48 protein-coding genes and 1 pseudogene (1 of these 49 running past the window's edge) are annotated in these 56,893 nt (G+C 70.5%); 26 read left to right on the top strand and 23 right to left on the bottom strand.

Annotated elements, in window-relative coordinates; genetic code table 11:
- Window positions 1–162, bottom strand: partial view of a 1,2-phenylacetyl-CoA epoxidase subunit PaaB gene (paaB, locus tag M2157_RS23790; protein WP_280863653.1) — the 5' portion only. Its footprint begins 126 nt before the window's first position; 162 of the gene's 288 nt are visible here — the first part of the coding sequence; its start codon is at window positions 160–162; its stop codon lies beyond the left edge, outside the window.
- A complete protein-coding gene (paaA, locus tag M2157_RS23785; protein ID WP_280866165.1) occupies window positions 159–1,169 on the bottom strand; it encodes a 1,2-phenylacetyl-CoA epoxidase subunit PaaA in 1,011 nt (336 codons plus the stop codon). The genes paaB and paaA overlap by 4 nt, the downstream gene beginning before the upstream one ends.
- A 312-nt stretch (window positions 1,170–1,481) precedes the next feature.
- Here paaA and M2157_RS23780 point away from each other — a divergent pair, with 312 nt between their 5' ends.
- Genes M2157_RS23780 through M2157_RS23770 form a run of 3 tightly spaced genes read left to right on the top strand, consistent with a single transcriptional unit; the run spans window position 1,482 to window position 4,539 of the window.
- Window positions 1,482–2,453 (top strand): DUF5819 family protein, encoded by a 972-nt coding sequence (locus M2157_RS23780; RefSeq protein ID WP_280866164.1) that lies wholly within the window; start codon window positions 1,482–1,484, stop codon window positions 2,451–2,453.
- On the top strand, window positions 2,450–3,796 hold the full coding sequence (locus tag M2157_RS23775) for an HTTM domain-containing protein (RefSeq protein ID WP_280866163.1): 1,347 nt from the start codon (window positions 2,450–2,452) through the stop codon (window positions 3,794–3,796). The genes M2157_RS23780 and M2157_RS23775 overlap by 4 nt, the downstream gene beginning before the upstream one ends.
- The gene (locus tag M2157_RS23770) at window positions 3,793–4,539 is read left to right on the top strand and encodes a TrmH family RNA methyltransferase (RefSeq protein ID WP_280866162.1); all 747 of its coding nucleotides are present in this window, start codon (window positions 3,793–3,795) and stop codon (window positions 4,537–4,539) included. The genes M2157_RS23775 and M2157_RS23770 overlap by 4 nt, the downstream gene beginning before the upstream one ends.
- A gap of 190 nt (window positions 4,540–4,729) precedes the next feature.
- Here the strand turns inward: M2157_RS23770 and paaN are convergent, their stop codons facing one another.
- Window positions 4,730–6,421, bottom strand: coding sequence for a phenylacetic acid degradation protein PaaN (gene paaN / locus M2157_RS23765; protein ID WP_280866161.1), 1,692 nt, complete (start codon window positions 6,419–6,421; stop codon window positions 4,730–4,732).
- 160 nt (window positions 6,422–6,581) lie between these two features.
- Between paaN and M2157_RS23760 the strand changes: the two genes are divergently transcribed.
- Together M2157_RS23760 and M2157_RS23755 are read left to right on the top strand one after the other, a co-directional pair.
- Window positions 6,582–8,099, top strand: coding sequence for a 3-hydroxyacyl-CoA dehydrogenase (locus M2157_RS23760; RefSeq protein ID WP_280866160.1), 1,518 nt, complete (start codon window positions 6,582–6,584; stop codon window positions 8,097–8,099).
- On the top strand, window positions 8,096–8,686 hold the full coding sequence (locus tag M2157_RS23755; protein ID WP_280863647.1) for a TetR/AcrR family transcriptional regulator: 591 nt from the start codon (window positions 8,096–8,098) through the stop codon (window positions 8,684–8,686). Before M2157_RS23760 ends, M2157_RS23755 begins: the two co-directional genes overlap by 4 nt.
- Before the next feature lie 2 nt (window positions 8,687–8,688).
- Here M2157_RS23755 and M2157_RS23750 read toward each other — a convergent pair whose 3' ends face one another.
- Window positions 8,689–9,174: an Lrp/AsnC family transcriptional regulator gene (locus M2157_RS23750; protein ID WP_057609016.1), complete on the bottom strand. Its 486-nt coding sequence runs from the start codon at window positions 9,172–9,174 to the stop codon at window positions 8,689–8,691.
- A gap of 191 nt (window positions 9,175–9,365) precedes the next feature.
- Here M2157_RS23750 and pdhA (M2157_RS23745) point away from each other — a divergent pair, with 191 nt between their 5' ends.
- The 6 genes from pdhA (M2157_RS23745) to M2157_RS23720 all read left to right on the top strand — a co-directional run bounded on the left by pdhA (M2157_RS23745) (window position 9,366) and on the right by M2157_RS23720 (window position 16,423).
- Complete coding sequence (pdhA, locus tag M2157_RS23745) at window positions 9,366–10,511, top strand: pyruvate dehydrogenase (acetyl-transferring) E1 component subunit alpha (RefSeq protein ID WP_280863646.1); 1,146 nt, start codon at window positions 9,366–9,368, stop codon at window positions 10,509–10,511.
- Complete coding sequence (locus tag M2157_RS23740) at window positions 10,508–11,512, top strand: alpha-ketoacid dehydrogenase subunit beta (protein ID WP_280863645.1); 1,005 nt, start codon at window positions 10,508–10,510, stop codon at window positions 11,510–11,512. The genes pdhA (M2157_RS23745) and M2157_RS23740 overlap by 4 nt, the downstream gene beginning before the upstream one ends.
- Window positions 11,512–12,939, top strand: a complete 1,428-nt coding sequence (locus M2157_RS23735) for a dihydrolipoamide acetyltransferase family protein (protein ID WP_280863644.1) — start codon at window positions 11,512–11,514, stop codon at window positions 12,937–12,939. Before M2157_RS23740 ends, M2157_RS23735 begins: the two co-directional genes overlap by 1 nt.
- A 102-nt stretch (window positions 12,940–13,041) precedes the next feature.
- Window positions 13,042–13,962, top strand: coding sequence for an NTP transferase domain-containing protein (locus M2157_RS23730; protein ID WP_280863643.1), 921 nt, complete (start codon window positions 13,042–13,044; stop codon window positions 13,960–13,962).
- On the top strand, window positions 13,959–15,320 hold the full coding sequence (locus M2157_RS23725; RefSeq protein WP_280863642.1) for a molybdopterin molybdotransferase MoeA: 1,362 nt from the start codon (window positions 13,959–13,961) through the stop codon (window positions 15,318–15,320). Before M2157_RS23730 ends, M2157_RS23725 begins: the two co-directional genes overlap by 4 nt.
- A complete protein-coding gene (locus tag M2157_RS23720; protein WP_280866159.1) occupies window positions 15,308–16,423 on the top strand; it encodes a potassium channel family protein in 1,116 nt (371 codons plus the stop codon). Before M2157_RS23725 ends, M2157_RS23720 begins: the two co-directional genes overlap by 13 nt.
- Here M2157_RS23720 and M2157_RS23715 read toward each other — a convergent pair whose 3' ends face one another.
- Window positions 16,424–17,272 carry an ABC transporter permease gene (locus M2157_RS23715; RefSeq protein ID WP_266562330.1) on the bottom strand — a complete coding sequence of 283 codons (849 nt, stop codon included), beginning with the start codon at window positions 17,270–17,272 and terminating at the stop codon, window positions 16,424–16,426.
- Window positions 17,269–18,291, bottom strand: a complete 1,023-nt coding sequence (locus tag M2157_RS23710; protein ID WP_280866158.1) for an ATP-binding cassette domain-containing protein — start codon at window positions 18,289–18,291, stop codon at window positions 17,269–17,271. Before M2157_RS23710 ends, M2157_RS23715 begins: the two co-directional genes overlap by 4 nt.
- Window positions 18,292–18,473: 182 nt before the next feature.
- On the opposite strand from M2157_RS23710, the gene M2157_RS23705 reads away from it, so the two are divergent.
- Entirely contained in the window at window positions 18,474–19,454 is a 981-nt protein-coding gene (locus tag M2157_RS23705; protein WP_280863639.1) for an NAD(P)H-quinone oxidoreductase, read from the top strand.
- 32 nt (window positions 19,455–19,486) lie between these two features.
- Here the strand turns inward: M2157_RS23705 and M2157_RS23700 are convergent, their stop codons facing one another.
- Entirely contained in the window at window positions 19,487–20,263 is a 777-nt protein-coding gene (locus M2157_RS23700) for a hypothetical protein (RefSeq protein WP_280866157.1), read from the bottom strand.
- Between the two features lie 136 nt (window positions 20,264–20,399).
- On the opposite strand from M2157_RS23700, the gene M2157_RS23695 reads away from it, so the two are divergent.
- Window positions 20,400–20,942 carry a bacterial proteasome activator family protein gene (locus M2157_RS23695; protein ID WP_280863637.1) on the top strand — a complete coding sequence of 181 codons (543 nt, stop codon included), beginning with the start codon at window positions 20,400–20,402 and terminating at the stop codon, window positions 20,940–20,942.
- Between the two features lie 415 nt (window positions 20,943–21,357).
- Complete coding sequence (locus M2157_RS23690) at window positions 21,358–22,923, top strand: protein kinase (protein WP_280863636.1); 1,566 nt, start codon at window positions 21,358–21,360, stop codon at window positions 22,921–22,923.
- Window positions 22,924–22,999: 76 nt separating this feature from the next.
- Here the strand turns inward: M2157_RS23690 and M2157_RS23685 are convergent, their stop codons facing one another.
- Entirely contained in the window at window positions 23,000–24,310 is a 1,311-nt protein-coding gene (locus tag M2157_RS23685) for a phosphotransferase (RefSeq protein WP_280866156.1), read from the bottom strand.
- 533 nt (window positions 24,311–24,843) lie between these two features.
- Between M2157_RS23685 and pdhA (M2157_RS23680) the strand changes: the two genes are divergently transcribed.
- Genes pdhA (M2157_RS23680) through M2157_RS23670 form a run of 3 tightly spaced genes read left to right on the top strand, consistent with a single transcriptional unit; the run spans window position 24,844 to window position 28,434 of the window.
- Window positions 24,844–25,992, top strand: a complete 1,149-nt coding sequence (gene pdhA, locus M2157_RS23680) for a pyruvate dehydrogenase (acetyl-transferring) E1 component subunit alpha (protein WP_280863634.1) — start codon at window positions 24,844–24,846, stop codon at window positions 25,990–25,992.
- 2 nt (window positions 25,993–25,994) lie between these two features.
- Entirely contained in the window at window positions 25,995–26,990 is a 996-nt protein-coding gene (locus M2157_RS23675) for an alpha-ketoacid dehydrogenase subunit beta (RefSeq protein WP_280863633.1), read from the top strand.
- Window positions 26,991–27,000: 10 nt separating this feature from the next.
- The gene (locus M2157_RS23670) at window positions 27,001–28,434 is read left to right on the top strand and encodes a dihydrolipoamide acetyltransferase family protein (RefSeq protein WP_280866155.1); all 1,434 of its coding nucleotides are present in this window, start codon (window positions 27,001–27,003) and stop codon (window positions 28,432–28,434) included.
- A 76-nt stretch (window positions 28,435–28,510) separates the two neighbouring features.
- Here M2157_RS23670 and M2157_RS23665 read toward each other — a convergent pair whose 3' ends face one another.
- Entirely contained in the window at window positions 28,511–29,410 is a 900-nt protein-coding gene (locus M2157_RS23665) for a serine hydrolase (protein WP_280863631.1), read from the bottom strand.
- A 209-nt stretch (window positions 29,411–29,619) separates the two neighbouring features.
- Between M2157_RS23665 and M2157_RS23660 the strand changes: the two genes are divergently transcribed.
- Together M2157_RS23660 and M2157_RS23655 are read left to right on the top strand one after the other, a co-directional pair.
- Window positions 29,620–30,270 carry a GntR family transcriptional regulator gene (locus M2157_RS23660; RefSeq protein ID WP_266562310.1) on the top strand — a complete coding sequence of 217 codons (651 nt, stop codon included), beginning with the start codon at window positions 29,620–29,622 and terminating at the stop codon, window positions 30,268–30,270.
- Window positions 30,267–31,580, top strand: coding sequence for an MFS transporter (locus M2157_RS23655; protein WP_280866154.1), 1,314 nt, complete (start codon window positions 30,267–30,269; stop codon window positions 31,578–31,580). Before M2157_RS23660 ends, M2157_RS23655 begins: the two co-directional genes overlap by 4 nt.
- A gap of 68 nt (window positions 31,581–31,648) precedes the next feature.
- Here the strand turns inward: M2157_RS23655 and M2157_RS23650 are convergent, their stop codons facing one another.
- Window positions 31,649–32,473, bottom strand: a complete 825-nt coding sequence (locus tag M2157_RS23650; RefSeq protein ID WP_280863629.1) for a maleylpyruvate isomerase family mycothiol-dependent enzyme — start codon at window positions 32,471–32,473, stop codon at window positions 31,649–31,651.
- A gap of 182 nt (window positions 32,474–32,655) precedes the next feature.
- On the opposite strand from M2157_RS23650, the gene M2157_RS23645 reads away from it, so the two are divergent.
- Entirely contained in the window at window positions 32,656–33,429 is a 774-nt protein-coding gene (locus tag M2157_RS23645; protein ID WP_280863628.1) for a carbon-nitrogen family hydrolase, read from the top strand.
- 28 nt (window positions 33,430–33,457) lie between these two features.
- Here M2157_RS23645 and M2157_RS23640 read toward each other — a convergent pair whose 3' ends face one another.
- Both M2157_RS23640 and M2157_RS23635 read right to left on the bottom strand, forming a co-directional pair.
- On the bottom strand, window positions 33,458–33,955 hold the full coding sequence (locus M2157_RS23640; RefSeq protein ID WP_280863627.1) for an LURP-one-related family protein: 498 nt from the start codon (window positions 33,953–33,955) through the stop codon (window positions 33,458–33,460).
- Window positions 33,952–34,102: pseudogene (locus tag M2157_RS23635) on the bottom strand (AraC family transcriptional regulator); the annotation flags it as partial. The pseudogene M2157_RS23635 and the gene M2157_RS23640, both read right to left, overlap by 4 nt.
- Window positions 34,103–34,718: 616 nt before the next feature.
- On the opposite strand from M2157_RS23635, the gene M2157_RS23630 reads away from it, so the two are divergent.
- Window positions 34,719–35,552, top strand: a complete 834-nt coding sequence (locus M2157_RS23630; RefSeq protein WP_280863626.1) for a PIG-L family deacetylase — start codon at window positions 34,719–34,721, stop codon at window positions 35,550–35,552.
- A 56-nt stretch (window positions 35,553–35,608) separates the two neighbouring features.
- On the opposite strand, the gene M2157_RS23625 is transcribed toward M2157_RS23630, so the two are convergent.
- From M2157_RS23625 to M2157_RS23595, 7 genes are all read right to left on the bottom strand, one after another.
- Window positions 35,609–37,108 (bottom strand): FG-GAP and VCBS repeat-containing protein, encoded by a 1,500-nt coding sequence (locus M2157_RS23625; RefSeq protein ID WP_280866153.1) that lies wholly within the window; start codon window positions 37,106–37,108, stop codon window positions 35,609–35,611.
- A 205-nt stretch (window positions 37,109–37,313) separates the two neighbouring features.
- Window positions 37,314–37,487 (bottom strand): hypothetical protein, encoded by a 174-nt coding sequence (locus M2157_RS23620; protein WP_280863624.1) that lies wholly within the window; start codon window positions 37,485–37,487, stop codon window positions 37,314–37,316.
- A 28-nt stretch (window positions 37,488–37,515) separates the two neighbouring features.
- Entirely contained in the window at window positions 37,516–38,556 is a 1,041-nt protein-coding gene (locus M2157_RS23615; protein WP_280866152.1) for a glycosyltransferase family 2 protein, read from the bottom strand.
- 264 nt (window positions 38,557–38,820) lie between these two features.
- A complete protein-coding gene (locus M2157_RS23610; protein WP_266516562.1) occupies window positions 38,821–39,072 on the bottom strand; it encodes a DUF6458 family protein in 252 nt (83 codons plus the stop codon).
- Between the two features lie 67 nt (window positions 39,073–39,139).
- Complete coding sequence (locus M2157_RS23605) at window positions 39,140–40,459, bottom strand: M18 family aminopeptidase (RefSeq protein WP_280863622.1); 1,320 nt, start codon at window positions 40,457–40,459, stop codon at window positions 39,140–39,142.
- Window positions 40,460–40,546: 87 nt separating this feature from the next.
- Window positions 40,547–42,388 (bottom strand): acyl-CoA dehydrogenase, encoded by a 1,842-nt coding sequence (locus tag M2157_RS23600; RefSeq protein WP_280863621.1) that lies wholly within the window; start codon window positions 42,386–42,388, stop codon window positions 40,547–40,549.
- Between the two features lie 129 nt (window positions 42,389–42,517).
- The gene (locus M2157_RS23595; protein ID WP_280863620.1) at window positions 42,518–43,357 is read right to left on the bottom strand and encodes an intradiol ring-cleavage dioxygenase; all 840 of its coding nucleotides are present in this window, start codon (window positions 43,355–43,357) and stop codon (window positions 42,518–42,520) included.
- A 120-nt stretch (window positions 43,358–43,477) separates the two neighbouring features.
- On the opposite strand from M2157_RS23595, the gene M2157_RS23590 reads away from it, so the two are divergent.
- Window positions 43,478–43,954, top strand: a complete 477-nt coding sequence (locus M2157_RS23590; RefSeq protein WP_057608985.1) for an SseB family protein — start codon at window positions 43,478–43,480, stop codon at window positions 43,952–43,954.
- 37 nt (window positions 43,955–43,991) lie between these two features.
- On the opposite strand, the gene M2157_RS23585 is transcribed toward M2157_RS23590, so the two are convergent.
- Window positions 43,992–44,729 carry a TetR/AcrR family transcriptional regulator C-terminal domain-containing protein gene (locus M2157_RS23585; RefSeq protein ID WP_280866151.1) on the bottom strand — a complete coding sequence of 246 codons (738 nt, stop codon included), beginning with the start codon at window positions 44,727–44,729 and terminating at the stop codon, window positions 43,992–43,994.
- Window positions 44,730–44,874: 145 nt separating this feature from the next.
- Between M2157_RS23585 and M2157_RS23580 the strand changes: the two genes are divergently transcribed.
- Window positions 44,875–46,368 carry an MFS transporter gene (locus tag M2157_RS23580; protein WP_280866150.1) on the top strand — a complete coding sequence of 498 codons (1,494 nt, stop codon included), beginning with the start codon at window positions 44,875–44,877 and terminating at the stop codon, window positions 46,366–46,368.
- 120 nt (window positions 46,369–46,488) lie between these two features.
- Window positions 46,489–47,460: a pirin family protein gene (locus tag M2157_RS23575; protein WP_280863618.1), complete on the top strand. Its 972-nt coding sequence runs from the start codon at window positions 46,489–46,491 to the stop codon at window positions 47,458–47,460.
- Window positions 47,461–47,653: 193 nt separating this feature from the next.
- Here M2157_RS23575 and M2157_RS23570 read toward each other — a convergent pair whose 3' ends face one another.
- Window positions 47,654–48,328 carry a Bro-N domain-containing protein gene (locus M2157_RS23570; RefSeq protein ID WP_280866149.1) on the bottom strand — a complete coding sequence of 225 codons (675 nt, stop codon included), beginning with the start codon at window positions 48,326–48,328 and terminating at the stop codon, window positions 47,654–47,656.
- Between the two features lie 65 nt (window positions 48,329–48,393).
- Entirely contained in the window at window positions 48,394–50,520 is a 2,127-nt protein-coding gene (locus tag M2157_RS23565; protein ID WP_280866148.1) for a SpoIIE family protein phosphatase, read from the bottom strand.
- 142 nt (window positions 50,521–50,662) lie between these two features.
- Here M2157_RS23565 and aspS point away from each other — a divergent pair, with 142 nt between their 5' ends.
- Both aspS and M2157_RS23555 read left to right on the top strand, forming a co-directional pair.
- The gene (aspS, locus tag M2157_RS23560) at window positions 50,663–52,426 is read left to right on the top strand and encodes an aspartate--tRNA ligase (protein ID WP_280863615.1); all 1,764 of its coding nucleotides are present in this window, start codon (window positions 50,663–50,665) and stop codon (window positions 52,424–52,426) included.
- A gap of 128 nt (window positions 52,427–52,554) precedes the next feature.
- Window positions 52,555–53,469 (top strand): intradiol ring-cleavage dioxygenase, encoded by a 915-nt coding sequence (locus M2157_RS23555; protein WP_280866147.1) that lies wholly within the window; start codon window positions 52,555–52,557, stop codon window positions 53,467–53,469.
- An 84-nt stretch (window positions 53,470–53,553) separates the two neighbouring features.
- On the opposite strand, the gene M2157_RS23550 is transcribed toward M2157_RS23555, so the two are convergent.
- Window positions 53,554–56,763, bottom strand: coding sequence for an FG-GAP-like repeat-containing protein (locus tag M2157_RS23550; protein ID WP_280866146.1), 3,210 nt, complete (start codon window positions 56,761–56,763; stop codon window positions 53,554–53,556).
- Window positions 56,764–56,893: the final 130 nt, after the last annotated feature.

The raw sequence follows: 56,893 nt of genomic DNA, 5'->3' as shown, positions 1-56,893 counted from the left end.
CACCCAGATCGAGACGCCCTCGCCGCGCCGGGTGTACAGATCGCGTGCGTTGCGCAGGGCGAGCTCCGCGTCCGGGGCGTGCAGGCTGCCGGCGTGGGTGTGGGAGAGACCGCGGCGTGAGCGCACGAAAACCTCCCACAGGGGCCAGTCGGTGTTCGTCATGCGCGCGTCGCTCCTGTCTCGCCGGTGTGCTTCGCCGCGTAGGCCGCGGCCGCCTCCCGCACCCAGGCGCCCTCTTCGTGCGCCCGCCGGCGCTGGGTGATCCGCTGTTCGTTGCACGGTCCGTTGCCCTTGAGGACCTCCCGGAACTCCGTCCAGTCGATCGGGCCGAAGTCGTGGTGCCCGCGCTCCTCGTTCCACCGCAGGTCCGGGTCGGGGAGCGTGAGGCCCAAGGACTCGGCCTGGGGAACGCAGATGTCGACGAAGCGCTGGCGCAGATCGTCGTTGGAATGACGCTTGATCTTCCAGGCCATCGACTGCGCGGAGTGCGCGGACTCGTCGTCGGGCGGGCCGAACATCATCAGGGACGGCCACCACCAGCGGTCCACCGCGTCCTGGGCCATCGCGTGCTGCTCGGGCGTGCCGTTGCTCAGGGCCAGCAGCAGCTCGTACCCCTGGCGCTGGTGGAAGGACTCCTCCTTGCAGATGCGGACCATCGCTCGCGCGTACGGGCCGTAGGAGCAGCGGCACAGGGGGACCTGGTTGGTGATCGCGGCGCCGTCCACCAGCCAACCGATCGCGCCGACGTCCGCCCAGGTCAGGGTCGGGTAGTTGAAGATCGAGGAGTACTTCTGGCGACCGGAGTGGAGTTTGTCGAGGAGCTCGTCGCGGCCGGTGCCGAGGGTTTCCGCCGCGCTGTAGAGGTAGAGGCCGTGCCCCGCCTCGTCCTGGACCTTGGCCATCAGGATGGCCTTGCGGCGCAGGGAGGGCGCGCGGGTGATCCAGTTCGCCTCCGGCTGCATGCCGATGATCTCGGAGTGGGCGTGCTGCGCGATCTGGCGGACGAGGGTCGCGCGGTAGGCGTCGGGCATCCAGTCGCGCGGCTCGATGCGCTCGTCGGCGGCCACGGCTGCGTCGAAGGCGCTCTCGTACGCGGCTGTGTCGCCGACGGCGCCCTGAGCGCCGTACGTCTGTGTGCTCACCGTCTGGTGCGCGGCTGCTGTCGCCATGAGGCCCCCTCGACCTGGGCTCCGCCGGAACCTGCTCCCGACCGATCGTTCGGTTCATGCGATTCCATGGTGTGCCGGGCGCCGTAAGGTGTCAACCGCTGTGGAAAACCCACCGGGCTCCCTGTGGAAAACCTGGTCGGGAGTGAGAACGGCCACCGCGGGGCCGGTCGGAAGGGGCTGTGCGGGGCGGTCGGGCCTGAGTACCGTGCCGGTGCGACCCGCGGCGAGGTGGGTGCGGGCGCCGGCCACCGGCCGCTGCGGCCCCCTGCGGGCGGGCGGCGGTGGATGGACCGGAATCGGGAACGGGGCGGAATGGACGCGTACGACGGAGGCTCGAACGCCCGGCGACAACCGGGCGCCCCGAGCGAGCCGGGCGATGCCCCTCAGCCGGAGGGGCCGGAGGGGCCCGAGGGGGCGCTGACGCCAGGTGAGCCGGCCGCGCCGTCCCAGCCGCGGGAGGAGACCCCCGCACCGGATCGCGAGCCCGATGACGTGCCGTCGGCCGCGCCGGATCCGTACGCCGAGCCCACGGACACCCGGCCTTCCGACCCCGCTGCGATACGCCGGGCCGCAGCCCCGGCACCAGCCGAAACCGCAGCGGCCCCCGCCCCCCACCCTCACGGCGACCCCCACCGCCCTACCGGCGTCGCCGCTCTCTCCCTCCGCTATCAGATCGGTGTCGCCCTGGCGCTCGCCGTCGTGGCCGTCGCCGTCTGTGTGCACATCGGGATGGTGTTCTTGCACGTCGCGCCACAGAACACGGTGACCAAGCAGCACGGCAGGGCGGTCGACGACTGGGTCTACCCGGAGTTCGAGCAGAACTGGAAGCTCTTCGCGCCGAACCCGCTCCAGCAGGACATCGCGGTGCAGGTCCGGGCCCGGATACGCAGCGCTGACGGCGGCAGCCGTACGACCGGGTGGTACGACCTGTCCGCCGAGGACGGCCGGGCCGTGGACGGCAATCTGCTGCCCAGCCACACCCAGCAGAACGAGTTGCGGCGCTCCTGGGACCTCTTCGTCGCCACGCACGACGCCGACAACCGCCCGGTCGGCCTGCGCGGCACCCTGTCCGAGACCTATCTGCGCCGCATCGTGGCGCTGCGCCTGGAGCGCGACGACGCGACCGCGCGCGGGGACGTTCTCGTGAGCGTCCAGGTCCGTTCCAGGACCACCAACGTGCCCCCGCCGAAGTGGAGCGAGGAGAAGGTCTCGGTGCAGCCGGTCTACCGCGAGCTGCCCTGGTGGGCCGTGACGGCGGGCGACACCGAGGGGAGTGCCCGGTGAACAGAACCGCTCTGGCGGTGTCGACCGGCATCGCGCGCGTCACCGGAGCCGCCCTCGGCCCCTACCAGACCGCCATGATCCGCATCGGCTTCAGTGCGACCTGGCTGCTGTTCCTGCTGCGCGAGTTCCCGCACCGTCAGGAGCTGTACGGCCCGGACGGTCCGTGGAACTGGAACCTCGCCGAGCAGCTGATCTCGATCAACGGCGCGTTCACGGCCCTGACGTGGTCGGACGGCCAGTTCTGGTTCGAGACCGTCTATGTACTGGCCGTCCTGTCGAGCCTTCTGCTGCTGCTCGGCTGGCGCACCCGCGCGATGTCCGTGGTCTTCATGGTGGGCGTGCTCTCGCTGCAGAACCGCAGCATCTTCATGGGCGACGGCGGCGACAACGTCCTGCATCTGATGTGCATCTATCTCGTCTTCACGCGCTGCGGCCAGGTCTGGTCGCTGGACGAGCGGCGGGCCCGGCGCACGCGGGAGGCACGCGCGCGTGGGGAGCATGTCGTGGACCGGGCCGGACCGGCCCTGTGGGGCGTCCTCGGGCTCGTCCTTGCGTCGGCGGCCTTCCTGGACAAGCTGAACGGCGACTGGTTCGTCCCGGCGCTTCTGTGGGTCCTGTGGTCGGCGCAGGCCCTGTGGTGGGCGGTGGGACGGTTCGCCCGGTCCGGCCAGTCGCGGATCATGCTCGACGTCGTCTCCAACATCGTCCACAACGGTGCCCTGCTCGTGATCATGGCCGAGGCCTGTCTGATCTACGCGACGGCGGGCTGGTACAAGATCCAGGGCTCCCGTTGGCAGGACGGCACCGCCGTCTACTATCCCCTCCACCTGGAGTCCTTCTCGCCGTGGCCCGCCCTCGCCGACCTGCTGTCGGCGAACGGCGTCATGGTGATGCTGGTGACCTACGGCACGGTCGCCGTGCAGGTCGCGTTCCCGTTCACGCTGTTCAACCGGCGGGTGAAGAACATCCTGCTGGCCGCGATGATCACCGAGCACGCCGTGATCGCGGTCGTCCTCGGCCTGCCGTTCTTCTCGCTGGCGATGATCGCCGCCGACTCGGTCTTCCTGCCGACGTCCTTCCTTCGCCGACTCGGCGGCGGGGCCGCACGCGCGCGTGGCCGTCTGTGGGCGCGTTTCGCGGGCGGGGGCGGCGCGGGCGCGGGGCTGCCCGGACAGCGCGGCCCGAAGGGGCAACGGGATTCCCAGGGGCAACCGGGGCCCCAGCGGCCGGGTGCACCGAATGAGCCGGGGTCCGCGCAGGTCCCGGGGCCCGCCGGCGGCCCTGGCGACCACCCGGGTGACCCGGATAACCCCGATCACACGCACGTAGGCTTCCCCGCATGACCGGTCCCGATCCCGTGAGCCTGTGGCACCGGCTCGCCGACACCTCCGTGCTGCTCGACGGCTTCCACGCCCTCAAGCACGCCGTGCGCTTCGGGGCCGACGTCCCGGTGGCGGTCGCCGTCGACCGGGGTGCCGCGCTCGCCCTGGCCGAGGAGCTGGCGCCTGACGTACGGGACACCCTGGACGCGCTGCTGACCCAGGTCCCCGAGTCGGCGTACGCGTCGCTCGTGCCGCGTCCGCACCCGACGGCGGTGGCGGCCCTGGCCGTACGACCGTCCCGGGCCGCCCACCTCGAGAAGCTGGCGCGCACGCCGCGTACCGCCCCCGTCGTGGTCCTCGACAATCCACGCAACCTCGGCAACGCCGGGGCCGTGATCCGGCTGGCCGCGGGCTTCGGGGCGACCGGCGTGGTCACCACGGGCACGCTCGACCCCTGGCACCCGACGGTGGTTCGTGGAGGCGCGGGCCTGCACTTCGCGACCGTGGTGGAGCGCCTGACCGTCGCCGAGCTGCCGCCCGGCCCGGTGTTCGCCCTGGACCCGGAGGGCGACGACATCCGGGGCGTGAAGCTCCCGGACGACGCCGTCCTCGCCTTCGGTTCCGAGCGCAGTGGACTGTCGCCCGAACTACGCGCGCGTGCTGGTCATCTGGTGGCGCTGCCCATGCGCCCCCAGGTCTCCAGCTACAACCTGGCGACGAGTGTGGCGATGACGCTCTACCACTGGAGCCTCGGCGGGGCTTAGGCCTGTCCGGCAGATCATGCCGACGTCGCGGGGTCTGGCACGCACTCCCCCAGAGGGGGTGCCCCCAGCCACGTTGTCGTCACTCTCCCCCGCTCTCGGCTTCGCTCGAGCGGGGGGACCCTCATGACCCCGCTCACCTGCACTGATCGGGCACCGTTGCTCGAAGTCGGCCTGATCCGCCGGACAGACCCTAGGCCTCCCGGCGCACCTCGACCACCCGGAACCGGTTCGCGACGAACGCCCCGTCGCACAGCGCGGCGTTCGCCGCGGGGTTGCCGCCCGATCCGTGGAAGTCGGAGAACGCGGCCGTCTGGTTGACGTAGACCCCGCCCACGAGGTTCAGCGACAGCTGGGCCGCCTCCTCCAGGCAGACCTCCTGGACGGCCTGCTCGACCTCCTCGTCGGTGGTGTACGCACCGACCGTCATGGCGCCCTTCTCGCGAATCGTCCGGCGCAGCAACGCGACCGCGTCGGAAGCCGAGTCCACCGCCACGGCGAAGGACACCGGCCCGAAGCACTCGCTCATGTAGGCGGCCTCGTCGTCCGGCTTGGCCCCGTCCAGCTTGACGACGACGGGGGTGCGCACGACCGCGCCCGGGAACTCCGGGTTGGCGATCTCCCGCGACGCCAGGGCGACTTCTCCCAGCCCCGCCGCGGCCTCCAGGCGCGCCTTCACGTCCGGGTTGACGATCGCGCCCAGCAGGGCGTTCGCGCGCGCGTCGTCGCCGAGGAGGCCTTCGACGGAGCGGGCGAGGTCGGCGACCACCTCGTCGAAGGTCTTGGGGCCCTCGTCGGTGCGGATGCCGTCCCGGGGGATCAGCAGGTTCTGCGGGGTCGTGCACATCTGGCCGCTGTACAGCGACAAGGAGAAGGCCAGGTTGGCGAGCATCCCCTTGTAGTCGCCGGCCGACTCCACGAGCACGGAGTTGACGCCGGCCTTCTCCGTGTAGACCTGCGCCTGACGGGCGTTGGCCTCCAGCCAGTCACCGAACGCCGTGGAGCCGGTGTAGTCGATGATCCGGATCTCGGGGCGCGTGGCCAGGGTCTTGGCGATGCCCTCGCCGGGGCGCTCGGCGGTGAGCGCCACCAGGTTCGGGTCGAAGCCGGCCTCGCTCAGGACGTCCCGGGCGACCTGGACCGTGAGCGCGAGCGGCAGCACCGCGCGCGGGTGGGGCTTCACCAGGACCGCGTTGCCGGTGGCCAGGGAGGCGAACAGGCCCGGATAGCCGTTCCACGTCGGGAAGGTGTTGCAGCCGATGACCAGGCCGATCCCGCGCGGGACCGGCGTGAACTGCTTGGTGAGCGCGAGCGGGTCGCGCTTGCCCTGCGGCTTGGTCCACTCCGCGGTGTCGGGTGTGCGGACCTGCTCCACGTACGCGTACGCCACCGCCTCCAGGCCGCGGTCCTGCGCGTGCGGGCCGCCGGCCTGGAACGCCATCATGAACGCCTGGCCGCTGGTGTGCATGACCGCGTGCGCGAACTCGTGCGTCCGGTCGCTGATGCGCTTGAGGATCTCCAGGCACACCACCGCGCGGATCTCCGCGCCCGCGTCCCGCCACGCCTTCTGGCCCGCCTTCATCGCGGGCAGCAGCACGTCCACGTCCGCGTGCGGGTACTCGACGCCCAGCTCGATGCCGTACGGCGAGACCTCGCCGCCCACGAAGTCGTCCGTGCCGGGCTGGCCGAGGTCGAGGCGGGTGCCCAGGAGGGCGTCGAAGGCGGCCTTGCCCGCCGCCATGTCCAGGCTGCCGTGCTCGCCGTAGGCCTTGGGGTGCTCCGGGTGCGGGGACCAGTACGCGCGGGTCCGGATCGCTTCGAGCGCCTGGTCGAGGGTGGGCCGGTGCTCGGCGATCAGCTGGTGGACGGTCAGTTCGGCGGCCATGCGGGACCAACTCCTCGTCTTTCGAACTCTTCGTCGAGCTCATGACCTGGGCAGAAACATGGGCAGGAACAGCCAGACAGAGTTAGAGTAACCGAACGATCGGTCGGGACAAGGGGGTCCGCCGCATCTGTGGAAAACCCCGTGCGGGAGGATCGCGCACATGACAGGACTCGACCTCAGCAGCCCCGTGGCAGTTGTCGGCACCGGCACCATGGGCCAGGGCATCGCCCAGGTCGCGCTGGTCGCCGGGCATCGCGTGCGGTTGTACGACGCCGCCCCCGGCCGTGCCCGGGAGGCGGCCGACGCGATCGGTGCCCGGCTGGACCGGCTCGTCGAGAAGGACCGGCTCACCGCCGCCGACCGGGACGCGGCGTGCGCCCGTCTCGCGCCCGCGGAGCACCTCACCGACCTCGCGGACTGCACCCTGGTCATCGAGGCCGTCCTGGAGCGACTGGACGTCAAGCAGCAGCTCTTCCGGGAGCTGGAGGACATCGTCGTCGAGGACTGTCTGCTCGCCACCAACACCTCCTCCCTGTCGGTGACGGCCATCGCCGGCGCCCTGCGCCACCCGGGCCGCTTCGTGGGCCTGCACTTCTTCAACCCCGCGCCGCTGCTGCCGCTGGTCGAGGTCGTCTCCGGGTTCGCCACCGACGTCTCCTCGGCCACACGCGCGTACGAGACGGCACGCGCGTGGGGCAAGACGCCGGTCGCCTGCGCCGACACCCCGGGCTTCATCGTCAACCGCATCGCGCGGCCCTTCTACGCCGAGGCGTTCGCGGTCTACGAGGCCCAGGGCGCCGAGCCCGCCACCATCGACGCGGTCCTGCGTGAGTGCGGAGGGTTCAAGATGGGCCCGTTCGAACTGACCGACCTGATCGGGCAGGACGTCAACGAGTCCGTGACGCACTCCGTGTGGCGGGCCTTCTTCCAGGACGTGCGCTTCACGCCCTCGCTGGCCCAGCAGCGTCTGGTCGAGTCGGGCCGGCTCGGCCGCAAGAGCGGACAGGGCTGGTACGACTACACGGACGGCGCCGAGCGCGACGAGCCGCACACCGCGGAGCGGGCCCAGGCGCCCGCGTACGTCGTCGCCGAGGGCGACCTGGGGCCCGCGTCCGAACTGCTCGCCCTGATCCGTGAGGCGGGCATTCCGGTCCGCGAGGACGAGGAGGACCACGGCACCCGGCTGGTCATGCCGAGCGGCGGACAGCTCGCCCTCGCCGACGGGCAGACCTCGGTGGAGTTCCGGGACGTCGTCTACTTCGACCTGGCCCTCGACTACCGCAGGGCCACGCGCATCGCGCTGTCCGCCTCCCAGGACACCTCGCAGCAGACCCTCACCGAGGCCGTCGGGCTCTTCCAGGCGCTCGGCAAGGACGTCAGCGTCATCGGTGACGTGCCCGGCATGATCGTCGCGCGCACGGTCGCCCGCATCGTCGACCTCGCGCACGACGCCGTCGCCAAGGGCGTGGCCACCCAGGAGGACATCGACACCGCTATGCGGCTCGGGGTGAACTATCCCCTCGGCCCGTTCGAGTGGAGCCGCAGGCTCGGCCGCAACTGGGCGTACGCCCTCCTCGACGACCTGCACATGCGTGACCCCTCCGGGCGGTACGCGCCCTCGCTCGCGCTGTACCGCCACGCTTACGCCTCCGACAAGCGGGAGGGCAGCACCTCATGACGACCGCCAAGCGGGACACGTACACCCCGGAGACGCTGCTGTCCGTCGCCGTGCAGATCTTCAACGAGCGCGGCTACGACGGAACCTCCATGGAGCACCTCTCCAAGGCGGCCGGTATCTCCAAGTCGTCGATCTACCACCATGTGTCCGGCAAGGAGGAGCTCCTGCGCCGGGCCGTCAGCCGGGCCCTGGACGGCCTCTTCGAGATCCTCGACGAGGAGCACGCGCGCGTGGGCCGTGCCTCCGCCCGCCTGGAGTACGTCGTGCGGCGCATGGTCGAGGTGCTGATCGCCGAACTGCCGTACGTCACCCTGCTGCTGCGCGTGCGCGGCAACACCGGCACCGAGCGCTGGGCCCTGGAGCGCCGCCGTGACTTCGACCACCGGGTCGCCGAGCTGCTGAAGGCGGCGGCCGCGGACGGCGACGTACGCGGCGACGTGGAGGTACGCCTCGCGACCCGCCTGGTCTTCGGCATGATCAACTCCATCGTGGAGTGGTACCGCCCGGACGGGCGAGGGATGAACGAGCGCGAAGTCGCCGACGCAGTGGTGCAGTTGGTGTTCTCCGGGCTGCGCGAACAGCCCTGAGGTCAGCCCTGCGGTTCCAGGTCCTCCTCCTCGAAGACCAGGAGGGTGCGGGTGCTGAGGACCTCCGGGATCGCCTGGAGGCGGGTCAGGACCAGCTCGCGCAGGGATCTGTTGTCGGGTGTGTGGACGAGGAGCAGCACGTCGAAGTCCCCGCCGACCAGAGCGATGTGGGAGGCCCCGGGCAGCTGTCTGAGCTGTTCGCGCACCGTTCGCCAGGAGTTCTGGACGATCTTCAGAGTGATGTACGCCGAGGTGCCCTGGCCGGCGCGCTCGTGGTTGACGCGGGCCCCGAAGCCGCGGATGACGCCGTCCTCGACGAGCCGGTTGATCCGCGCATAGGCGTTGGCGCGCGAGACATGGACCCGTTCGGCGACCGATCTTATCGACGCGCGGCCGTCCGCCTGGAGCATCTGGAGGATGTCCTGATCGATGGCGTCGAGCGGACGCGGGGGCGGGAGGGGGACGCCGCTCTCCGGGCCTTCGGCCATTTGTTCAGATGCCATGTCCCCCCGCCTCCCTGTCATGGACGTACTGCGTTCATTGGAGGCTGTGGAGAACCGTTTGTCCACAGCCTGAGGGGGCCGGTAGCCAAAATGTGCCGACGACCGAACAATCGGTAGGTGAGGCGCCTCACACACCCGTGGTGCGCCACCAGCCGCTCCCACGAGGAGGTGCCGTCATGACGGTCATGGAGCAGCGGGGCGCTTACCGGCCATCGCCGCCGCCCGCATGGCAGCCCCGCACGGATCCCGCGCCCCTGCTGCCCGACGCGGAGCCACGACGCGTCCTCGGCACCGACGCGGCCGCGAAGGCCGACCCGGCCCTGCTGCGCCGCCTGTACGCCGAGCTGGTGCGCGGTCGCCGCTACAACACGCAGGCCACCGCACTCACCAAACAGGGCCGCCTCGCCGTCTACCCGTCCAGCACCGGACAGGAGGCCTGCGAGATCGCCGCCGCGCTGGCCCTGCAGGACCGCGACTGGCTCTTCCCCAGCTACCGCGACACCCTCGCCGCCGTCGCCCGCGGCCTGGACCCCGTCCAGGCGCTGACCCTCCTGCGCGGCGACTGGCACACCGGCTACGACCCGCGTGAACACCGCGTGGCCCCCCTGTGCACCCCGCTCGCCACCCAGCTCCCGCACGCCGTCGGACTCGCGCACGCCGCCCGCCTCAAGGGCGACGACGTGGTCGCGCTCGCCATGGTCGGCGACGGCGGCACCAGCGAGGGCGACTTCCACGAGGCGCTGAACTTCGCCGCCGTCTGGCAGGCCCCGGTGGTCTTCCTGGTCCAGAACAACGGTTTCGCGATCTCCGTCCCGCTCGCCAAGCAGACCGCGGCCCCGTCGCTGGCCCACAAGGCCGTCGGCTACGGCATGCCGGGGCGACTGGTCGACGGCAACGACGCGGCCGCCGTGCACGAGGTCCTCACCGCCGCCGTACACCACGCGCGCGCGGGCGGCGGACCCACCCTGGTGGAGGCGATCACCTACCGCGTGGACGCCCACACCAACGCCGACGACGCGACCCGCTACCGCGGCGACGCCGAGGTCGAGACCTGGCGCGGGCACGACCCGATCGCCCTCCTGGAGCACGAACTGACCGAGCGCGGCCTGATCGACGAGGCCGGCATCGAGGCCGTGCGCCAGGACGCCGAGGAGTTCGCCGCCGGGCTGCGCGAGCGCATGAACCAGGACCCGGTCCTCGACCCCATGGACCTGTTCGCCCACGTCTATGCCGAGCCCACCCCGCAACTGCGCGAGCAGCAGGCCCAGCTGCGCGCCGAGCTCGAAGCCGAGCACGACTCTCACGGGGGTACGCGCCGATGACCACCGTCGCCCTCAAGCCGGCCACCATGGCGCAGGCCCTCACGCGCGCGCTGCGCGACGCGATGGCGGCCGACCCCACCGTGCACGTCATGGGCGAGGACGTCGGCACCCTCGGCGGTGTCTTCCGGGTCACCGACGGGCTCGCCAAGGAGTTCGGCGAGGACCGCTGCACGGACACCCCGCTCGCCGAGGCGGGCATCCTCGGCACGGCCGTCGGCATGGCGATGTACGGGCTGAGGCCGGTCGTGGAGATGCAGTTCGACGCCTTCGCGTACCCGGCGTTCGAGCAGTTGATCAGCCATGTGGCGAAGATGCGCAACCGCACACGCGGGGCGATGCCGCTCCCGATCACCATCCGCGTCCCCTACGGCGGGGGCATCGGCGGGGTCGAGCACCACAGCGACTCCTCCGAGGCCTACTACATGGCGACGCCGGGACTCCACGTCGTCACGCCCGCGACCGTCGCCGACGCCTACGGCCTGATGCGCGCCGCCATCGCCTCCGACGACCCGGTCGTCGTCCTGGAGCCCAAGCGGCTGTACTGGTCGAAGGACACCTGGAACCCGGACGACCCCCAGACCGTTGAACCGATAGGCCGCGCGGTGGTGCGGCGCTCGGGCCGGAGCGCCACACTCATCACGTACGGCCCGTCGGTACCCGTGTGCCTCGAAGCCGCCGAGGCCGCGCGGGAGGAGGGGTGGGACCTCGAAGTCGTCGACCTGCGCTCACTGGTGCCGTTCGACGACGACACGGTCTCGGCCTCGGTACGGCGGACCGGGCGGGCGGTCGTCGTGCACGAGTCGGGCGGGTTCGGCGGACCGGGCGGGGAGATCGCGGCCCGGGTCACGGAGCGCTGCTTCCACCATCTGGAGGCGCCGGTGCTGCGCGTGGCCGGGTTCGACATTCCCTATCCGCCGCCGATGCTGGAGCGTCATCACCTGCCCGGCGTGGACCGGATCCTGGACGCCGTGGGGCGTCTGCAGTGGGAGGCGGAGAGCTGATGGCGCAGGTGCTGGAGTTCAGGCTGCCGGATCTCGGCGAGGGCCTGACCGAGGCGGAGATCGTCCGCTGGCTGGTGGAGGTCGGCGACGTCGTCGCGGTCGACCAGCCGGTCGTCGAGGTCGAGACGGCCAAGGCGATGGTCGACGTCCCGTGCCCCTACGCCGGCGTCGTCACGGCCCGTTTCGGCGAGGAGGGCAGCGAGCTCCCGGTGGGGGCACCCCTGATCACGGTGGCGGTCGGAGCGGCGGCCTCCGACGGTTCGACGGCGGACTCCGGAGGTTCGGCGGGGGGCTCGGGCAACGTACTTGTCGGGTACGGCACCTCGGAGGCACCCGCGCGGCGGCGGAGGGTACGGCCGGCACCCGCCGTGCCCGCGGCCGCGAACGGCCGGAGCATCGCCTCCCCGCCCGGGGCGCCGGACGACGGGCCCCGGGCACAGACAGTCGGACAGGACGCGTCCGGGGCGGTGGCGACCGCAAGGGTGGACGAGTCCGGGGCGACCGGTCGGGCCGGTGCGCCCGAGGCCGTGGTGGACGGGCCCGTTCCCGTGATCTCACCCCTGGTGCGCCGTCTCGCGCGTGAGAACGGCCTCGACCTCAAGGAGCTCACCGGCTCCGGCCCCGACGGTCTGATCCTGCGGGCGGACGTCGAGTACGCCCTGCGGGCCGCCGCCGCACAGACGCGTACGGCACCCGTGCCGGCCGCCACTCCGGCGACAGCCCCTGCGACCACCCCCAAAGGGACCCGCGTCCCCCTCAAGGGCGTCCGGGGCGCCGTGGCCGACAAGCTCTCGCGGAGTCGGACCGAGATCCCCGACGCCACCTGCTGGGTGGACGCCGACGCGACGGAACTCATGCGCGCGCGTGCCGCGATGAACGCGACCGGCGCTCCGAAGATCTCCCTGCTCGCGCTGCTCGCCCGGATCTGCACCGCCGCCCTCGCCCGCTTCCCCGAGCTCAACTCCACCGTGGACATGGCGGCCAGGGAGATCGTCCGGCTGGACGCCGTGCATCTGGGGTTCGCCGCGCAGACCGAGCGGGGACTGGTCGTGCCGGTCGTCAAGGACGCACACACGCGTGACGCCGAGGCCCTGTCCGCGGAGTTCGCCCGGCTGACCGAGGCGGCCCGCACCGGCACCCTCACCCCCGCGGAACTCACGGGCGGCACCTTCACGCTGAACAACTACGGCGTGTTCGGCGTCGACGGCTCCACGCCGATCATCAACCACCCCGAGGCCGCCATGCTCGGCGTCGGCCGCATCGTCCCCAAGCCGTGGGTGCACGAGGGCGAGCTGGCGGTGCGCCAGGTCGTCCAGCTCTCCCTCACCTTCGACCACCGGGTGTGCGACGGCGGCACCGCGGGCGGCTTCCTGCGGTATGTGGCGGACTGCGTGGAACAGCCGGCGGTCCTGCTGCGCACCCTGTGACCGCGGCGCCGGCACATCGCGGTCGCGGCGCCGTACCCGCACGGCGCGATCGCGGCGCCGCCGCACGTTCCCTGTGATCGCGGCGGCCCGCATACTCGGGGGGTGACCTCGTACGAGCCCTCGCGCGACCAAGGCGCCGGTCCGGTGTACGACGTGGTCGTGCTCGCCGGGGGTGCCGCCCGGCGGCTCGGCGGCGCGGACAAGCCCGGTGTGCGGGTGGGCGGACGCGCCCTGCTCGACCGCGTCCTCGCCGCCTGCGCCGACGCGGGCACCACCGTCGTCGTCGCCGACCCCCGCCCCACCGCCCGGCCGGTGACCTGGGCTCGCGAGGACCCGCCCGGCGGCGGCCCGCTGGCCGCCCTGGACGCCGGCCTGCGGCACACCACGGCGCGGTACGTCCTGGTGCTCTCCGCCGACCTGCCCTTCCTCCAGGAGGGCACCGCACGGCTGCTGCTGACCGTTCTGCGCACGGGCGGCGCCGACGGCGTGCTGCTCACCGACGCCGACGGACGCGACCAGCCGCTCGTGGCCGCGTACCGCGCGACCTCGCTGCGCCATGGGCTCACCGCGCTCACCAAGGAGCACGGCGCTCTCACCGGCCTTCCACTGCGCCGGCTCACCGCCGCGCTCGACCTCACCCGCGTCCCCGACCCCGTCGCGTCCTTCGACTGCGACACCTGGGACGACATCGCCACCGCCAGGGCACGCATCAGGGAGCATGGGCACGTGTTGGATGAATGGATTTCCGCAGTCAAGGACGAACTGGGCATCGACCTCGACGTCGACACCGGCGTGCTGCTCGACCTCGCCCGTGACGCCGCGCACGGCGTGGCCAGGCCCGCGGCACCGCTGACCACCTTCCTCGTCGGCTACGCCGCCGCGCGGGCAGGCGGAGGTTCCGAGGCGGTCGCCGAGGCCTCCCGCAAGGCCGCGGCCCTGGCCCTGCGCTGGGCCGACGAGACCGACGGCGACACCGCCGCCACGCCCGACGGGGACCCCGAGACCCGCCCGGACGCCGGATGACCGCCCGGTCCCTGCGGAGCGGCGAGGACGCCGACGAGTTCGACGTCGAGGAGGCGCTGGCGCTGGTGAAGGAAGACAACGGTGCCGCCCACCGTGCCCCGGCACCCCCGCCGCAGGCCTCCGGCGCGTCCGCACGGGACGCCCACCACAAGGCGACTGCCTGGACCGAGGCCCGCGCCACGGCCGCCCGGGCCGCCCGTGCCGTGACCCGCAGCGCCCGCCGCGCCCCCGTCTCCGTACGGCTCGAGGACGCCCTCGGCCTCACCCTGGCCGCTCCCCTCGACGCCCTCACCGACCTCCCCTCCTTCAACACCTCGGCCATGGACGGCTGGGCGGTCGCGGGACCCGGACCCTGGGCCGTACGGGACGAGGGCGTGCTGGCCGGACACGCCGAGCCCGCGCCTCTCACCGACGGCGAGGCGGCCCGGATCGCCACCGGCGCCCGTATCCCCCCGGACACCACCGCCGTCCTGCGCAGCGAGCACGGACAGACCGACGAGAAGGGCAGGCTGCACGCCACCCGGGAGGTCGTCCACGGCCAGGACATCCGTCCGCGCGGACAGGAGTGCCGTAGTGGCGACCAGCTCCTGCCGCCCGGCGCCCTCGTCACCCCGGCCGTCCTCGGTCTTGCCGCGGCGGCTGGATACGACACCCTCGCCGCTGTCCCCCGCCCCCGCGTCGAAGTCCTCGTCCTCGGCGACGAGTTGCTCACCGAGGGTGCTCCGCGCGACGGCCTGATCCGGGACGCGCTCGGGCCGATGCTCCCGCCCTGGCTGCGCGCGCTCGGCGCCGAGGTCACCGCCGTACGCCGGCTCGGTGACTCCGCCGCGGCCCTGCGCAAGGCCGTCACCGGCTCCGACGCCGACGTGATCGTCACGACCGGCGGCACCGCGGCCGGACCCGTCGACCACGTCCACCCCGTCCTTGGCCGTATCGGCGCCGAACTCCTGGTCGACGGCGTCAAGGTGCGTCCCGGCCACCCCATGCTGCTGGCCCGCACCAAGGAGAACCAGCACCTCGTCGGCCTGCCCGGCAATCCCCTGGCGGCGGTCTCCGGCCTGCTCACGCTCGCCGAGCCGCTGCTGCGCACCCTGGCCGCCCGCCCGGCCCCGGAGCCGTACACGCTGCCCCTGAGGGACGAGGCCCACGGTCATCCGTACGACACCCGGCTGGTCCCGGTCGTCCTGCGCGGGGACAGCGCGGTTCCGCTGCACTACAACGGCCCGGCCATGCTGCGGGGCATCGCGGCCGCCGACGCCCTCGCCGTCGTACCGCCCGGGGGCGCCCGGCCCGGGCAGGAGGCCGAACTGCTCGATCTGCCCTGGGCGTCCGCCGGAATCGGGGTGTGTTTCACGTGAAACTTCCGGGCCATGACGCGATCGCCCGCCAGGCGGACGAGCATCTCGTGACCCACAAGGTGAAGTTGCCGCGCAAGGTGGTGGAGCACCCGTTCCGCCAGGTCGCCAAACGGGTGCTGATGGCCCTGCTGGTCCTCGCGGCGACCGCCCTGATCGTCTACGCCGACCGTGACGGCTACAACGACAACTCCGACCAGTCCGTCGACTTCCTCGACGCCTGGTACTACGCGACGGTCACCCTCTCCACCACGGGGTACGGCGACATCACCCCGGTCAGCGATGCCGCTCGGCTCACCAACATCTTCGTCGTCACGCCCCTGCGTGTGCTGTTCCTGATCATCCTGGTCGGCACGACGCTCGAAGTCCTCACCGAACGCACCCGGGAGGAGTGGCGGCTCAACCGCTGGAGGTCCACCTTGCGCGACCACACCGTCGTCGTCGGCTTCGGCACCAAGGGCCGGTCGGCGATCCAGACCGTCTGCGCGACGGGTCTGAAGAAGGAGCAGGTCGTGGTGGTCGACCCCAGCGGCAAGGCGATCGACGCCGCGACCGCCGACGGCTATGCGGGGATCGTCGGGGACGCCACCCGCAGTGAGGTGCTCATGCGCGCCGAGGTGCACAGGGCGCGGAAGATCATCATCGCCACCCAGCGCGACGACACGGCCGTCCTCGTGACCCTGACCGCCCGGCAGCTCAACAAGGGCGCCAAGATCGTGGCCGCTGTGCGCGAGGAGGAGAACGCGCCGCTGCTCAAGCAGTCCGGTGCCGACGCGGTCATCACCAGCGCCAGTGCGGCCGGCCGGCTCCTCGGTCTTTCGGTGCTCAGCCCCGCCGCAGGCATGGTGATGGAGGACCTCATCCAGCAGGGCAGCGGGCTCGACCTCGTCGAACGGCCCGTCATAAAGGCGGAGGTGGGAAGGGTTCCGAGGGATACGGAAGACCTCGTGGTGAGTGTTCTGCGCGGGCACCGGGTGCTCGGCTACGACGATCCGGCCATCGGGACCCTGGAGCTGACGGACCGGCTGATCACGATCGTGCGCGCGACGCCGGGCACCCAGGTGGCACCCGACGCGCGCCCGCTGCCTCCGATGCCCTCGCAATGATCACTTGCGGTTGTAGAGCCGCATGGTGACCGGGCCGAAGACCGCGACGAACAGGCCCGCCCAGCCCAGCGACCAGGCGATCTCGTCGGCGGGCCAGTCGCCCGCCATCAAGCCGCGCACGGCCGAGGACAGATGGGTGATCGGGCTGTTGTTGACGAAGGCCTGGAGCCAGCCCGGCATCGTGCGAGGGTCGACGAAGACGTTGGACAGGAAGGTCAGCGGGAAGATCACCATCATGCTGACGCCCATCACCGACTTCTCGGTGCGCAGCAGCAGCCCGAACATCGTCCAGATCCACGAGAAGGCGAACGAGAAGACGACGAGCAGGGCGATCCCGGCGACCACACCACCGACGCCGCCGTCCGGGCGGTAGCCGAGGATCACACCGACGGTGAGCATCACGACGGACGCGATCGTGTAGCGCAGGGCATCGCCGAGCAGATAGCCGACCATCACCGACGGCCGCCAGATCGGCAGCGTGCGGAACCGGTCGAAGACGCCCTTCTCGATGTCGGTGTTCACCGAGACACCGGTGTACATCGTGATCATCACGACCGACATCACCAGGATGCCCGGCAGCAGGAACTGGATGTACTCCTTCGGGGACCCGGCCAGGGCGCCCCCGAACAGGTACGTGTACATCAGCACCATCATGATCGGGAACGCGGTGACGTCGAAGAGCTGCTCCGGTACATGCTTGATCTTGAGGATCGCCCGCCAGCCGAAGGTCAGCGAGGCCGACAGGGCGCTCGGGCGCGGCGGACGCTCCCCGGTGACCAGCAGTGCGGCCAGCGACTCCGCGCTGACGGGGGCCAGGTCCTGGGCCTCGGTCTGTGTCGCGGTGCTCATGCCGCCACCTCGTCCTTGTCGTCGCGGGCGTCGCGGGCGTCGCGGGCGTCGTGCGTGTCGTGTCCGGTGAGGGCGAGGAAGACCTCGTCCAGGCTGGGCTGACCCAGCGAGAAGTTGTCGACGGTGATCCCGGTGCGGGCCAGTTCGGCGAGGGCGCGCGAGGCCTGTTCGGCGGCTGTGTCACCGGTCGCCGAGCCGAGCCGGGCCGTCAGTGCGACCGAGTCGGGTTCCAGCTGCACCTGGGCGTCCAGGGCCCGTCGTAGGATCTCCGCCGCCTCGGGCCGCTGCCCGCCGTCCCTGAGACGCAGATGTACGGTCCCGGCGCCCACCGAGGCCTTCAGCTCGCCCTTCGTGCCCTCGGCGATCACCCGGCCGCGGTCGATGACGGCGATCCGGGAGGCCAACTGGTCGGCCTCGTCCAGATACTGCGTGGTCAGCAGCACGGTGGTGCCCTGGGCGACGACCGCGCGCACGATGTCCCAGACCTGGTTGCGGCTGCGCGGATCGAGGCCGGTGGTCGGCTCGTCCAGGAAGAGCAGTTCCGGTGTGTTGAGGATGGACGCGGCGATGTCGATACGGCGCCGCATGCCGCCGGAGTAGTGCTTGACCTGCTTCCCGGCCGCGTCCGAAAGACCGAAGGCCTCCAGGAGCTGCCCGGCACGCTCGCGTGCGGCCTTCTTGTGGTGGCCGAGGAGGCGGCCCAGCAGGACCAGGTTCTCGGTGCCGGTGAGGTCCTCGTCGACGGAGGCGTACTGGCCGGTGAGGCTGACCCGGCCGCGGACCTCCTCGGCCTCGCGGACGACGTCGTGGCCGAAGACGTGGGCCTCGCCGTCGTCGGGCCTGAGCAGCGTGGCGAGCATCTTCACGGTGGTGGTCTTGCCGGCGCCGTTCGGGCCGAGGACGCCGTAGACCGTGCCGGCCGGCACGGCGAGGTCGACTCCGTCGACGGCCCTGGTCTCGCCGAACGTCTTCACCAGGCCCGCCGTTTCGATGGCCAGGGCTGACGTGTGCTGGCTCATGGTGGGATGTCCTTCCGCGTACTTGGGCTACGCATGGGGAGACCTTTACCGTCGCGCAAACTCATCGGTGGTGCACAGCGAATTTCGGCAGACCGGTCCAAGGACGGAGACCGCATGGGACCGCGGACCGAGCAGCGGCGGGGGCCGAGGGAGCGCGGAGCGCGAGGAGTAGCGTCGGGCGCATGCATGCGATCACGATTCCCGAACCCGGTGGGCCCGAGGCGCTGATCTGGAGCGAGGTGCCGGATGCGGTGGCCGGCGAGGGCGAGGTGCTGGTCGAGGTGGTGGCCGGCGCCGTCAACCGCGCCGACATCCTGCAACGACAGGGCTTCTACAACCCCCCGCCCGGCGCCTCCCCCTATCCCGGCCTGGAATGCTCCGGGCGGATCGCCGAGATCGGCCCCGGCGTCTCCGGCTGGGCCGTCGGCGACGAGGTGTGCGCGCTGCTCGCGGGCGGCGGCTACGCCGAGAAGGTCGCCGTACCGGCCGGACAGCTGCTGCCCGTGCCCAAGGGCCTCGACCTGCGGCGCGCGGCCGCGCTGCCCGAGGTGGTCTGCACGGTCTGGTCGAACGTCTTCATGGTCGCCCACCTGCGCCCCGGCGAGACACTGCTGGTGCACGGCGGCTCCAGCGGCATCGGCACGATGGCGATCCAGCTCGCCAAGGCCGTGGGCGCCAAGGTCGCGGTGACCGCGGGCACGCCGGAGAAGCTGGAGCGCTGTGCCGAGCTCGGCGCGGACATCCTGATCAACTACCGGGAACAGGACTTCGTCGAAGAGGTCAGGAAGGCCACCGACGGAGCGGGCGCCGACGTCATCCTCGACAACATGGGCGCGAAGTACCTCGACCGCAACGTCACGGCACTCGCCGTCAACGGACGGCTCGCGATCATCGGCATGCAGGGCGGCATCAAGGGCGAGCTGAACATCGCCACGCTGCTGAACAAGCGCGCCGCGATCAGCGCGACCTCGCTGCGGGCGCGGCCGCTGGAGGAGAAGACGGCGATCGTGGCGGCCGTACGCGAGCATGTGTGGCCACTGCTGGACGCCGGGCACATCCGTCCCGTCGTCGACCGTGAGCTGCCGATGAGCGACGCGGCCGCCGCGCACCGGGTCGTCGAGGAGAGCGGCCACATCGGCAAGGTCCTGCTGGTCGCGCCGTAGACGTTCCGGCTTTCCTGCCATCCGGTACGGCCCTACCCGCGCCGCACCCGCAGCGCGAACAGGCCGAGCGCGAGCCCCAGCCCGACCAGCACCAGCCCGGTGCCGAGCGGCAGGATGAACACCTTGGGCGCGGCAGCGGGCTGCTGCGCGGGTCGTGACGGGGCCACGGCGGTCCGCTGGGGCGGCTCCGACACGGTGGTGAGGTCACCGTCCCCGGCATCCGTCTCCCCGGAATCGGTGCCCCCGGAGTCCGTGCCGTCGGCGTCCGCGTCCTCCTCCTCCGCAGGCTCCTCCCGCCGCCCCGGCCGCTCCCGCCCCTCACCTGCACGGCTTCCGGCGCGGGACGGCGTGGCGGCCGAGGGGGAGGGAGCGAGGGAGGCCGAGGGCGAGGCGCGCTCCGGGCCGTGGCCCCGCCGGGAATCCGAGGGGTCGGCGGGCGAGGAGGGCGCCGGGCTCGTGGCGGGGTGCCGCCGTCCGTCAGCCGCCACCGCGCTCGAAGGGGTGTCGGAGGGGGAGGCCGACGAGCTCGGGGCGGTGCGCGGCGGGGTCCCGGTGGCGAGGGACCAGTCGGTCCTCCGTAGCGGCTGGTGGGCTGGTAGCCAGCCAGGCGACCGCGAGTCGGTCAAGGAGGGCGACGGGCTCGCGGCACCGCGCGGGCGCCCCGAGTCCGTCGGGCCCGCTGAGGAGAGGGGCCGCAACTCGGCGCCGTAGGCCTGAGGTGTCCCGTACGGCCGGCCGGCCTGCGGCAGGACGACGATGCACGAGCCCACCACGATCGCCAGTACCGTCGCACGTAGCCAGGGAGTCACGGGACAAGCCTGACATTCAGTAAGAAGACCGGCATTCCGTGCGGCGCCATGGGAGCGATCCGCTCTTCGGACGGTGGATCAGCGCATAGCGGGGGCACCTCATTGGTGAGGTGTACGGGTGCGAGAGAATGGCCGCATGGAGATGCCGAGGAACGAAGGTTCGCCGGAAAGTCCCCAGATCCTGGTCGTGGGCCAGGACGGGATGGCGCTGGGCGGCGGGGGTGACGACGACTCCCGCGAGGTTCCGGTCACGGAGATGGTCGAGCAGCCCGCGAAGGTCATGCGGATCGGCAGCATGATCAAGCAGCTGCTCGAAGAGGTGCGCGCGGCTCCTCTCGACGAGGCCAGCCGGGCGCGGCTCAAGGAGATCCACTCCAGCTCGGTGAAGGAGCTGGAGGACGGTCTGGCCCCCGAACTCGTGGAGGAGCTGGAGCGGCTCTCCCTGCCCTTCAACGACGACGTGACCCCGAGTGATGCGGAACTGCGCATCGCCCAGGCCCAGTTGGTGGGCTGGCTCGAGGGTCTCTTCCACGGGATCCAGACCACGCTGTTCGCCCAGCAGATGGCCGCGCGGGCCCAGCTGGAGCAGATGCGCCGCGCGCTGCCCCCGGGCGTCGGCGGCAACGAGGATGGTGTCGACCCGCGCGCCGGCGGCCGCTCGGGCGGGCCGTACCTGTAACCCCCGACCTGTGAAGGGCCCGGCAGCCGACGCTGCCGGGCCCTTCATGTCGCCGGTGGGAAACGCTCGTTCGGGTTCTTCTTCCGGGGGAGGTCCGTGCCAGGTCGGCGTGCCGGTGACCGGCGGGCGTGACCTTGGCCACGGAGTCCCGTTCCGGGGCCGCCCGTCCCCGCGGACGCGAGGTGCCCGTTCCGTGACCGTACGCGAAAGAAAGGTCGCACCGGCGTTACAGGTGCCCTACGGCCGGTACACAGAATTTGCACGCCGAGACGTAGTACAGGTTTGATGGCCGGTCCGTCTCGGGCCGGTCCCCGGGCTCATCCCGGACCGGCGGCTTGCGCGAAGGCTGTAGCGTGGCCGACGGAGACCGTGACAACACCGCGCGCACCGCGGGCAGAAACGACGGCGAGGACCGATGGCACAGCAGCAGCGCGCTCAGGGCCCGTCCGACCCCGAGGCGACTGGCGGCGGAATGTCAGATGCGCCGGAGCTGTGGGGTAACGGCGGACTGGTGGGGGACGGCCGATATCGGCTGACCCGCAGACTCGGCCGGGGTGGTATGGCCGAGGTGTTCGCGGCCGAGGACGTACGGCTCGGCCGCACCGTGGCGGTCAAGCTGCTGCGCGCCGACCTCGCCGAGGACCCGACCTCCAAAGCCCGCTTCACGCGCGAGGCCCAGTCCGTGGCCGGCCTCAACCACCACGCGATCGTCGCCGTGTACGACTCCGGCGAGGACTATGTGGGCGGCCAGTCGGTGCCGTACATCGTCATGGAGATCGTCGAGGGCCGGACGATCCGGGATCTGCTGCTCAACGCCGAGGCGCCCGGTCCCGAGCAGGCTCTGATCATCGTCTCCGGGGTCCTGGAGGCGCTCGCCTACTCGCACCAGCACGGCATCGTGCACCGCGACATCAAGCCGGCGAACGTGATCATCACGCACAACGGCGCCGTCAAGGTCATGGACTTCGGCATCGCCCGCGCCCTGCACGGCGCGTCCACGACGATGACGCAGACCGGCATGGTCATGGGCACCCCGCAGTACCTCTCCCCGGAGCAGGCCCTCGGCAAGGCGGTCGACCACCGCTCCGACCTGTACGCCACGGGGTGTCTGCTGTACGAACTCCTCGCGCTGCGGCCGCCGTTCACGGGTGAGACCCCGCTCTCCGTCGTCTACCAGCACGTCCAGGACATCCCGACGCCTCCGTCGCAGGTCTCCGACGCCGTCCCGCCGGAGCTCGACGGTCTGGTCATGCGCTCGCTCGCCAAGGAGCCGGACGACCGTTTCCAGACGGCCGAGGAGATGCGCGGGCTCGTCCAGTACGGCCTGCAGATGTTGTACGACCAGGGCGGCCACACCGGCACCTGGAACACCGGCCCGGTGACGGCGCACGACGGCCGCGGCACGCCCTCCGCGGGCTTCGCGAGCACCAGCGTGCTGCCGCACTCCGGCGACTCCTCCGGCACCACCCAGATTCCGCAGCCGATCCTGCCCTCCGGTTACAGCGGCGGGGACGACGGCGGCTTCGAAGGACACGGCAACCGGGGCAGCGGCCGCGGCAAGCTGTGGATCCTCGCCGTCCTCGCGGTGATCGCCGTCGCGGCGGGCGTCGCCCTGGCGCTCAACGGCGGCGGCGGCGGAGGCGGTGGGGGCACCGGCACCTCCGTGACGCCGACCACCTCGCAGAGCACCGAGGACCAGACGGCCAGCGAGACGCCGAGCGAGGAGCCGACCGAAGAGCAGACCGACACGTCCACGGACGACAGCGGCAGCTCGGGCGGCTCGGGCTACACGCCGTCCTATACGCCGTCGTACACGCCCTCGTACACGCCGTCGCCCACGGCGACGCAGCCGTCCGAGACGGCGACGGAGCCGACGGACACGGCGGAGCCGACCGATACGGCGCCGGAGCCGACGGAATCGGCGGACCCGACCGGCGGCCTGGTCGGGGGCACGGAAGGCGGCGGAGGCGGCGACTCCTGACCCCTCGCGACCCTTCACGCGCGCGTGGCCCCGGGAACGGGCGCCACGCGCGCGTGCCGTTTCCGGGGCCCCTGCGTCATCCCACGAACGCGTCGCACACCGCCTCGTACTCCCGCGTCCACCACACCACCAGCGCCGACGCCGCCGGGAACTGGGAGTCCGCGCGGGTGTCACCCCGCTCGTAGTGCCAGCGCAGCATCCAGAAGTCGTTGAGGCGCTCCCACCACACGCGATGCACGGCCCCCGCGAGCTCCGAGGGCGTCGCTCCCGCCGTACGCCGGTACGCGCGCGCGTAGGCCCGCACCTTCGGCAGGTCGAGCGTCCCCGCGGGGCGTACGAAGAAGATCGCGGCGGCGCGTACGGCCTCCTCCGCGCGGGGCTTCACGCCGAGCCGGTCCCAGTCGACGATCGCGGCGGGCGCGTCGCCCCGGTAGAGCAGGTTGAAGGGGTGGAAGTCCCCGTGCACCCAGCCCACCGGCCCGCCGTGCGGAGGCCGCCGTCCCACGTGCTGTTGGAGCAGTGACCGCCGCTCCAGGAGCCGGTGCCGGGCCAGCTCGTCGAAGGAGTCGGCCGGCCGGTGTCCGCGCACGCGCGCGAGGAGGTCGTCGATGAGCGCGAAGGTGGCCGCGGGGTCGGCGCCGACGTCGACGGGGGTCGTGGCCTCGCCGTTCCGGACGGGCGGGTGACCGGCGTGCGGCTTCTCGGCGCGGGCGCCGTGGGCGGGTCCGGTGGCAGGGCGCGCGGATGCGGCGCGTTCTGCACTTGACACGCTCCAGCCCGCCGGCGCGCGGTGCCGGCCGTTCGGCACCCCTTCGCCCGGCGGCGCGAGGCGCCCGCCGTCCGGTGTTCCCGCGCCTGACGGCGTGCGCGGCTCGCTGTCCGGCGCGCCCTCGTCGGTTCGTGCTCGTCCGCCCGTCGACGCATCCTTCTCCCCCTGCACGCCCCCCTCCACCGGCATCACCCGCTCCAGGCTCGCGTGCACCACCCCCAGCAGTGCCCCGAGCCGGCCGCACTGTTCGGCGGTGAGCTGGGCGCCGTGGCGATGGCGGCCCTCGATCCAGGGGTGGAGGGCGTAGGCGTGGCCGCCGACGACCGCGACGGTGCGGCCGTCGTGGGCCGGGAGGGGTGGGGCGACCGGGACGCCGAGGGCGGCCAGGCGCTGGGTGGCGCCGTGCTGGCGGGCGATCGCCTCGGGGGCGGCCGTCTCGGGGTCGAAGTGGTGCTTGAGGAAGTAACGGCCGCGGGTCGTGCGGAGCCGGTAGCCGCGGTTGAGAAGACCTTGGTCGACGGGATCGCAGGCGAGGGCGGATCCGGCGGCGTATTGGCGGAGGAGGGCGCCCAGCGGGGGCGCGTGAGGCTTGAGGGGTGGTACAGGAGAGCGCGGCACGCGCCAGATGCTAGGGCACGAGAAAGCCCTGTGAGCTGGGCGTTGTCACGTGTAGTCACGGAATGACACAGTAAGTCGCTGCCGGTCTGCTTCGGTCATGGGGCGTCCTCTAAGTGGCTCGGCCTGTATGCCGCGCACGAACACCGAGGAGAAATACTCTGATTTTTCATTCTTCGCGCGCTCGGCAAGTCAAACGCGGAAGCTCTTCCGGTGACCTGGGTCGACGGGATAACGTGCCGTTGCTCCGGCCTCCTGCAAGGCTGTGACCAGCGCCCCTTCGAGTCTTTCCCGATTTACTTGGAAATCCAAGCAAAATCGCAGGTCAAAGGGGGTTTCACAGAAATGTGGAGCACTGGGTAACGTGATTCTTGCAGGGCGCTCGCCGGGGCACCTGTCACGCCTGTTCCGGCCAAGTGACACCCACCCCGTGCACGGGTGTCGGAAACAGGTGAGCCGCTCCCCCAGGCTCTGAACGAGCTGGGGGAACCCCAGCTCCCGGCAACCCCGAGGGCCGGACCGACGGAGGAGCACACGTGACCGTGGAGAGCACTGCCGCGCGCAAGCCGCGACGCAGCGCCGGGACGAGGAAGTCCCCGAGCACCAAGCCCGAACTGGTTCAGCTGCTGACGCCCGAGGGCAAGCGCGTCAAGAACGCCGAGTACGACAAGTACGTCGCAGACATCACCCCCGAAGAGCTCCGCGGCCTCTACCGCGACATGGTGCTCACCCGCCGCTTCGACGCCGAGGCCACCTCCCTGCAGCGCCAGGGCGAGCTGGGCCTGTGGGCTTCGCTGCTCGGCCAGGAGGCCGCCCAGATCGGATCGGGACGGGCGCTGCGCGACGACGACTACGTCTTCCCCACCTACCGCGAGCACGGCGTGGCCTGGTGCCGCGGGGTGGACCCGACCAACCTGCTCGGCATGTTCCGCGGGGTGAACAACGGCGGCTGGGACCCCAACGGGAACAACTTCCACCTGTACACGATCGTCATCGGCTCCCAGACGCTGCACGCCACGGGCTACGCGATGGGCGTCGCCAAGGACGGCGCCGACTCCGCGGTCATCGCCTACTTCGGCGACGGCGCCTCCAGCCAGGGCGACGTGGCCGAATCGTTCACCTTCTCCGCGGTCTACAACGCCCCGGTCGTGTTCTTCTGCCAGAACAACCAGTGGGCCATCTCCGAGCCGACCGAGAGGCAGACCCGCGTCCCGCTCTACCAACGCGCGCAGGGCTTCGGCTTCCCCGGCGTACGGGTCGACGGCAACGACGTGCTCGCGTCTCTGGCCGTCACCAAGTGGGCCCTGGAGCGGGCTCGCGGCGGCGAGGGACCGACGCTCGTCGAGGCCTACACGTACCGCATGGGCGCCCACACCACCTCCGACGACCCGAGCAAGTACCGGGCCGACGAGGAGCGCGAGGCCTGGGAGGCGAAGGACCCGATCCTGCGCCTTCGCCGGTACCTGGAGGCCTCAAACCACGCGGACGAGGGATTTTTCGCGGAACTGGAGACCGAGTCCGAGGCGTTGGGCAGGCGAGTGCGTGAGGCGGTCCGTGCCATGCCGGATCCGGACCGCTTCGCGATCTTCGAGCACGCGTATGCGGACGGGCATGCGCTGGTCGATGAGGAGCGGGCCGGGTTCGCCGCCTACCAGGCGTCGTTCGCGGATGGGGAAGGGGCCTGACCATGGCGGCGGAGACTGTGACATTCAAGAACATGGCACTGGCCAAGGCGATCAACGAGTCGCTGCGGCGGGCCCTGGACACCGACCCCAAGGTCCTCGTCATGGGCGAGGACGTCGGCAAGCTCGGCGGCGTCTTCCGCGTCACCGACGGCCTCCAGAAGGACTTCGGCGAGGACCGGGTCATCGACACCCCGCTCGCCGAGTCCGGGATCGTCGGCACCGCGATCGGCCTCGCCCTGCGCGGCTATCGCCCGGTGGTGGAGATCCAGTTCGACGGCTTCGTCTTCCCGGCCTACGACCAGATCGTCACCCAGCTCGCGAAGATGCACGCGCGCTCGCTGGGCAAGGTCAAGATGCCCGTCGTCGTCCGCATCCCCTACGGTGGCGGGATCGGCGCCGTGGAGCACCACTCGGAGTCCCCCGAGGCGCTCTTCGCGCACGTGGCGGGTCTGAAGGTGGTCAGCCCCTCCAACCCCGCCGACGCGTACTGGATGATGCAGCAGGCCATCCAGAGCGACGACCCGGTGATCTTCTTCGAGCCCAAGCGGCGCTACTGGGACAAGGGCGAGGTCAACACAGAGGCGATCCCCGGTCCGCTGCACAAGGCACAGGTGGTGCGGGAGGGCACCGACCTGACCCTGGTCGCCTACGGCCCGATGGTGAAGCTGTGCCAGGAGGTCGCGGACGCGGCGGCCGAGGAGGGCAGGTCGCTGGAGGTGGTGGACCTGCGCTCGGTCTCGCCGCTGGACTTCGACGCGATCCAGGCCTCGGTGGAGAAGACCCGCCGTCTGGTCGTGGTGCACGAGGCGCCGGTGTTCTTCGGGTCGGGTGCGGAGATCGCCGCGCGGATCACGGAGCGCTGTTTCTACCACCTGGAGGCCCCGGTACTCAGGGTCGGCGGCTACCACGCCCCCTACCCGCCGGCCCGCCTGGAGGAGGAGTACCTGCCGGGTCTGGACCGGGTACTGGATGCCGTCGACCGCTCGCTGGCGTACTGAGGAGAGGGTCGTGACGACGATGACGGAAGCGTCCGTGCGCGAGTTCAAGATGCCCGACGTGGGCGAGGGGCTCACCGAGGCGGAGATCCTCAAGTGGTATGTCCAGGCCGGTGACACGGTCACCGACGGGCAGGTGGTGTGCGAGGTCGAGACGGCCAAGGCCGCCGTCGAACTGCCCATCCCCTACGACGGGGTGGTGCGCGAGCTGCGCTTCCCCGAGGGCACCACGGTCGACGTGGGCACGGCGATCATCGCGGTGGACGTGGCGGGCGGTGCCCCCGCGACCCCGGAGACGCCGGCCGAGGCTCCGGAAACCTCCGCGGCTCCCGAAGCCTCCGCGGCTCCCGAGAAGAAGCCGGAGGGCCGTCAGCCGGTCCTGGTCGGCTACGGCGTGGCGGCCTCCTCGACCAAGCGCCGGCCCCGCAAGGGCCCGGAGGTTCCGGTCCAGCAGGCATCGGTCGCGATCCAGACCGAACTGAACGGCCACGGCCCGGCCACCACCAGCCCTGTCACCACCAGCCCGGCCGCCACCGAGCAGTCCCGCCCGCTGGCCAAGCCCCCGGTGCGCAAGCTGGCCAAGGATCTGGGCGTCGACCTCACCACGGTGATCCCGTCCGGCCCGGACGGCATCATCACCCGCGAGGACGTCCACGCGGCGGCGACCCCGGCCCAGGCGCCCGCTCCCGAGCCGACGGTCACCCCGACGCCGGCCCAGGCACCTCTCGCGGCCTCGTACGACGCGGCCCGCGAGACCCGTGTCCCGGTCAAGGGCGTCCGCAAGGCGACGGCCGCGGCGATGGTCGGTTCGGCGTTCACGGCCCCCCACGTCACGGAGTTCGTGACGGTGGACGTGACCCGCACCCTGAAGCTGGTCGAGGAACTCAAGCAGGACAAGGACCTGCAGAACCTGCGGGTGAACCCGCTCCTGCTGATCGCCAAGGCCCTGCTGGTCGCGATCAAGCGCAACCCCGACATCAACGCCTCCTGGGACGAGGCGAACCAGGAGATCGTCCTCAAGCACTACGTCAACCTCGGCATCGCCGCGGCCACCCCGCGCGGCCTGATCGTCCCGAACATCAAGGACGCCCACATCAAGACCCTGCCCCAACTGGCCGAGTCCCTGGGCGAACTGGTGACCACGGCCAAGGAAGGCCGCACCTCCCCGGCCGCGATGCAGGGCGGCACCGTCACCATCACCAACGTCGGCGTCTTCGGCGTCGACACCGGCACCCCCATCCTCCCGCCAGGAGAGGCCGCGATCCTCGCCGTCGGCGCGATCAAACTCCAGCCCTGGGTCCACAAGGGCAAGGTGAAGCCCCGCCAGGTCACCACGCTGGCGCTGAGCTTCGACCACCGCCTGGTGGACGGGGAACTGGGCTCCAAGGTCCTGGCCGACATCGCGGCCATCCTCGAGCAGCCGAAGAAACTCATCACCTGGGCGTGATCTGCCCGCGGAGGACACGCCGTCCAACACTGAAGGGGCCCGTCGCTTCCGGCGACGGGCCCCTTCGTGGTCGGCGTCAGCTGATCTTCGCGTAGCCGTAGTTGATGAGCTTCTTCACGTCGGTCGTGCGGTTGGCCGCCGAGGAGGAGGTCATGACCGCGCCGATGACGGACTCGCCGTTCTTCGTGGCGGCGAAGACGAGGCAGTACTTGGAGTCGGTGCCCGAGCCGGTCTTGATGCCGAGCGTGCCGTTCCAGCCGAGCAGGGTGTTGGTGTTCGTCCAGGCACCCATGGTGCGGGTGCTGCCGGTCTTGGTGATCGTCTTCGCCGTGTACGACTTGGTCTTCACGACGGACTTGAAGGTCGAGTTCTTCATCACGTTGCGGGCGAGCAGCGTGAGGTCCTTCGGCGTCGAGGCGTTCGAACCATTGCTTATTCCGTCGAACGAGTCGAACTTCGTGTTCGCCATGCCGAGGCTCCGGGCCGTCGTGTTCATCTTCGCGATGAACGACTTGGTGCGCGCGGAGACCGTCGAGCCCGAGCCGAACTTGTCGGCCAGAGCCATCGCGGCGTCACAACCGGAAGGCAGCATCATCCCGTAGAGCAGCTGACGGACGGTGACCTTGTCGCCGACGATCAGGTGGGCGGACGAAGCGCCCTTGGAGACGATGTAGTCGCTGTACGCCTTCTTGATCGTGACCTTGGCGTCCAGGTTCAGGTTCGACTGCGAGAGCACGACCTTCGCGGTCATGATCTTCGTGGTGGAAGCGGTGAGCCGCTTCGTGTTCCCCGACTTGCTGTAGAGGGTCGTGCCGGTGGCGCTGTTCATCAGGAATCCGCCCTTGGCGGTGATGGTCGGCGTCGTGAGCGCCTGCGCGGGTGCCGCGGTGAGAGCTCCGGTGGCGAGCACTGCGCCGGTCGTGATGGCGACGGCTGCGGCTCTGCGGACGCGGAGGCCCTTGGTAGCGGTAATCAAGTGAAATACCCCGAATACGGTCGAATGCCCCTGAGTGCGGCCGAGTTGGAGGGGAAGAAAGTGATGCCGCACGTGTGTGACACGTAACTAGCACACAAGGTTGTGCCCCGGCTGGGGCGGGTGTGTCTTTCACGGACAGGAGTTCCTGTCGAGGTCCGAATACTGGAACGGGACTCATCATGCGTACGTGTTGTATCTATGCTGTGGGCATGAGTCTGGCCGTGAAACAGCCTCCCGCCGCCGACCGCGTCTACGCGCACGTCAAGCAGGGTGTCCTGGACCGCCGTTACGAGGGCGGGACCCTGCTCACCGAGGGCGAGCTCGGCGAGGCCGTCGGGGTTTCCCGTACGCCTGTGCGAGAGGCGCTGCTGCGTCTCGAGGTCGAGGGGCTGATCAAGCTTTACCCGAAAAAGGGGGCGCTGGTCCTGCCGGTCTCCGCCCAGGAGATCGCCGACGTCGTCGAGACCCGGCAACTCGTCGAGGGACACGCCGCCCGCAAGGCCGTACCGGCCTCCCCGCAGCTCATCGCGCGCCTCGAGGAACTGCTCGCGCGGCAGAAGGAGCAGGCCGCCGCCGGGGATCTGGCCGGCGCCGCCGTCACCGACCGCTGCTTCCACGCCGAGATCGTCCGCAGTGGCGGCAACGAGATCCTGAACCGGCTCTACGACCAGCTCCGCGACCGCCAGCTCCGCATGGGCGTCGCCGTGATGCACGCCCACCCGGACCGCATCACCAAGACCCTCACCGAGCACGAGCAGATCCTCCAGGCACTGCGCTCCGGCGACGCGGAGGCGGTCGTAGGCCTGATTCACGGGCATGTCGAGTGGTTCTCCCACCTCGCCCGGGGTGAGCTCCGATGAACAAGTCCACTCTTCCGGGTGGCTCTTCTCCAGAAAAGGCACCCCCGGGCGGCCGGCGTGCCATGGCCGTGTGGGGCATCGGCGTATCCGTCTACTTCGTCGCGGTCATCTTCCGTACGTCCCTCGGAGTCGCCGGCCTCGACGCGGCCGACCGCTTCCATGTGAACGCCTCGGCCCTGTCGACCTTCTCGATCCTCCAACTCCTCGTCTACGCGGGCATGCAGATACCCGTCGGCCTGCTCGTGGACCGGCTCGGCACCAAGAAGGTGCTGACGCTCGGCGTGGTCCTCTTCACGGCGGGGCAGCTCGGCTTCGCGTTCTCACCGTCATACGGAACGGCCCTCGCCTCGCGCGCCCTGCTCGGCTGCGGCGACGCGATGACCTTCATCAGCGTGCTGCGCCTGGGCACCCGCTGGTTCCCGGCCCGGCGTGGGCCGCTGGTCGCGCAGCTCGCCGGGCTCGCCGGCATGGCGGGCAACCTGGTCTCCACGCTGGTCCTGGCCCGGCTCCTGCACGGCATCGGCTGGACCCCGGCGTTCGCGGGCAGCTCGCTGCTCGGTGTGGTGGTGCTGGTCCTGCTGCTCCTCTTCCTCAAGGACCACCCCGAGGGGCAGGAGCCGGAGCCGTTCCCGCACCAGGGGGCGGCCTATGTACGGCGGCAGATCGCCGCGTCCTGGCGGGAGCCCGGCACCCGGCTCGGGCTGTGGGTGCACTTCACGACCCAGTTCCCGGCGATGGTGTTCCTGTTGCTGTGGGGCCTGCCGTTCCTCGTCGAGGCGCAGGGGCTGTCCCGGGCGGTGGCGGGCGAACTGCTCACTCTCGTCGTGCTGTCCAACATGGTCGTCGGTCTGGTCTACGGCCAGGTCGTCGCCCGGCACCACGAGGCGCGGCTGCCGCTCGCGCTCGGGACGGTGGGGGCGACGGCGCTGCTGTGGGCGGCCACGCTGGCCTACCCCGGTGAACACGCGCCGATGTGGCTGCTGATCGTGCTGTGCGTGGTGCTCGGCTCGTGCGGACCGGCCTCGATGCTCGGTTTCGACTTCGCCCGGCCGGCGAACCCGCCGGAGCGGCAGGGGACCGCGTCCGGCATCACGAACATGGGCGGGTTCGTCGCGTCGATGACCACCCTGTTCGCCGTCGGTGTGCTCCTGGACGCGACCGACGGCAACTACAGTGTCGCCTTCTCGTCCGTCTTCGTGCTTCAGGCGCTCGGCGTCAGCCAGATCCTGCGGCTGCGTGGGCGGGCGGCCCGGCGGGAGCGGGAGCGGCTGGTGGCGAGCCGGGTGGAGACGGTCCACGTGCCCGCCTGAACGGACATCAGCTGAACGGACGTCAGCGCACCGGCCCGCACACCCGCCGGGACGGGCTTCGTCACCCGCTACGGCGTCACCGTGAAGTTCCTGAGGATCGCCGACGTCAGTTCCGGGTCGCCCTCCGCCTTCACCCGGTCCGCCACCGAGTCCAGGGTCACGCGGCCGCAGGCCAGGCGGACGTAGGTCTCCCAGTCGAGGGTGAGGGTGGCGGCGGGGCCGAGGGCGGGGGCGGTCTCCAGGGTGCCGCGGCCCTGGATGTCGACACGTATGGTGCGCAGGAACTCGATGGGACCGTGGACGTCGAAGACGATCGCCGAGCTGCGGGGGGCGTCGGCCTTGACGGCCACTATGTCGGGGAGCGCTTCGAGCAGGACGTCCCGGGCGATGTGCGCGCCGGGGGAGTCGAGGTTGCCGGGCCGCCCGAGGGCGGTGCGCAGGTCCTGTTCGTGCACCCAGATGTTGAAGGCGTGCTGGCGCATGGAGTCCGCGAGCGTCAGTTCGGTGCCCAGCGGGCCGCGCACCTTCGTGCCGGGGTCGCGGGAGTCGTTCCGCAGTTGGCGGTTGCGGCGGATGACGACGTACTCCAGCTCGGAGGTCATCTCCGGTGCCGTGTGGTGGCGACGGACGTCGACCTGCATCTCCATGTACCGCTGGTGGTCGTTGGTGACGTGGAAGAGGTCGCGGGGGAGGGTGTGGATGGGGCGCGGGTCGCCCAGCATCTCGCAGTCCAGACCGATGACATGGGACACCACGTCCCGGACCGACCAGCCCGGGCAGGGGGTGCGGCGGTTCCACTCTCCCTCCACGAGGGGCGTCACCAGCTCGGTTATCGCGTCGATGGAGTGGGTCCAGGCGTCGGCGTAGGGCTGGAGGGTGGGATGCAGACTCACGGAACGGGACCCCTCGGCGGTCGGAGCACGGGCTGGTGATGGCGGCGTTGCCAGTGGAGGTGGTGGCTGTCGGCGGGTGTCTTGGAACGCTAAGTTACGCTGCTGTGAGGCACCCCGGCAGTGCTTTCGTGTGACGATCGTAGGCCCGTAATGGACGGCTCGAATGCCAGGACGGTGGTAGTGTGCGCGCCTCTCTGATCCAGATCGCCGTGGATGAGGACGAATCGGTCGAATCGCGTCGGCGTCGTGTGGCGTCGCTGGTACGGGATCAGGCCGGGTCCGACCTCGTCGTGCTGCCGGAGCTGTGGACCACCGGGGCGTTCGCCTTCGAGGAGTTCGGCAACGAGGCCGAGCCGCTGGAAGGGCCGACCTACGAGGTCATGGCGAAGGCTGCGAGCGACGCGGGCGTATGGCTGCACGCGGGCTCCGTCCCCGAGCGGGCCCCTGACGGCACCCTCTACAACACCTCCCTCTTCTTCTCGCCCTCCGGTGAGCTGGCCGCCTCCTACCGCAAGATCCACCGCTTCGGCTTCGACAAGGGCGAGGCCGTGCTGATGGGCCGCGGCGAGGACCTGGTGACGGTCCGTCTGCCGGAGACGACCGTCGGCGTCGCCACCTGTTACGACCTCCGTTTCCCCGAACTCTTCCGCGGTCTCGTCGACGCGGGCGCCGAGACCCTGGTGATCCCGGCGGGCTGGCCGGAGCGCCGCCGGGCACACTGGACGCTGCTGGCCAAGGCGCGGGCGGTCGAGAACCAGGCGTTCGTGCTCGCTTGTGGAACGGCCGGGACGCACGCGCGAGTTCCACAGGCCGGTCACTCGATCGTGGTGGATCCGTGGGGCGAGGTCCTCGCGGAGGCGGGCGCCGGCGAGGAGATCCTCACGGTGGAGTTCGACCCGGGGAGGGTGTCCGTGACCAGGGAGCAGTTCCCGGCCCTGAAGGACCGGGTCCTGTGACGTCCGGGTCCTGAGACCTCCCGACAGGTCAGTCGTCCTCCCGTTCCTTCTCAGCCAGGTGGATCACGCACACCGCCACCGCGATCAGCAGCGCAGGGTCCGCGTCGTCCCGGACGATGTCGACGCCGTAGGTCTCCCGCACGTGCAGCCAGCGTCGCGAGACCACGGCGAGCAGCTCACCGTCGTACTCGACGGCGAACTCCCGGTCGAGGATCTTGCCGCTGACATCGAGTTCGGTACTGCCGTCGGCGAGGGCCACCCGGTAGTGGTTGCGCAGCAGCGACAGGCGTTTCCGCTTGATCGTCGCCAGCGGCTCGCCGTCCCGTTCGATCAGCATGGTGTCGCGCAGGGCGAACATCTTCTGGCGGATGTCGATCAGGACCCGCCCGTGGGTGTCCTTCAGCTCGAAGGTGTCCCTGAGGCGCATCGCCTTGCCGTCGACGAGGAACACCTTGTTGCCCTGGTCGTCCTCGATCCAGTAGTCGTCACCGAAGCCGAGGAGCCGGTCGCGTACGAGGAATCTCATGCCGTTACCGGTTCCCCGGCGCCCGCTCGGCAACGCCGCCGGTAGGCCGACGGGCTGAGTCCCGTCTCGCGCGGAACGCGCGCGTGGAGGTTCGAGGCCGTCCACGGGACCGCTCCTCGCGGCCCTCACGTCCAGCCGCTCGTCCCCCGCGCTCGATGAGCCGGGCGGGGGACACGGCCGAGGCCGGCGACGGTCAGCGGCTTCCCCGGCCGTTCCCAGGCCCGCCCACGAGGGCAGCGGGTCCAGCGACTCGTCCCGTACGCCGGGTACGGGTCACTCCACGCGCGGCTGCTGCCAGGCGCAGCCGGATTCCGTCCAGGAGCCCGAGCCCGAGCCCGTCGCCGTCGAGGCGGCCCAGCCGGTCGCCGAGGTCACGCCCGAACCGAGCCGGCTTCCGACACGGAGCCCGAGCCCGTCGTAGAACCGGAGTCGCTGCCGACCGCCCGTCTCCGCGGTGGGTGGCGAGGACGAGCCCGCGGGACACCGTGTCCGCGACCCCGGTCGGCGGGATGACCCGCTCAGCCGCCCCGGGATCCTGCGGGGCCACGTCCTCGACGTCCCGTGGCCACCACGTATCCCCGGCCGCCCGCGAGCCGATCGACCCGGCGATCCTCGACCTGTACCGGAGAGGCGGCCGTGCCGGGAACAGTCGGTCCGGTCGGCGCGGTTGCATCGACGAGGGGCCGGTGGCATCCGGGCCCAGGATCGCGGTACGCCCGCCGCGCGCTCGGACCAAGTCGTATTTCCGCAGGAGGACTTCTTCATGACCGACCGGCCCCTGACGCTGATGGCAGTACACGCCCACCCCGACGACGAGGCCACCGGAACCGGAGGAGTCCTCGCGCGGTACGCGGCGGAAGGCATCCGCACGGTTCTCGTGACCTGTACCGACGGCGGTTGCGGTGACGGGCCGGGGGGTGTCAAACCGGGTGATCCCGGGCACGATCCGGCGGCGGTCGCCCTGCTGCGCCGCCAGGAACTCGAGGCGAGCTGTGAGGTCCTGAAGATCAGCGATCTGGAGATGCTGGACTATGCCGACTCCGGGATGATGGGCTGGCCGAGCAACGACGCCCCCGGATCCTTCTGGCAGACCCCCGTGCAGGAAGGCGCCGCCCGGCTCGCGGAACTCATGCGGCACTACCGACCTGATGTGGTCGTCACCTACGACGAGAACGGCTTCTACGGCCACCCCGACCACATCCAGGCCCACCGCATCACGATGGCGGCGCTGGAGATGACCGCCTTGACGCCGAAGGTGTACTGGACCACGATGCCCCGCTCGATGGTGAAGCGGTTCGGCGAGATCATGCGCGAGTTCCAGGAGGACATGCCGGAGCCGGACCCTGCCGAGACCGCCGCGCCGGCCGAGATCGGCCTCCCCGACGACGAGATCACCACATGGGTGGACACCACCGCGTTCAGCGGTCAGAAGTTCGACTCGTTGGCCGCGCACGCCAGTCAGGGCGAGAACATCTTCTTCCTCAGGATGGGCAAGGAGAGGTTCGGTGAGTTCATGGGCATGGAGACCTTCGTACGGGTCCAGGACGCCACCGGCGCGGCCGTACCCGAGAACGACCTCTTCGCCGGTCTGCGCTGAGCCGCCTGACCAGCCGTGATGGATGGGCGGGCCCGTTTCCCGGGCCCGCCCGAGGGCTAGTCGGCGAAGAGCGCGCCGAACTGCGCGGTGCCCGAGGTGGAGACGCCCACCGCGGTCACGGAGAGGGCGCGGGAGCCGGTCGTGCCGATCTTCGTGCCGGTGGAGGGCAGGTAGGTCACCGCTCCGTCGCCGCCGTCCTCGTACGACCCGATGACCAGGTCGGCCTTGCCGTCGCCGTTGACGTCGTCGAGCTTGACGTCGGCGCCGAACAGGTCGCTCTTCTCGGAGGTGCCGGGGACGCCGGTCGTGTTCTGCTCGAAGGACTGCAGGCCGGTGGAGGTGTTGATGCCGCTCGCGGAGCCGTACATGACGGTGACCATGCCGGCGTTGCTGACGCTGCCGAGGTCCTCGTTCGGGGCGGAGACGACCAGGTCCTGGTAGCCGTCGCCGTTGACGTCACCCAGGTCCAGGTCCCAGCCGAAGGAGTCGCCCTTCTCCGAGCTGCCGGGCACGTTCCCGGTGTTCTGGGTGATGCCCGTGGTCGAGGCGGGGCCGGACGCGGAGCCGTAGGTGATGCTGACCCTGCCGCCGTCCGAGGAGTCCGGGACGGTCTGGCCGTCGCTGGTCGTGGCGTCCCAGCCGGCGCCGGTGACGATGTCGCCGTAGCCGTCGCCGTTGATGTCGCCGATGCCGGTGACGATGCCCGGCTTGAGGGTCTTGACGCCCGCGACGCTCAGACCGCTCGCGGTGCCGGGCACGTAGTAGTTGGTGTTCCAGCCGTTCTCGGTCTGCGTCTCGTAGCCGTCGACCACCAGGTCGGTACGGCCGTCGCCGTTCACGTCGCCGGCGGTGAGCTGCTGAGGGCCGTACGGGAAGCCGGACGAGCCGGGCAGGATCGGCGGCTTGACGGTGTAACGCCCGCCGGGCTGGCCGGTGGAGCTGCTGAAGCCGCCCTTGTAGACGTAGAGCGTGGCGGACGAGCTGCCGACGGCCAGATCGGCCTTGCCGTCGCCGTCGAAGTCGCCGGCGGCCAGGGCCAGGCCCCAGTTGTCGTGCGAGGAGACGGCCGGGTCCGGTACGTCGCTGGCCTTGCCGGTGAGGCCGCTCGCCGAGCCCCACAGGATCGCGAGGGCGCCGCCGTCGGTGTCGGTGCCGACCTTCTCGTACGGCGAGGCCACGGCGAGGTCGTCGTAGCCGTCGCCGTTGAAGTCGGCGTACGCCGTCGCGCCGCCGAACCAGTCGCCGGTCTCGGCGCTGCCGGGCACGGTGCCGGAGTTCTGGCTGAGGACCGTGCGCTTGGCCGAGGTCACGCCGGAGCCGGCGCTGCCGTAGAGCGCGACGACCTGGCCGGCGTTGGCGTGGCCGCTGACGTAGGCGCCGGGGGCCGAGGCCACCACGTCGCCGATGCCGTCGCCGTTGAAGTCGGCCTTCGCGACCTTGAACGAGTCGGCGGCGGTGGCCGTCGTCGCCGAGACCGTGAGCAGACCGCCCGTCAGGGCGGCCGCGGCGGCCGTCGCGAGGGCGAGTCGCAGGTACGGATGGTGGTGCTGGTGCATGCGGAATCTCCTGCGGCATGCGGGGGATGCCTGGCGGGCATCCGCGTCAATGGGGTGCAAACCATCCGTGTTTGCCAGGAGTTGTCCTCTGGGCCACGGCCAGTTTGCGATCAAGAGACTTCCGGCGGGCCCCAAGGGTTGTACGTGATGCCGGCGCGCCACCCGACGAGGCCCGCCGCGGTACGGCGGGCCACCCGGTCTGCCTTCAGGAGTGCTGCGGTCGCCGCCTCCGCGGAACCAGCTTGTACAGCGCGACCCCGGCCGCCACCAACGTCGTGGCGGTCACCAGCATCGCCATGCTGTTCAGCCACAGCCCGGTCGCCGCGAGCGTGGCGCCACCGGCCCCGGTCGTTCCCGCGCCGATCACTCTTCCGTACATGATGTTTCTCCTTTGAGGGACTTGAGGGTCACGTGGCCACCCACTTCTCCTCGCTGCGGCGCAACAGGCCCCACAGCGAGGAGAAGTAGACGGCGTGCTGGAAAAGGTCGTAGAGCATCTCGGGGATCATCAGCGCCGCCACCAGCACGGCACGCGGCCCGGCCCGGCGCACGGAGACCGTCTTCTCGACCACGAAGAGGAGCCCGATCGCGGTCCAGAAGGGCGAGAAGCCGGGCCAGCCGTACAGCGTGGTGTACGTGACCATGTAGGTCAGATAGACCAGGAAGGACAGGGCGCCGAACCCCATGAGGAACTGCTGGATGAAGTAGCGGGTGGTGACACGGGTCCAGCCGTAGTCGCGCAGGTTCTCCAGCGCCCCGCGCTGCCACCGCAGCCGTTGGTGCCACAGCTTGCCCAGAGTGGGCATGACCTCGGTGGTGACCGCGCAGCCGGCCGGGGACATGGTCCGGTAGCCGAGGGTCTTGACCGCCTTGGTCATCTCGTCGTCCTCGGTGAGCGAGGCGAGACTGTAGTAGGCGTGGCCGCCGCCGATCACTCCGTCGCGGCGGGCCGCGCGCACCTCGCGCAGGACGCGGGCGCGGAACATGGTGCCGGTGCCGGTGAGCACCTGGGCCTTGCCGCCGGTGCGCTCCAGTTCCCAGGCGTAGCGGTGGAACTCCATGCGCTGGAGCAGCCCGAGCATCCCGCCGCCGTCCTCGCCGTAGAAGACCCCGCCTACGGCGCCGACCTTGCGGTTGAAGGTGCCGAGCGCGGTCTCGCTGAACCACGGGCTGAGCACCGTGTCGGCATCCTGCACCAACAGCAGGTCGCGGTCGTCGAGATGGGGGAGCACCCAGGCGATGGCCTGGTTGAGGGCGCCGGCCTTCTTGTGCGTGTTGCCCTGGGTGACAAAGACCTGGGCGCCGTGCGCGACGGCGATCTCGGCGGTGGCGTCGGTGCAGTTGTCGGCCACCACGACGATCAGGTCGGGACGCCGGGTCTGCCGCCACAGGCCCTGGATCGCGTCGGCGATGCGGTCCTGCTCGTTGTGGGCCGGTATCAGCGCCACCAGGCGCTGCGGGCCGTCGAATTCGTCGGGTGCGGCGTGCGCGCGCGGCGAGCGGCATGCCGGTGGGGGCGCGGAGATCCCGGATCGGGCGCCGCGACCGTCGTCGTGGGGTGGAGCACGGGGAGCCCCCGGGTGTGCTGGTGGTTCACGCCCGGCACTGCTGACCCCCCGGGCTCTCAAGGATCCCGAGTCTTCACGACTTTCACACAAGCGCACAAGTCAACCCAGATCACAGATTGCTCAAGGTTGTCCTATGAATCCGACTTAAACGCCGTATCCGTCGGAGTATCCGTCCCGGCGCCCGTGTCGCTCTTCCTCGATGACCGTCGGCGTGGTGGGCGGTACCACTACGCGCCGCCGCCGCGCGATGCTGCTGAACGTCGTGACGCCGATCAGCCCCACGATCATCAGGATGACTCCGACCAGGTCGAGGTTGACCCCCTGCATGTCCCAGTCGGTCGCGAACGTGAGGATGGCTCCCGCGGCGATGAGGATGATGCATCCGCCGAGGCCCATGAGTGTCGCCTCCTGTCCGGTCCGGTCGTTCCGGCCCGCACTCGCGGGTACCCCCACTCCGCGTGAACTACCCCTCCAGGAACGCGACCAGCGCGTTGGCGAGCAGATGCGGGTCGTCCGCGCCGCACAACTCCCGGACGCTGTGCATCGACAGGATCGCCACACCGATGTCGACCGTCTTGATGCCGTGCCGGGCCGCGGTGATCGGGCCGATGGTCGTGCCGCAGGGCATGGAGTTGTTGGAGACGAAGGACTGGAAGGGCACACCGGCCTTCTCGCAGGCGGCGGCCCACACGGCCCGGCCCGAACCGTCCGTGGCGTAGCGGTTGTTGACGTTGACCTTGAGGATCGGGCCACCGTTGACGCGCGGGTGGTGCGTCGGGTCGTGCCGCTCCGCGTAGTTCGGGTGCACGGCGTGCCCGGTGTCGGAGGACAGACAGACCGTCCCCGCGAAGGCCCGCGCCCGGTCCTCGTACGACCCGCCGCGCGCGAACACCGAGCGCTCCAGGACCCCGCCGAGCAGCGGCCCGTCGGCGCCCGTGTCCGACTGCGAACCGTTCTCCTCGTGGTCGAAGGCGGCGAGGACGGGGATGTACGGCAGCTTCGAGCCGCCGGCCACCGCGGTCAGGGCGGCCACCCCGGCGTGCACGGACAGCAGGTTGTCCATGCGCGGGCCCGCCACCAACTCCTTGTCCCGGCCCAGGTAGGCGGGCGCCTCCACGGAGTGCGTCATCAGGTCCCAGCCGGTCACCTCGCCCGCGCCGAGCCCCAGCTCCTCCTCCAGGAAGGCGATCAGGTCACCCTCGCGCACGTCGTCGCCGAGACCCCAGATGGGCTGCAGATGCCGCTGCTTGTCGAGCTTGAGCCCCTCAGCCGACACCGCGCGGTCCAGGTGGATCGCCAGCTGCGGCACCCTGAGCAGCGGCCGGTCCACGTTCACCAGCCGCGTCGAACCGTCCCGCAGGGTCAGCCGGCCGGCCAGCCCCAGGTCACGGTCGAGCCACGAGTTCATCAGCGGCCCGCCGTAGATCTCCACGGCGACCTGCCGCCAGCCGTGCGCCCCGATGTCCGGCAGCGGCTTGACCCGCAGGTTCGGGGAGTCGGTGTGCGCGCCGACGATGCGGTACGGCGTGTGGGGCGCCGCGCCCTCGGGGACGTACCAGGCGATGATCGCGCCGCCGCGCAGCACGTACTTGCCGCCGCTCCCCGAGGCGGAAGTCCCCGCTGTCTCCGCGTCCCAGGCGTCCGTCTCCGAGACCTGGCGGAAGCCGGCCTTCTCCAGCCGCTCGGCGGCGTTCGCCACCGCGTGGTACGGCGTGGGGCTCGCCGCCAGGAAGGTCATGAGGTCGTCGGTGTGGCCGCGGTCGAGGCGGTGGGGTGCGCTCATGGGTTCACCTTAACGACGTACGAGAGCCCGCTCCCGGCGATGCGGAGCGGGCCCTCGTGAGGTCGTGTGCAGCTGTACAGGTGTGTCCTAGAACGCGGCCTCGTCCAGCTCCATCAGGTCCAGCTCGACGCCCTCGGCGATCTTGCGGGCCAGCGTCACGCCGGGCAGGACGTTGGCCGCGAAGAACTTCGCCGCCGCGATCTTGCCGGTGTAGAAGGCCACATCTTTGGAAGACACAGCCTTGGCGGAGGCGGTCTCCAGCTTCTCGGCCGCGATCGCGGCGCCCTTGAGGAGCAGATAGCCGACCACGACGTCACCGGAGGCCATCAGCAGGCGGCTGGTGTTGAGGCCCACCTTGTAGATGTTCTTGACGTCCTGCTCGGTGGCCGCGAGGTCGGTCAGCATCAGACCGACGATGGCCTCCAGCTCCACGGCCGCCTTGGCCAGGTGCTCACGGGCACCCGCGAGGTCCTCGCCGCCGGTGCCCAGCGCCAGGAACTTCTTGATGTCCTCGGCGAGGGAGTTGAGGGCCGCGCCCTGGTTGCGGACGATCTTCCGGAAGAAGAAGTCCTGGCCCTGGATCGCGGTGGTGCCCTCGTACAGGGTGTCGATCTTGGCGTCGCGGATGTACTGCTCGATCGGGTACTCCTGGAGGAACCCGGAGCCGCCGAAGGTCTGCAGCGACTGGGCGAGCTGCTCGTAACCCTTCTCGGAGCCGTAGCCCTTCACGATCGGCAGGAGCAGGTCGTTCAGCGCGTGCTCGGTCTTGGTGTCCTCGCCCGCGGCCTCCTTGACGGCGATCGCGTCCTGGATCGAGGCGGTGTAGAGGACGAGCGCGCGCATGCCCTCCGCGTACGCCTTCTGCGTGATCAGCGCGCGGCGCACATCGGGGTGGTGGGTGATGGTGACCTTGGGCGCGGTCTTGTCCATGAAGTTCGCCAGGTCCGGGCCCTGGACGCGCTCCTTGGCGTACTCGAGGGCGTTGAGGTAGCCCGTCGACAGCGTGGAGATGGCCTTCGTGCCGACCATCATCCGCGCGAACTCGATGATCCGGAACATCTGGCGGATGCCGTCGTGCTTGTCGCCGATCAGCCAGCCCTTGGCGGGGTGCCGGTCGCCGAAGGTCATCTCGCAGGTGTTGGACGCCTTGAGGCCCATCTTGTGCTCGACGTTCGTCGCGTACACGCCGTTGCGCTCGCCGAGCTCGCCGGTCTCGAAGTCGAACAGGTACTTCGGGACGAGGAAGAGGGACAGCCCCTTGGTACCGGGACCGGCACCTTCCGGCCGCGCGAGCACGTAGTGAAGGATGTTCTCCTCCATGTCGTGCTCACCGGACGTGATGAAACGCTTGACGCCCTCGATGTGCCAGGAGCCGTCCTCCTGCTGGACCGCCTTGGTACGCCCGGCGCCGACGTCCGAACCGGCGTCCGGCTCGGTGAGCACCATGGTGGAGCCCCAGGTCTTCTCGACCGCGATCCGAGCGATCTTCTTCTGGACCTCGTTGCCCTCGTCGAAGAGGACGCCGGCGAAGGCGGGGCCGGACGAGTACATCCAGACCGCCGGGTTCGCGCCGAGGATCATCTCCGCGTACGACCAGATCAGGGACGGGGGCGCCGTCGTGCCGCCGATCTCCTCGGGCAGGCCGAGCCGCCAGTACTCGGAGTCCATGAAGGCCTTGTAGCTCTTCTTGAAGGACGCCGGGACCGGCGCGGTGTTCGTCTCCGGGTCGAAGACCGGGGGGTTGCGGTCGGCGTCCGCGAAGGACTCCGCGAGCTCGTTCTCGGAGAGTCGGGTCAGCTCCTCGAGGATGCTCTTGGCGGTCTCGACGTCCATCTCCGCGAACGGACCGGTGCCGTACAGCTTGTCCCGCCCGAGTACTTCGAAGAGGTTGAACTCGATGTCGCGCAGATTCGACTTGTAGTGCCCCATGGCGACGGCTCCGTTAAGAGTTCGGCGAGGCACGTCGTTCCTCGCGCTAGTTCACATACCAACAAGTAGCTACGATGATGCTACCCGTCGGTAATAAGGCGCAACCCCGATCCGGCCATCTGTGACGGTTCACACCGCGATGGTCAGCGTGGCGGTGTACCCCTCCGCCACGCTCCCCTTCACCGCCGCGAGCTGCTGGTCGTGGCCGTCCCTGAAGACGCTGTCCGACTCCAGCGAGAGACGGTCGAGGTTGTCCACGCTGCTCTCGTAGCCCTCGGTGGCGTACACCGTGTCGCAGACGTCCTTCGGGAGCGCGAGCTGCGAGGTGCTGGTGATCGAGGTGGCCGTGGTGGCGTCCGCGAGGCTGCCGTAGACCTCGAAGTGGATGTGCGGCCAACGGCCGGGGTAGCAGCCCGGGAAGACGCTGGTGAAGGTGACCTGTCCCCGCTCGTCCGTCTCCTGGACACCGCGCAGGTAGTTCTCGTCGGCGACGCCCTCGGTGTACAGCGAATAGCCGCCCTCGCGGTCGCAGTGCCACACATAGACGGCCGCGCCCCGCTTCGGGGTCCCGCAGCCGGAGGCGGCGTCCACGACCGTGAGCGTGAAGGTCAGGGGGACTCCCTCGGCGGTGCCGCCCGCGGAGTCGCCGAAACTCCTGGTGATGTCGCCGCGGACGACCCCGCTCTCCTTCAGCACGTTCACGCCGTTCGAGCCGTCGCCGGGGTAGGGCCCGGCGGTCTCCTCGGGGACGGTGGCGCACTCGGCGGAGCTCGCTGAACCCGCCGCGCTCGCCGAGGGCGAGGAGGTGTCGTCGGCGGTGCAGCCCACCAGGGGCACCAGGCCCGCCCCCACTCCCGCCATGAGCCGGATCATCCGGCGGCGGGCGAGCACGGGAAGGTCGTAGGAGAGCCCTCTGTCGTGCTCGTGGATCTCGTCCTCATGGACCTCGTCGTCGTGATGTCGGCGCATGGATCGACGCTACGAGCGGGAGTCGCCACAAGCCCAGGGCCGGCGGCTGTCGGGTCGCTGTCGGTTTTCCGGATGCCGGTAGCCACCCGCCGCGCCCACCCCCTCGGTACTCTTACGCCCATGTACGGCTACGACCAGAGCGCTGGTGCCCAGCAGCAGTACGGCGTCCCGCCGCAGCAGCCCATGGCCGGCGGTGTGGGCGGGTACGGCCAGCAGCCGCCGCTGTACCCCGAGCCGTCCCCGCCCTCCCTCGCGGACGCGGTGCGCGCCTTCACCACCGGCCAGATGTCGGCCGAGGACTTCCAGCAGGTCTTCGCCACGTCCAAGGTCTACTGCCCGCGCGGCGACAACCCCGGATTCCTCGCCCTGCACAACACCCAGCAGCCGGTGATCCCGATGTTCACCACCCTCAAGGAGCTGCGGCGGTACGCGGGCAAGGAGTCCAAGTACTTCGTGATCACCGGCGCCGAGGTCCTCGACCTGCTGCCTACCGGGTACGGATTCGTCCTCGACATGGAGGGTGAGCACCGGATCGTCTTCGACGCGAAGGCGGTGGAGCAGATGGTGGAGTTCGCCATGCGGAGGATGTACGGGTAACGCGCTCAGCGCTCCGCGGGTTCAGGTGCCCGAGGGCTCAGGAGCCCGGTGTTTCAAGGCGCAGTGACAGGCCGTCCAGGACGATGTCCAGGGCGGCCTCGAATTTCGCGTCCCTCAGCGCCGCCGGGTCCGTGGTCGCCGCCTCCTCCGTCTCTGAGTAGCCCTGGGACAGGTGGCTGTGAGGGGCCGTGGCCTGCTGCACCGCGGGCAGCAGGCGGGCGATCAGGCCCGACTCGGAGTCGCCGGAGCGGGCGACCGTGGTGAGCCAGGCGGCCTCCGTGGTGCTCATGCCGATCACATACGACAGCACCGCGTCGATCGCCGTGCCGGGATCGGGGAATCCGGCGGCCGTGAAGAGAGCCGCCAGCCGCTCCGAGTAGGACATGAGGTTGGGGCCGAGATAGGCGAGGCCCGCCTGGCCGAGCACCGGCGGCAGCCACGGATGCCGCAGAGCCGTCGTACGGAAGGACCGGGCCGCCTCCGTGACGGCCGCGCGCCACTCGGGACCGTCCGCCGACGGGACGTGGATCTCCGCGGCGACCTCGTCCACCGCCAGCTCCATCAGCTCGTCCTTCGTGGCCACGTGCCGGTAGAGGGAGGCCGCGCCGGCGTTCAGCCGGGTGGCGAGCTTGCGCATGCTCAGCGCCTCGACGCCCTCCGCGTCCAGCATGACGATCGCCTCGCGCACGATCGCGGCACGGCTGAGCGCCGGCTGGTCGGACTCGCGCTGGGGGCGGGCCCAGACGGAGGGGATGGGGCTCGGCTTCGTCGTCATCGGTACTCCTTCTTCCGCGGCCCGACCTGCTGCGTACGTCGTTCGCATCGAGCGTACATCAATCGGAGTTTGCGTACATCGTTCCGCTGTGCGTACAGTGTTCGCAACGAAGGAACGGTGTTCACGAAGTCGGAGGGGAACCGTCATGGACGACGCCTTGAAAGCCCGCAACCCACGCCGCTGGTGGATTCTGGTCGTGCTCTGCCTCAGCAGCCTGGTCCTGGTCGTCGACAGCATGGCGCTGACTGTGGCGGTGCCGGTCATGACCGAGAAGCTCGGGGCGAGCGCCCAGGACACCCAATGGATCCTGGACTCCTACATCCTGGTCTTCGCCGGCCTCCTGCTCACCTCCGGCAGCCTGGGCGACCGGTTCGGCCGCCGGAAGGTGATGCTGATCGGGCTCCTGCTCTTCGGGGCCGCCTCACTCGCCGCGACCTGGTGCACCACGCCCGGCGAAGTGATAGCCGTGCGCGTCGCGATGGGCCTCGGCGGGGCGCTGATCATGCCGTCCACGCTCTCGATCCTCATCACCGTCTTCGACGAGGACGAGCGCGGCAAGGCAATGGCGGCCTGGAGCTCGGTGGCGATGCTCGGTCTGGTCGGCAGCCCGGTGCTCGGCGGCGTTCTGATCGACCACTTCTCCTGGCAGTCCATCTTCTATCTGAACGTGCCGGTCGTGGTCCTGGCGATCGTCGCCGGTCTGACACTGATGCCGGAGTCGAAGGCGCCCTGGCAGAAGGCCGACCCGCTGGGCGCCGTGCTGTCGGCGGCCGGGATGACCGCCCTCGTCTGGTGGATCATCGAGCTTCCGCAGCACGGAGTGTGGACGGCAGCCCTGCCCGTGGCCCTTGTGTCCCTGGCCGGCTTCGTCATCTGGGAGAACGTCACGAAGTCCCCCATGGTCCCGCTGGTCCTCTTCAAGCACCGCGACTTCAGCGGCGGTTCGCTCTCGCTGGCCCTGGTCCAGACAGGCAACGGCGGTCTGCTGCTGGTGCTCACCCAGTACCTCCAGTTCGTGCTCGGCTACTCACCGGTCAAGGCGGGCCTGGCCTTCCTGCCCCTGGCGGTCACGGCCCTGCTGGGCAACGGCGTGGGCGTGAAGCTCGCCGCGAAGCACGGCAACCGGTGGGTGATCCTCGCGGGCATGCTGGTGATGGCGGCCTGCTTCGCCCTGCTGACCACGGTCACGGCGGACTCCGGCTTCACCGTCCCGGCCGTCGCTCTCGGGCTGCTCGGGCTCGGCGCGGGTCTGGCGATGCCGGCCGCGGTGGCGGCCCTGATGGGTACCATCCCCGAGGACAAAGCGGGCGTCGGATCGGCCCTGAACGACACCGTCCAGCAGGCCGGCACCGCGCTGGGCATCGCGATCCTGGGTTCCCTCCTGTCGAGTGGCTTCGCGAGCCGGATGCCCGAGGGGACGCCGGAGCAGTCGAGGCACTCGATAGCCGCGGCGGTGGCCCTGAAGGATCCGGGGCTGGTGACGGCGGCCCGCGAGGCCTTCACCGCCTCCATGTCCATGACCTTCACCGTCAGCGCGATCGGTGTCCTGGCGGCGGCGCTGCTGGCGACGCTAATGATGCGGGACGGTCGGCGGACAGCGGAGAAGACGGCTGATCGGGAACCGGAGCTCGCCGCCTGACCTCTTCAGGGGGTGCGGCGTCTCGCGGAAGCCTGGAGGGAATGTCCTCCGGGCTTCTGCCGTTAGAGGTGGCAGAAAGTTCAACGCTCAACTAAACTCGAACCACAAGGAGGTACCGACATGCCTGCAGTGACTGTCGACAACCCGCTGACCCTGCCTCGCGTGGCCGCGACGGCGGACGCGGTGGCCCGTCCCGTCCTCGGCGTGACGACGGCGCCGAGTGGTTTCGAGGGCGAGGGCTTCCCGGTGCGACGGGCGTTCGCCGGGATCCATTACCGCCACCTCGACCCGTTCATCATGATGGATCAGATGGGCGAGGTGGACTACGCGCCAGGGGAGCCGAAGGGGACCCCCTGGCATCCGCACCGCGGCTTCGAGACCGTCACCTACATCATCGACGGGATCTTCGACCACCAGGACTCCAACGGTGGCGGCGGCACCATCACCAACGGCGACACCCAGTGGATGACGGCCGGTTCCGGTCTCCTCCACATCGAGGCTCCGCCGGAGGCGCTCGTCATGTCCGGCGGTCTCTTCCACGGCCTCCAGCTGTGGGTGAACCTGCCGGCCAAGGACAAGATGATGGCGCCGCGGTACCAGGACATCCGGGGTGGCAACGTGCAGCTCCTGTCGACCCCCGACGGTGGCGCGCTGCTCCGCGTCATCGCCGGTGAGCTGGACGGTCACCAGGGCCCCGGTATCACCCACACCCCGATCACGATGCTCCATGCGACGGTGGCACCCGGCGCCGAACTCACACTCCCGTGGCGTGAGGACTTCAACGGACTGGCGTACGTGCTGGCGGGCCGCGGTTCGGTGGGTGCGGAGCGCCGGCCGATCCAGCTGGGCCAGACGGCGGTCTTCGGAGCCGGCGGCTCCCTGACGGTCCGCGCGGACGAGAAGCAGGACTCCCACACGCCGGACATGGAGGTCGTCCTGCTGGGCGGCCGGCCGATCCGCGAACCGATGGCACACTACGGTCCGTTCGTCATGAACACCCGTGAGGAGCTGCAGCAGGCCTTCGACGACTTCCAGAAGGGACGGCTGGGGACGATCCCCGCCGTGCACGGGATGTCCGAGGGTGGCCTGTAGGGGCTGCGAGGACGAGTACGGTACGACAAGGCCCGAAGTCGCAAGATCGGATTGCGGCTTCGGGCCTGTTCTGCACGGGCGCTGACGGGCTACGGCAGCACGTAGAACGGTGCGCCGTCAGGAGCCCGGCCCACCTGCCGCACGCACCCATGCTCGGACAGCAACTCCAGGCAATCGCGGACGCGGTCGGGTGTCAGCCCTGTGCAGACGGCGATCTCCTCCACGCTGTAGTCGGCCCCGCCGTGCAGCAGCGCCGGGGCCAGGTGGGCGGCCACGGTGTGGATGTCCTCGGTGACACGAGGTTCCTGGTCTTCCAGTTGTTCAGGAGCTGTTCGGGCGTCAATTCCGGTGCCTGGACCGGGCGGGCTCGGTCGGTGGGACGTCGGAGGGTCTGGGCGATGTCCCGCAGCACCTCGACGATCGCGGTCTGACTGTTGTTGATCTGCCGCAGTAGTTCGTCCGTCCGGATGCTCCGCTGTTCGAGCGCGACGAGGCCATCGGTGATCTGCTGCGGCATGACGTAGGCCGTGCAGTCGGCGGGGGCGGGCTGGACGGCCGCCGGTTTCAGGGCGTGGGAGCCGTCGCGCTGGATGGTGGCGATGACCTCCGAGACCCACGCCTTGAAGTGCCGGGAAGCGGGCTTCGTGCAGCCGTTGACCAACCGGATCAGACCCTGGAGATCCACCAGGTTCATGTCTCGTCGCCACTCCCGACCTGCGGGAATGCTGAGAGTGTGCCTTCCAGTCACACTCTCGAGAAATTCTCGGTGTTCTTCGGGAACGTGGTCCAGCAGTGCCTTTCGGGTGGTGATGTACCCCAGCTCTTTGCACACGTCCACCGCCGGGAACCAGTGCGTCCCATCCGGCATCGTTCGATTCGGCCGCCGTCGTGGAGCCGCGGATCCAGCCCGTAGTTGCATGAGCCGCAGGCGCGCTACTCCGAGGCCTCGCCCGAGGTCTCGTAGAGCTCGAACCAGATGCTCTTGCCCTCGCCCTGGGGGTCCACGCCCCACAGGTCCGCGAGCAGCTCGATCAGCATCAGGCCGCGGCCCGAGGAGGCCAGTTCGCCGGGGCGGCGCTTGTGCGGGAGGTCGTCGCTGGTGTCGGTGACCTCGACGCGCATCCGCCGGTCGCCCGCCTCACCGCGGACCTCCGCGAGCAGCAGCGCGTCCGCGTCGGTGTGGACCAGGACGTTGGTCAGCATCTCGGAGAGCAGCAGGACCGCCGAGTCGATCTGGTCGGCTGAGGGCCAGTCGTGCAGCAGTTCGCGCAGTTGCTGGCGGGCCACGCCGACCCGTTCCGGTTCCGCCTGGGCCACCGAGAGCATCGTGCGGCGGACCGTCGGCGCCGCGAGGGCCGTGTCCCCGCAGCCGCAGCCCTCCCCCAGCCGGCACAGCAGCAGGAGCGCGATGTCGTCCTCGCGGCGGTCGGCGAGGGGGCCGGTGGTGTGGTGGGAGGAGGGGCCGTGGACGGCCTGGACCAGGGCGTCGGCGAGTTCCTCCAGGCCGCCGTCGTGGGCCTCCAGGATGGTGCGGATGCGCTTCCAGCCGGTCTCGAAGTCGTGGCCGCCGGTCTCGATCAGCCCGTCGGTGCAGAGCATGAGCGTCTCGCCGGGCTCCAGGACGATCCGGGTCGTGGGGTAGTCGGCGTCCGGGTCGATGCCCAGCGGGAGGCCGCCTTCGGTGTGGCGGGCCAGGACCGTGCCGTCGGCCATGCGGATCGCCGGGTCGGGATGCCCGGCCCGCGCCACCTCCAGGACGCCGGTCACCGGATCGGCCTCGACGTACAGGCAGGTCGCGAAGCGCATGTCGGAGGGGTCGTCGACGCCGTACGTCATGCCGTTCAGGAAGCGTGAGGCGCGGGAGAGGACCGCGTCGGGGCGGTGGCCCTCGGCGGCGTAGGCGCGCAGGGCGATCCGGAGCTGGCCCATGAGGCCGGCCGCTCGCACGTCATGGCCCTGGACGTCCCCGATGACCAGGGCGAACCTGTCGTTGGGCAGCGGGATCATGTCGTACCAGTCGCCGCCGACCTGGAGGCCGCCGCCGGTGGGGACATAGCGGGCGGCGACGGTCATGCCCGGTATCTCGGGGCCGAGGGTGGGGAGCATCGAGCGCTGAAGGCCGTCGGTCAGCTCGCGTTCCGACTCGGCGAGGCCCGCGCGGGACAGGGCCTGGGCCAGCATCCGTGCCACCGTCGTGAGGACCGAGCGCTCGTCCGGTGTGAACGCGACCGGGTAGGCGAAGCCCGCCATCCACGCGCCCATCGTGCGGCCGGACACCGTCAGCGGCAGGAACGCCCAGGACTGGCGGTCGAAGCGCTGGGCGAGCGGCCAGGTGACCGGATAGCGGGAGCGGTAGGCCTCGGGGCTGGAGAGATAGACGGCACGGCCGGTGCGCACGACCTCGGCGGCCGGGTAGTCCGTCTCCAGGGACATGTGGGAGAAGGGGCTCTCGTCTCCGGGCTGCTGTCCGTGGTGGCCGATGATCGTCAGGCGGTCGCCCTCGACGCCGAAGACGGCCAGGCCGTCGGGGCTGAAGCCGGGCATGGACAGGCCCGCGGCCACCCGCAGCACCTCGGCGGTGGAGCGGGCCTCGGCCAGGGCCCGGCCCGCGTCCAGCAGGAAGGCCTCGCGGGAGCGCCGCCAGTCGCCGGTGACCGCGGTGCGTCCGGCGGGGGTGCCGGGCACCGGTTCGGTGACCTCCTGGAGCGTGCCGATCAGCTCGAAGGACTTCTTCTCCGTGTCGTACGACGGCTTGGAGCGGCTGCGCACGGTACGGATCACCCGGCCCCGCTCGTCCATGACCCTGATCCGGACCTCGGCGAGCGTGTCCTCGGCGACGGCGAGACCGACGACGCTGATGATCTCGTTCCAGTCGACCGGGTGGAGACGGGCCCGTGCCTGGGCCTCGGTGAGGGTGGCCCGTTCGGCGGGCAGCCCGAGCAGCCGAGCTGCCTCGGCGTCGACCGTGACCAGCTCGGTGGCGGTGTTCCAGTGCCACAGGCCGGTCGCGAGGGCGGTGAGGACGTCCCCCACGGCGGGCAGGGGCTCACCAGTGCGCATTGCCCCACTTTAAGAACAGGAGTTCCCGGAGTGCCACTGTTGGCCGAGTTGTAATGGTGGGAAGCGGTCCTGGGGGCCCCGGTAGGCTTGGGGGAGTTTCACGTGAAACAAACCCCGATCCGCGAAGGCTGGATGAACGACGATGCATCGGTACAGGTCCCACACCTGCGGCGAGCTCCGCTCCTCTGACGTCGGCACCGACGTCCGACTGAGTGGCTGGCTGCACAATCGGCGCGACCTGGGCGGCATCCTCTTCATCGATCTGCGCGATCACTACGGCATCACGCAGCTGGTCGCCAGGCCGGGCACGCCCGCGTACGAGGCCCTCGACAAGCTGACCAAGGAGTCCACGGTCCGCGTCGACGGCAAGGTCGTCTCCCGCGGTACCGAGAACGTCAACGCGGATCTGCCCACCGGTGAGATCGAGGTCGAGGTCGGCGAGGTGGAGCTGCTCGGCGCGGCCGCCCCGCTGCCGTTCACGATCAACACCGAGGACGGGGTCAACGAGGAGCGGCGCCTGGAGTACCGCTTCCTCGACCTGCGCCGCGAGCGCATGCACAAGAACATCATGCTGCGTACGGCGGTGATCTCCGCGATCCGTCACAAGATGACGGCGCTGGGCTTCAACGAGATGGCGACCCCGATCCTGTCGGCGACCTCTCCCGAGGGCGCCCGCGACTTCGTGGTCCCCTCCCGGCTGAACCCGGGCAAGTTCTACGCCCTCCCCCAGGCGCCGCAGCAGTTCAAGCAGCTGCTGATGATCTCCGGCTTCGACCGCTACTTCCAGATCGCGCCCTGCTTCCGTGACGAGGACGCGCGCGCGGACCGCTCGCCGGGCGAGTTCTACCAGCTCGACGTCGAGATGAGCTTCGTCGAGCAGGAGGACGTCTTCCAGCCGATCGAGAAGCTCATGACCGAGCTGTTCGAGGAGTTCGGCAACGGCCGTCACGTCACTTCTCCCTTCCCGCGGATCCCGTTCCGCGAGGCGATGCTGAAGTACGGCTCCGACAAGCCGGACCTGCGCGCCCAGCTGGAGCTCGTCGACATCACCGACGTCTTCGAGGGCTCGGAGTTCAAGGCGTTCGCCGGCAAGCACGTGCGTGCGCTGGCGGTGCCGGACGTCTCCGCGCAGCCGCGGAAGTTCTTCGACCAGCTCGGTGACTACGCCGTCTCCCAGGGCGCCAAGGGCCTGGCCTGGGTCCGCGTGGCCGAGGACGGCTCGCTGTCCGGCCCGATCGCGAAGTTCCTCACCGAGGAGAACGTCGCCGAGCTGACCAAGCGCCTGTCGCTGGCCGCCGGTCACGCCGTGTTCTTCGGCGCGGGCGAGTTCGACGAGGTCTCGAAGATCATGGGCGCGGTGCGGGTCGAGGCCGCCAAGCGTGCCGGGCACTTCGAGGAGAACGTCTTCCGGTTCTGCTGGATCGTGGACTTCCCGATGTACGAGAAGGACGAGGAGACCGGCGCGATCGACTTCTCGCACAACCCGTTCTCCATGCCGCAGGGCGGTCTTGAAGCCCTGGAGAGCCAGGACCCGCTGGACATCCTGGGCTGGCAGTACGACATCGTCTGCAACGGCGTCGAGCTGTCCTCCGGCGCGATCCGGAACCACGAGCCCGAGATCATGCTCAAGGCGTTCGAGATCGCGGGCTACGACCGCGAGACCGTCGAGGAGAAGTTCGCCGGCATGCTGCGCGCGTTCCGCTTCGGCGCCCCGCCGCACGGCGGTATCGCCCCGGGTGTCGACCGCATCGTGATGCTCCTCGCGGACGAGCCGAACATCCGCGAGACCATCTCCTTCCCGCTCAACGGCAACGCCCAGGACCTGATGATGGGCGCGCCGACGGAGCTGGAGGAGGCGCGGCTGCGGGAACTGCACCTGTCGGTGCGCAAGCCGCAGCCGAAGTAGCGGCATTTCCCGAAGGGGCCCGAGACCGACGCCGGTTTCGGGCCCCTTCGCACGCGTCCCCGCCGTGCACAGCAAGCCACAGTCCGCTCCCATGCTGAGGACAGTCTTCTTACCTAACTTCGCCTTCCATGACGGGAAACCAGCCGAAACACAAGAAGGACCTGACGCGGCGCAAGGTCGTCGTCGCCGGAGCGGGCGCGGCCGTGGCGGTGGGTGCGGGCGGCACCCTCGCCGCGTCGGGTGCGTTCGCAGGCGAGACGAGCACGAGCGCCGCCGCGAGCAGCAGTGCCACCGCGTCGGAGGCCTGCTACAAGCTCACCTCGGAGACCACCGAGGGGCCGTACTACATCGACGCCGACAAGATCCGCCAGGACATCACCGAGGACAAGGAGGGCATCCCCCTCACCCTCAGGCTCAAGGTGATCGACTCCGAGACCTGCAAGCCGATCGCCAACGCCGCCGTCGACATCTGGCACTGCGACGCGCTCGGCATCTACTCGGGCTACGAGTCCTCGTCGACCGGCGGCGGCACCGCCCCGACCGGCGCGCCCTCGGGCACGCCGAGCGGTACCCCGACGGGTGAGCCGCCGTCGGGCGCGCCGACCGGGGGCACCGGTGGCGGCGTCCACCAGGAACCCACCGACGACGAACGCTATCTGCGCGGCACCTGGAAGACGGACAAGCACGGCCAGGTCACCTTCAGGACGGTCTTCCCGGGCTGGTACCGGGGCCGTTGCGTGCACATCCACACCAAGGTGCACGTCAACGGCGAGTGGACGGACGCCGGTTACGAGGGCGGCAACACCTGCCACACCGGTCAGTTCTTCTTCGACGAGGAGTCCGTGCTGGCCTCCGCCGAGGTCGAGCCGTACTCCACCAGCACCACCGAGCGCACCACGCTCACCGAGGACACGATCTACGACCAGAGCGGCACCACCGGCGGCCTGCTCAAGCTGAAGTACAACAAGAAGAACATCGCCAAGGGCGTCATCGGCTCCCTCACGATGGGCGTCGACCCGGACGCGACGAACGACAACAACTGACGTAACTCCGCGACCACGCACGAGGACGCCCGGGACGGTGAAGTCCCGGGCGCCCGCGGCTGTCTCACCGCCGGTGAGATTCCCCTAGGAAAGGAACTTGTAGCCGCTGAAGCCGGTCGCGATCTTCGTCCTCGCCCCGAACGAACCCTTGCCGTCGCCGCTGTTGCGCCACAGGGTGCCGCCCTTGTCGCGGGAGATCAGGTCCGCCTTGCCGTCGTCGGTGATGTCACCGACGCCGACGACGGCGTTGTAGGAGCCGCCCCAGCTGGTGAACAGCTTCGCTCGGGCCTTGAAGGTGCCCTGGCGGGTGCCGTCGTAGCGGTAGAGGGTGTTGGACGTGTCCTGGGCCAGCAGGTCGCCGATGCCGTCGCCGTTCAGGTCCCCGGTGCCGACGATCTTCTTGTAGCCCTTCCAGTTGTCGTAGAGCTTCACGCGCGCGGAGAGCTTGCCGGTGCTGGTGCCCTTGTAGAGGTAGACCGTGCCGGTGGACGCCCCTCGCGCGATCAGGTCAGGGCGGCCGTCGCCGCTGATGTCGCCGGGCGAGGTCAGCACGTCGTACTGGTTCCAGCCGCTGGTGCCGAGTGAGGTGTACGACGTCGACGGCTTGACCGCTGCCCCGCAGCCGGGCTTGTACAGGCGCAGGGCGCCGCTGCTCAGCCGTACCAGGACGTCGTTGCAGCGGTCGCCGCTCAGGTCGCCGAAGGGGATCGCCCTGATGGTGGTGGGCCAGCCGCCGGCACTGACCTTCTCGCTGAACTTGCCCGTGCCGGTGCCGCCGTGGAAGGTCAGGCCGCCGGAGGAGTTGAGGGTGAGCAGGTCGCCGCGGCCGTCCGGGCCGTCGGGGCTGACGAAGTCGTGGCGGACCGCCGAGCCGTGCAGCAGGTAGCCCTGGCCGCTCGTCACCGTGACCGGGGCGGCCGTGCCCAGGCCGGTCGCCTTCAGCGTCCAGGTGAACTCGCCGTTGGGGAAGGGGACCCCGCTCGACGTCTTTCCGTTCCAGTTCGCCGTCACGTCCGCCGAGGCCGCGCCGCCGGTGATCGTGCGGGTGGCCCTGCCGGTCGCGCCGCTCTGCTCCGAGGTGAAGGTCAGGGACCAGGAGGTGACGGGACGGGACAGCTCCCACTGGCCGGTCCAGGCGGTCGTGGAGCCGGGCTCCACATAGCCTTCGGCCTCCGTGCGGAACGCCGTCACCGCGGACGGGGTGACACCGGTCGTGGCCACATGCGTCTGCTCGAACGTGTCGAACCAGGCGACCAGACCCGTGTACTCGTCGACCGTCCACCGGAAGCGGCGGTCCACGGCGAGACCCGAGTCGGGCAGGCCGGAGGCGACCACACGGGTGGTACCGGTCGTCGTGTCCGTCAGGACCAACTGGTCGGCCTCGTGGTCGTGGCGGACCGTGAAGCCGTCGCCGAGCAGGACGTCACCGGGGGCCACGGGGACGGACTTGGCCGCCTTGGTGTCATACACGCCCGCCGAGGCGCCGGAGCAGGACCAGTACACCCAGCGGCCCGCCGCCTGGAGCTCGCTCGGCACACAGCCGAGGCCCGGGACATCGACCGTGGAGAGGGTCTTCCTCGTGGTCAGGCTGTACGAGGTCAGCCTGCCGGTGGTCGTGGTCGCGCTCCAGAGCGTGGAGCCGTTGAGGGCGGCGGCGCGGACCGAGCGCGTGAGCGGATCGCCGTAGCCGAACTCGCCGATGTACTGCGTCGGGGTCGTACCGCCCGAGTTGTAGACGGCGTAGTCGTCGGAGACGTCGACGATCGCGCCGCCCTGAGTGCCGTACGTCAGCGTGTAGTTGGACGTTCCGTCGCTGATCGCGACCAGCTGGTCGGCGTTCTCCAGGCCGCTGCCGCCCTCGTTGACGTCGGCGAAGGTGTTGAGGAAGACGTCCTCGGGCTCCGCGACGCTGTTGCCCCACAGGGCGGAGCAGGTGGTTCCCGGGTAGGGGCACTTGGCGGATATCGAGTCGCCGGCCGTGGCCGCGGAGGCGGTCAGCTCGGTGCTGCCGTCGGTGGTGAGGGTGCGGACGGAGGTGGTGTCCATGGAGCTCGTGGAGCTGTCCTCGGCCACCCGCAGGCTGCCCCGGCTCAGGGCCAGGCCCGTCTTGGCGTTCTCCAGCGGGGGCACCTTGGAGAGCTGCTTCAGCTGCGGGGTGCCGTCCGCGCCCGGGACGATCCGCTGGATCCACCAGTTGGCGGCATCCGCGCCGCCGGTGACCAGCGCGGTGCCGTCGGGGGCGGCCACGGGGGTGCCGTACGACCAGGTCAGCAGGGTCTTCTTGGTGCCGTCGGTCAGCGAGACGGCCCGGACGGCGCCGTTGTTGGTGGCGAGGACCAGCCAGTCGCCGACCAGGACGGGGACCGGGGTGCCGGCCAGGTCCTCGCCGGCCACCGGGGTCGTCTCGGCGGCGGTCAGGTCGGTGCGGGGCTTGAGGTGCAGGCCGGAGGCCTCCGTGTACCAGCCGACGCGGTCGTCGCTGAGCACGACCTCCGGCACCGTCTCCCGGGACAGACCGGTGAAGACCGGGGTCAGCTCGGCGGTGGCGAAGTCGAGGTAGCCGACGGTGTACGACGTGAGGTCGCCGTTCTCGTCGCGGTCCGGGTAGGTCAGCAGGGAGCCGTTCTCGTCGCCGGTGCGCGCGAAGTTCACCTCCCAGTACGCGTCGGCCGGGAAGCCGGTGACCAGGCGGTCGCGCTGCTTGCCGTCGACGAGGTCGACGAGGTGCAGCCGGTAGCCGTCCAACTGCTCGCCGTCGACGACGCCGTTCCACTCGACAGTGACGGTGGTGTCGCCGTAGGTGCCGGCGCGGGTGGCCGACTGGCGCAGGTCGAGGGTCCTGAGGGCGCCGCCGCCCGGGCTCCACAGTGACACCGGGTCGCCGTAGGTCCGGTCGGGCAGTGCCACGGTGTCCGCGGCTTGGCCGAACACGCCCGAGACGCAGCGCGTGGAGATGTCGTAGCAGGTGGCGGTGGTCGGCTGGTAGACCCCGGACGGGCCCTCGACGGGGACGGTGACGCCATCCTCGTAGTCCGTCCACAGGAGGCCGGCGACCCCCGACTGGCGGTGCAGATAGCCGGTCGTGCCCGCGGCGAGCAGCCGTTCGGCGCGGGGGGTGGTGCTGCGGGGATCGTCCAGGACGATCTCGGTGGTGGCGGCCGTGGCGGTCGTGGCCGCCTGCGCGCCGGTGTCCTCGGTGCTGGAGAACAGGGTGATCGAGCCGGCCGCCACCGCTACGGCCAGGGCGGAGACGAGGGTCGTACGTGCCGCTCGTCTCGGGGCGTGTCTGCCCAACGCAGGTCCTTTCCTAGGAAGTCGGCAAACCTTATAGGAAGGTAAAAAGCGCCCTGTCACCGCCATGGACATCCCATGGGGGCGCACTGGTCCCTCGGTGTCCGCGCATAGCGCGGAGGCGTGTCATAGG

Origin of the sequence: Streptomyces sp. SAI-127, from assembly GCF_029894425.1 — a bacterium.
Lineage (GTDB): Bacteria > Actinomycetota > Actinomycetes > Streptomycetales > Streptomycetaceae > Streptomyces.
The sequence above is the reverse complement of the archived record's forward strand: the minus strand, read 5'-3'. Positions and strand labels throughout refer to the sequence as shown.

Excerpts from the sequence above, each read along its gene's own strand:
- M2157_RS23750 (WP_057609016.1), bottom strand. The coding sequence starts at position 9,174 with ATGGCCGAAGGCCCGGAGAGCGGCGTCCCCCTCCCGCCCCCGCGTCCG.
- M2157_RS23620 (WP_280863624.1), bottom strand. The coding sequence starts at position 37,487 with ATGTACGGAAGAGTGATCGGCGCGGGAACGACCGGGGCCGGTGGCGCC.
- M2157_RS23710 (WP_280866158.1), bottom strand. The coding sequence starts at position 18,291 with ATGAGCCAGCACACGTCAGCCCTGGCCATCGAAACGGCGGGCCTGGTG.
- M2157_RS23610 (WP_266516562.1), bottom strand. The coding sequence starts at position 39,072 with ATGGGCCTCGGCGGATGCATCATCCTCATCGCCGCGGGAGCCATCCTC.
- M2157_RS23695 (WP_280863637.1), top strand. The coding sequence starts at position 20,400 with ATGGAGATGCCGAGGAACGAAGGTTCGCCGGAAAGTCCCCAGATCCTG.
- M2157_RS23585 (WP_280866151.1), bottom strand. The coding sequence starts at position 44,729 with ATGACGACGAAGCCGAGCCCCATCCCCTCCGTCTGGGCCCGCCCCCAG.
- M2157_RS23640 (WP_280863627.1), bottom strand. The coding sequence starts at position 33,955 with ATGAGATTCCTCGTACGCGACCGGCTCCTCGGCTTCGGTGACGACTAC.
- M2157_RS23580 (WP_280866150.1), top strand. The coding sequence starts at position 44,875 with ATGGACGACGCCTTGAAAGCCCGCAACCCACGCCGCTGGTGGATTCTG.
- M2157_RS23715 (WP_266562330.1), bottom strand. The coding sequence starts at position 17,272 with ATGAGCACCGCGACACAGACCGAGGCCCAGGACCTGGCCCCCGTCAGC.
- M2157_RS23770 (WP_280866162.1), top strand. The coding sequence starts at position 3,793 with ATGACCGGTCCCGATCCCGTGAGCCTGTGGCACCGGCTCGCCGACACC.
- M2157_RS23690 (WP_280863636.1), top strand. The coding sequence starts at position 21,358 with ATGGCACAGCAGCAGCGCGCTCAGGGCCCGTCCGACCCCGAGGCGACT.
- M2157_RS23605 (WP_280863622.1), bottom strand. The coding sequence starts at position 40,459 with ATGAGCGCACCCCACCGCCTCGACCGCGGCCACACCGACGACCTCATG.
- M2157_RS23755 (WP_280863647.1), top strand. The coding sequence starts at position 8,096 with ATGACGACCGCCAAGCGGGACACGTACACCCCGGAGACGCTGCTGTCC.
- M2157_RS23555 (WP_280866147.1), top strand. The coding sequence starts at position 52,555 with ATGACGGGAAACCAGCCGAAACACAAGAAGGACCTGACGCGGCGCAAG.
- M2157_RS23760 (WP_280866160.1), top strand. The coding sequence starts at position 6,582 with ATGACAGGACTCGACCTCAGCAGCCCCGTGGCAGTTGTCGGCACCGGC.
- paaN (WP_280866161.1), bottom strand. The coding sequence starts at position 6,421 with ATGGCCGCCGAACTGACCGTCCACCAGCTGATCGCCGAGCACCGGCCC.
- M2157_RS23725 (WP_280863642.1), top strand. The coding sequence starts at position 13,959 with ATGACCGCCCGGTCCCTGCGGAGCGGCGAGGACGCCGACGAGTTCGAC.
- M2157_RS23630 (WP_280863626.1), top strand. The coding sequence starts at position 34,719 with ATGACCGACCGGCCCCTGACGCTGATGGCAGTACACGCCCACCCCGAC.
- M2157_RS23575 (WP_280863618.1), top strand. The coding sequence starts at position 46,489 with ATGCCTGCAGTGACTGTCGACAACCCGCTGACCCTGCCTCGCGTGGCC.
- M2157_RS23675 (WP_280863633.1), top strand. The coding sequence starts at position 25,995 with ATGGCGGCGGAGACTGTGACATTCAAGAACATGGCACTGGCCAAGGCG.
- M2157_RS23780 (WP_280866164.1), top strand. The coding sequence starts at position 1,482 with ATGGACGCGTACGACGGAGGCTCGAACGCCCGGCGACAACCGGGCGCC.
- M2157_RS23660 (WP_266562310.1), top strand. The coding sequence starts at position 29,620 with ATGAGTCTGGCCGTGAAACAGCCTCCCGCCGCCGACCGCGTCTACGCG.
- M2157_RS23595 (WP_280863620.1), bottom strand. The coding sequence starts at position 43,357 with ATGCGCCGACATCACGACGACGAGGTCCATGAGGACGAGATCCACGAG.
- M2157_RS23735 (WP_280863644.1), top strand. The coding sequence starts at position 11,512 with ATGGCGCAGGTGCTGGAGTTCAGGCTGCCGGATCTCGGCGAGGGCCTG.
- M2157_RS23655 (WP_280866154.1), top strand. The coding sequence starts at position 30,267 with ATGAACAAGTCCACTCTTCCGGGTGGCTCTTCTCCAGAAAAGGCACCC.
- M2157_RS23740 (WP_280863645.1), top strand. The coding sequence starts at position 10,508 with ATGACCACCGTCGCCCTCAAGCCGGCCACCATGGCGCAGGCCCTCACG.
- M2157_RS23590 (WP_057608985.1), top strand. The coding sequence starts at position 43,478 with ATGTACGGCTACGACCAGAGCGCTGGTGCCCAGCAGCAGTACGGCGTC.
- M2157_RS23625 (WP_280866153.1), bottom strand. The coding sequence starts at position 37,108 with ATGCACCAGCACCACCATCCGTACCTGCGACTCGCCCTCGCGACGGCC.
- M2157_RS23570 (WP_280866149.1), bottom strand. The coding sequence starts at position 48,328 with ATGCCGGATGGGACGCACTGGTTCCCGGCGGTGGACGTGTGCAAAGAG.
- M2157_RS23565 (WP_280866148.1), bottom strand. The coding sequence starts at position 50,520 with ATGCGCACTGGTGAGCCCCTGCCCGCCGTGGGGGACGTCCTCACCGCC.
- M2157_RS23600 (WP_280863621.1), bottom strand. The coding sequence starts at position 42,388 with ATGGGGCACTACAAGTCGAATCTGCGCGACATCGAGTTCAACCTCTTC.
- pdhA (WP_280863646.1), top strand. The coding sequence starts at position 9,366 with ATGACGGTCATGGAGCAGCGGGGCGCTTACCGGCCATCGCCGCCGCCC.
- aspS (WP_280863615.1), top strand. The coding sequence starts at position 50,663 with ATGCATCGGTACAGGTCCCACACCTGCGGCGAGCTCCGCTCCTCTGAC.
- M2157_RS23705 (WP_280863639.1), top strand. The coding sequence starts at position 18,474 with ATGCATGCGATCACGATTCCCGAACCCGGTGGGCCCGAGGCGCTGATC.
- paaA (WP_280866165.1), bottom strand. The coding sequence starts at position 1,169 with ATGGCGACAGCAGCCGCGCACCAGACGGTGAGCACACAGACGTACGGC.